The 57,671-nt window shown below is 64.4% G+C and carries 47 protein-coding genes and 5 pseudogenes (2 of these 52 cut by a window edge); 34 read left to right on the top strand and 18 right to left on the bottom strand.

Annotated features, from left to right (window positions below; translation table 11 throughout):
* The 10 genes from ACCQ00_RS19710 to ACCQ00_RS19665 all read left to right on the top strand — a co-directional run.
* Positions 1–2,305, top strand: the 3' portion of a protein-coding gene (locus tag ACCQ00_RS19710; RefSeq protein WP_039575228.1) for a bifunctional acetate--CoA ligase family protein/GNAT family N-acetyltransferase. It extends 404 nt beyond the left edge of the window; 2,305 of the gene's 2,709 nt are visible here — the last part of the coding sequence; its start codon lies beyond the left edge, outside the window; it ends in the stop codon at positions 2,303–2,305.
* 105 nt (positions 2,306–2,410) lie between these two features.
* Positions 2,411–3,454: a DUF475 domain-containing protein gene (locus ACCQ00_RS19705; protein ID WP_017156295.1), complete on the top strand. Its 1,044-nt coding sequence runs from the start codon at positions 2,411–2,413 to the stop codon at positions 3,452–3,454.
* 602 nt (positions 3,455–4,056) lie between these two features.
* The gene (locus ACCQ00_RS19700) at positions 4,057–6,555 is read left to right on the top strand and encodes a ribonucleoside-diphosphate reductase subunit alpha (protein WP_007965098.1); all 2,499 of its coding nucleotides are present in this window, start codon (positions 4,057–4,059) and stop codon (positions 6,553–6,555) included.
* 177 nt (positions 6,556–6,732) lie between these two features.
* Positions 6,733–7,776: a ribonucleotide-diphosphate reductase subunit beta gene (locus ACCQ00_RS19695; protein WP_005914812.1), complete on the top strand. Its 1,044-nt coding sequence runs from the start codon at positions 6,733–6,735 to the stop codon at positions 7,774–7,776.
* Positions 7,777–7,818: 42 nt separating this feature from the next.
* Positions 7,819–8,517: a DUF3800 domain-containing protein gene (locus ACCQ00_RS19690; protein WP_039575234.1), complete on the top strand. Its 699-nt coding sequence runs from the start codon at positions 7,819–7,821 to the stop codon at positions 8,515–8,517.
* On the top strand, positions 8,517–8,987 hold the full coding sequence (locus tag ACCQ00_RS19685; protein ID WP_039575237.1) for a hypothetical protein: 471 nt from the start codon (positions 8,517–8,519) through the stop codon (positions 8,985–8,987). Before ACCQ00_RS19690 ends, ACCQ00_RS19685 begins: the two co-directional genes overlap by 1 nt.
* A 225-nt stretch (positions 8,988–9,212) precedes the next feature.
* The gene (locus tag ACCQ00_RS19680) at positions 9,213–9,707 is read left to right on the top strand and encodes a flavodoxin (RefSeq protein ID WP_039575239.1); all 495 of its coding nucleotides are present in this window, start codon (positions 9,213–9,215) and stop codon (positions 9,705–9,707) included.
* Positions 9,679–10,005, top strand: coding sequence for a thioredoxin family protein (locus ACCQ00_RS19675; RefSeq protein WP_039575241.1), 327 nt, complete (start codon positions 9,679–9,681; stop codon positions 10,003–10,005). Before ACCQ00_RS19680 ends, ACCQ00_RS19675 begins: the two co-directional genes overlap by 29 nt.
* Before the next feature lie 37 nt (positions 10,006–10,042).
* A complete protein-coding gene (locus ACCQ00_RS19670; RefSeq protein ID WP_039575242.1) occupies positions 10,043–10,495 on the top strand; it encodes a hypothetical protein in 453 nt (150 codons plus the stop codon).
* A 36-nt stretch (positions 10,496–10,531) separates the two neighbouring features.
* Positions 10,532–10,936, top strand: a complete 405-nt coding sequence (locus ACCQ00_RS19665) for an acyl-CoA thioesterase (RefSeq protein ID WP_017156289.1) — start codon at positions 10,532–10,534, stop codon at positions 10,934–10,936.
* A 290-nt stretch (positions 10,937–11,226) separates the two neighbouring features.
* Here the strand turns inward: ACCQ00_RS19665 and ACCQ00_RS19660 are convergent.
* The 5 genes and pseudogenes from ACCQ00_RS19660 to ACCQ00_RS19640 form a co-directional block, all read right to left on the bottom strand.
* Positions 11,227–12,314 (bottom strand): IS3 family transposase gene (locus ACCQ00_RS19660; protein WP_099770621.1). Its coding sequence is split into 2 segments (ribosomal slippage): positions 11,227–12,062 and positions 12,062–12,314, totalling 1,089 coding nucleotides; the frame shifts between segments, so codons are not numbered across the junction.
* A gap of 69 nt (positions 12,315–12,383) precedes the next feature.
* A pseudogene (locus ACCQ00_RS19655) lies at positions 12,384–12,809 on the bottom strand (hypothetical protein); the annotation flags it as partial.
* A 284-nt stretch (positions 12,810–13,093) separates the two neighbouring features.
* Complete coding sequence (gene panE, locus ACCQ00_RS19650; protein ID WP_180301629.1) at positions 13,094–14,038, bottom strand: 2-dehydropantoate 2-reductase; 945 nt, start codon at positions 14,036–14,038, stop codon at positions 13,094–13,096.
* A complete protein-coding gene (locus tag ACCQ00_RS19645; protein WP_180301630.1) occupies positions 14,038–14,850 on the bottom strand; it encodes an ABC transporter permease in 813 nt (270 codons plus the stop codon). The genes panE and ACCQ00_RS19645 overlap by 1 nt, the downstream gene beginning before the upstream one ends.
* Positions 14,847–15,842: an ABC transporter ATP-binding protein gene (locus ACCQ00_RS19640; protein WP_017156286.1), complete on the bottom strand. Its 996-nt coding sequence runs from the start codon at positions 15,840–15,842 to the stop codon at positions 14,847–14,849. Before ACCQ00_RS19640 ends, ACCQ00_RS19645 begins: the two co-directional genes overlap by 4 nt.
* 36 nt (positions 15,843–15,878) lie before the next feature.
* On the opposite strand from ACCQ00_RS19640, the gene ACCQ00_RS19635 reads away from it, so the two are divergent.
* Positions 15,879–16,706, top strand: coding sequence for a ferredoxin--NADP reductase (locus tag ACCQ00_RS19635; protein WP_162292273.1), 828 nt, complete (start codon positions 15,879–15,881; stop codon positions 16,704–16,706).
* A gap of 91 nt (positions 16,707–16,797) precedes the next feature.
* On the opposite strand, the gene ACCQ00_RS19630 is transcribed toward ACCQ00_RS19635, so the two are convergent.
* On the bottom strand, positions 16,798–17,871 hold the full coding sequence (locus ACCQ00_RS19630; protein ID WP_372354010.1) for a cation diffusion facilitator family transporter: 1,074 nt from the start codon (positions 17,869–17,871) through the stop codon (positions 16,798–16,800).
* 64 nt (positions 17,872–17,935) lie between these two features.
* On the opposite strand from ACCQ00_RS19630, the gene ACCQ00_RS19625 reads away from it, so the two are divergent.
* On the top strand, positions 17,936–18,208 hold the full coding sequence (locus tag ACCQ00_RS19625; RefSeq protein WP_017156283.1) for a metal/formaldehyde-sensitive transcriptional repressor: 273 nt from the start codon (positions 17,936–17,938) through the stop codon (positions 18,206–18,208).
* A gap of 89 nt (positions 18,209–18,297) precedes the next feature.
* Here ACCQ00_RS19625 and ACCQ00_RS19620 read toward each other — a convergent pair whose 3' ends face one another.
* Complete coding sequence (locus ACCQ00_RS19620) at positions 18,298–19,860, bottom strand: GH39 family glycosyl hydrolase (protein ID WP_039574362.1); 1,563 nt, start codon at positions 19,858–19,860, stop codon at positions 18,298–18,300.
* 440 nt (positions 19,861–20,300) lie between these two features.
* Here ACCQ00_RS19620 and ACCQ00_RS19615 point away from each other — a divergent pair, with 440 nt between their 5' ends.
* The 5 genes from ACCQ00_RS19615 to ACCQ00_RS19595 are packed head-to-tail and all read left to right on the top strand — an operon-like array spanning position 20,301 to position 24,715.
* Positions 20,301–20,888, top strand: coding sequence for a hypothetical protein (locus ACCQ00_RS19615; protein WP_039574364.1), 588 nt, complete (start codon positions 20,301–20,303; stop codon positions 20,886–20,888).
* On the top strand, positions 20,885–21,085 hold the full coding sequence (locus tag ACCQ00_RS19610) for a helix-turn-helix transcriptional regulator (protein WP_039574366.1): 201 nt from the start codon (positions 20,885–20,887) through the stop codon (positions 21,083–21,085). The genes ACCQ00_RS19615 and ACCQ00_RS19610 overlap by 4 nt, the downstream gene beginning before the upstream one ends.
* Before the next feature lie 60 nt (positions 21,086–21,145).
* Positions 21,146–22,747, top strand: coding sequence for an alpha/beta hydrolase (locus ACCQ00_RS19605; RefSeq protein WP_039574368.1), 1,602 nt, complete (start codon positions 21,146–21,148; stop codon positions 22,745–22,747).
* 31 nt (positions 22,748–22,778) lie between these two features.
* The gene (locus tag ACCQ00_RS19600) at positions 22,779–23,525 is read left to right on the top strand and encodes an ABC transporter ATP-binding protein (RefSeq protein WP_039574370.1); all 747 of its coding nucleotides are present in this window, start codon (positions 22,779–22,781) and stop codon (positions 23,523–23,525) included.
* Positions 23,522–24,715, top strand: coding sequence for an ABC transporter permease (locus tag ACCQ00_RS19595; protein WP_017156277.1), 1,194 nt, complete (start codon positions 23,522–23,524; stop codon positions 24,713–24,715). Before ACCQ00_RS19600 ends, ACCQ00_RS19595 begins: the two co-directional genes overlap by 4 nt.
* 214 nt (positions 24,716–24,929) lie before the next feature.
* On the opposite strand, the gene ACCQ00_RS19590 is transcribed toward ACCQ00_RS19595, so the two are convergent.
* The 6 genes from ACCQ00_RS19590 to ACCQ00_RS19565 all read right to left on the bottom strand — a co-directional run bounded on the left by ACCQ00_RS19590 (position 24,930) and on the right by ACCQ00_RS19565 (position 32,919).
* Positions 24,930–25,940: an energy transducer TonB gene (locus ACCQ00_RS19590; RefSeq protein ID WP_039574372.1), complete on the bottom strand. Its 1,011-nt coding sequence runs from the start codon at positions 25,938–25,940 to the stop codon at positions 24,930–24,932.
* A 139-nt stretch (positions 25,941–26,079) separates the two neighbouring features.
* The gene (locus tag ACCQ00_RS19585) at positions 26,080–27,645 is read right to left on the bottom strand and encodes a tryptophan halogenase family protein (RefSeq protein ID WP_039574374.1); all 1,566 of its coding nucleotides are present in this window, start codon (positions 27,643–27,645) and stop codon (positions 26,080–26,082) included.
* A gap of 10 nt (positions 27,646–27,655) precedes the next feature.
* Positions 27,656–28,669 carry a cupin-like domain-containing protein gene (locus ACCQ00_RS19580; protein ID WP_039574376.1) on the bottom strand — a complete coding sequence of 338 codons (1,014 nt, stop codon included), beginning with the start codon at positions 28,667–28,669 and terminating at the stop codon, positions 27,656–27,658.
* Positions 28,659–29,360 carry a SapC family protein gene (locus tag ACCQ00_RS19575; protein ID WP_039574379.1) on the bottom strand — a complete coding sequence of 234 codons (702 nt, stop codon included), beginning with the start codon at positions 29,358–29,360 and terminating at the stop codon, positions 28,659–28,661. Before ACCQ00_RS19575 ends, ACCQ00_RS19580 begins: the two co-directional genes overlap by 11 nt.
* A gap of 186 nt (positions 29,361–29,546) precedes the next feature.
* The gene (locus tag ACCQ00_RS19570; RefSeq protein WP_039574380.1) at positions 29,547–32,561 is read right to left on the bottom strand and encodes a TonB-dependent receptor; all 3,015 of its coding nucleotides are present in this window, start codon (positions 32,559–32,561) and stop codon (positions 29,547–29,549) included.
* Between the two features lie 166 nt (positions 32,562–32,727).
* Positions 32,728–32,919, bottom strand: coding sequence for a hypothetical protein (locus tag ACCQ00_RS19565; protein ID WP_017156271.1), 192 nt, complete (start codon positions 32,917–32,919; stop codon positions 32,728–32,730).
* Between the two features lie 27 nt (positions 32,920–32,946).
* On the opposite strand from ACCQ00_RS19565, the pseudogene ACCQ00_RS19560 reads away from it, so the two are divergent.
* Positions 32,947–33,635: pseudogene (locus ACCQ00_RS19560) on the top strand (glutathione binding-like protein).
* Between the two features lie 511 nt (positions 33,636–34,146).
* Positions 34,147–36,396, top strand: a complete 2,250-nt coding sequence (locus ACCQ00_RS19555) for a S9 family peptidase (protein ID WP_039574382.1) — start codon at positions 34,147–34,149, stop codon at positions 36,394–36,396.
* Positions 36,397–36,627: 231 nt separating this feature from the next.
* On the opposite strand, the gene ACCQ00_RS19550 is transcribed toward ACCQ00_RS19555, so the two are convergent.
* On the bottom strand, positions 36,628–36,999 hold the full coding sequence (locus ACCQ00_RS19550; protein ID WP_011052694.1) for a hypothetical protein: 372 nt from the start codon (positions 36,997–36,999) through the stop codon (positions 36,628–36,630).
* Positions 37,000–37,298: 299 nt separating this feature from the next.
* Here ACCQ00_RS19550 and ACCQ00_RS19545 point away from each other — a divergent pair, with 299 nt between their 5' ends.
* Positions 37,299–39,089 (top strand): DUF885 domain-containing protein, encoded by a 1,791-nt coding sequence (locus tag ACCQ00_RS19545; protein WP_039574385.1) that lies wholly within the window; start codon positions 37,299–37,301, stop codon positions 39,087–39,089.
* Between the two features lie 98 nt (positions 39,090–39,187).
* On the opposite strand, the gene ACCQ00_RS19540 is transcribed toward ACCQ00_RS19545, so the two are convergent.
* Positions 39,188–39,658, bottom strand: a complete 471-nt coding sequence (locus ACCQ00_RS19540) for a hypothetical protein (RefSeq protein ID WP_017159294.1) — start codon at positions 39,656–39,658, stop codon at positions 39,188–39,190.
* A 222-nt stretch (positions 39,659–39,880) separates the two neighbouring features.
* Here ACCQ00_RS19540 and ACCQ00_RS19535 point away from each other — a divergent pair, with 222 nt between their 5' ends.
* Positions 39,881–40,123 (top strand): hypothetical protein, encoded by a 243-nt coding sequence (locus ACCQ00_RS19535; protein WP_017156266.1) that lies wholly within the window; start codon positions 39,881–39,883, stop codon positions 40,121–40,123.
* Between the two features lie 209 nt (positions 40,124–40,332).
* A complete protein-coding gene (hemB, locus tag ACCQ00_RS19530; RefSeq protein ID WP_017156264.1) occupies positions 40,333–41,325 on the top strand; it encodes a porphobilinogen synthase in 993 nt (330 codons plus the stop codon).
* Between the two features lie 371 nt (positions 41,326–41,696).
* Here hemB and ACCQ00_RS19525 read toward each other — a convergent pair whose 3' ends face one another.
* Complete coding sequence (locus ACCQ00_RS19525) at positions 41,697–42,449, bottom strand: DNA/RNA non-specific endonuclease (RefSeq protein WP_039574389.1); 753 nt, start codon at positions 42,447–42,449, stop codon at positions 41,697–41,699.
* Between the two features lie 230 nt (positions 42,450–42,679).
* Here ACCQ00_RS19525 and ACCQ00_RS19520 point away from each other — a divergent pair, with 230 nt between their 5' ends.
* A complete protein-coding gene (locus ACCQ00_RS19520) occupies positions 42,680–45,214 on the top strand; it encodes a PepSY domain-containing protein (RefSeq protein WP_039574390.1) in 2,535 nt (844 codons plus the stop codon).
* Positions 45,215–45,862: 648 nt separating this feature from the next.
* On the opposite strand, the gene ACCQ00_RS19515 is transcribed toward ACCQ00_RS19520, so the two are convergent.
* Positions 45,863–46,744 (bottom strand): TolB family protein, encoded by an 882-nt coding sequence (locus tag ACCQ00_RS19515; RefSeq protein ID WP_039574393.1) that lies wholly within the window; start codon positions 46,742–46,744, stop codon positions 45,863–45,865.
* A 64-nt stretch (positions 46,745–46,808) separates the two neighbouring features.
* Here ACCQ00_RS19515 and aroE point away from each other — a divergent pair, with 64 nt between their 5' ends.
* The 11 genes and pseudogenes from aroE to ACCQ00_RS19460 form a co-directional block, all read left to right on the top strand.
* A complete protein-coding gene (gene aroE, locus ACCQ00_RS19510; protein ID WP_017156260.1) occupies positions 46,809–47,660 on the top strand; it encodes a shikimate dehydrogenase in 852 nt (283 codons plus the stop codon).
* On the top strand, positions 47,650–48,024 hold the full coding sequence (locus ACCQ00_RS19505; RefSeq protein ID WP_039574396.1) for a hypothetical protein: 375 nt from the start codon (positions 47,650–47,652) through the stop codon (positions 48,022–48,024). The genes aroE and ACCQ00_RS19505 overlap by 11 nt, the downstream gene beginning before the upstream one ends.
* Positions 48,021–48,257 (top strand): hypothetical protein, encoded by a 237-nt coding sequence (locus ACCQ00_RS19500; RefSeq protein ID WP_017156258.1) that lies wholly within the window; start codon positions 48,021–48,023, stop codon positions 48,255–48,257. Before ACCQ00_RS19505 ends, ACCQ00_RS19500 begins: the two co-directional genes overlap by 4 nt.
* A 296-nt stretch (positions 48,258–48,553) precedes the next feature.
* The gene (gene dinG, locus ACCQ00_RS19495; protein WP_039574398.1) at positions 48,554–50,686 is read left to right on the top strand and encodes an ATP-dependent DNA helicase DinG; all 2,133 of its coding nucleotides are present in this window, start codon (positions 48,554–48,556) and stop codon (positions 50,684–50,686) included.
* Between the two features lie 146 nt (positions 50,687–50,832).
* The gene (locus ACCQ00_RS19490; protein ID WP_268662247.1) at positions 50,833–52,113 is read left to right on the top strand and encodes a beta-barrel domain-containing protein; all 1,281 of its coding nucleotides are present in this window, start codon (positions 50,833–50,835) and stop codon (positions 52,111–52,113) included.
* Positions 52,110–52,631: pseudogene (locus ACCQ00_RS19485) on the top strand (cysteine peptidase family C39 domain-containing protein); the annotation flags it as partial. The gene ACCQ00_RS19490 and the pseudogene ACCQ00_RS19485, both read left to right, overlap by 4 nt.
* 64 nt (positions 52,632–52,695) lie before the next feature.
* The gene (locus tag ACCQ00_RS19480; RefSeq protein ID WP_011345585.1) at positions 52,696–53,922 is read left to right on the top strand and encodes an IS256-like element ISXax1 family transposase; all 1,227 of its coding nucleotides are present in this window, start codon (positions 52,696–52,698) and stop codon (positions 53,920–53,922) included.
* Between the two features lie 31 nt (positions 53,923–53,953).
* Positions 53,954–55,633, top strand: a pseudogene (locus ACCQ00_RS19475) (peptidase domain-containing ABC transporter); the annotation flags it as partial.
* Between the two features lie 19 nt (positions 55,634–55,652).
* The gene (locus tag ACCQ00_RS19470; protein WP_017156254.1) at positions 55,653–55,820 is read left to right on the top strand and encodes a hypothetical protein; all 168 of its coding nucleotides are present in this window, start codon (positions 55,653–55,655) and stop codon (positions 55,818–55,820) included.
* Between the two features lie 20 nt (positions 55,821–55,840).
* Complete coding sequence (locus ACCQ00_RS19465; RefSeq protein ID WP_039568420.1) at positions 55,841–56,974, top strand: ATP-grasp domain-containing protein; 1,134 nt, start codon at positions 55,841–55,843, stop codon at positions 56,972–56,974.
* Positions 56,971–57,321 (top strand): annotated as a pseudogene (locus tag ACCQ00_RS19460) (DUF6624 domain-containing protein); the annotation flags it as partial. The gene ACCQ00_RS19465 and the pseudogene ACCQ00_RS19460, both read left to right, overlap by 4 nt.
* A gap of 13 nt (positions 57,322–57,334) precedes the next feature.
* Here the strand turns inward: ACCQ00_RS19460 and ACCQ00_RS19455 are convergent.
* Positions 57,335–57,671, bottom strand: partial view of an IS256-like element ISXax1 family transposase gene (locus tag ACCQ00_RS19455; protein ID WP_011345585.1) — the 3' end only. 890 nt of this gene lie beyond the right edge of the window; 337 of the gene's 1,227 nt are visible here — the last part of the coding sequence; the start codon falls outside the window, past its right edge — the gene reads right to left on this strand; its stop codon occupies positions 57,335–57,337.

The following is a 57,671-nucleotide window of genomic DNA, read 5'->3' as shown; positions in this document are numbered from 1 at the left end:
CGCTCCGCATGCACGGCTCAATGCCAGCATCGCCGCGCACTGCCCACAGGCCGGCGATCTGGCGCTGATCTCCGAGTCCAGCGCCATTGCCGCGGCGCTGGTGGAGTGGGGCGTGGCGCGCTCGGTGGGGTTTTCGGCGGTGGTGTCGCTGGGCGATACGCTGGACGTGGACTTCGGCGACCTGCTGGATTACTTCGCCACCGACTACCGCACCCGCGCGATCCTGCTGTATGTCGAACGCATCGGCGACGCGCGCAAGTTCATGTCGGCGGCGCGCGCGGCCGCACGTGCCAAGCCGGTGGTGGTGGTCAAATCCGGCCGCCAGTACCGCATCAATCCCAATGCCGACACCCATGCGCAGGCGCTGGCCGGTTCGGATGCGGTGTACGGCGCCGCGTTTGCACGCGCCGGGCTGTTGCGGGTGGGCGCGCTGGACGAGCTGTTCGCCGCCGCCGAAACCCTGGGTCGGCTCGGCAGCTTCCCCGGCCGGCGCCTGGCCATCCTGAGCAACGGCGGCGGGGTGGGGCAGCTGGCGGTGGACCAGCTGGTGCTGCGTGGCGGCACCCTGGCCGATTTATCGCCCAAGACGCTGGAAAAACTCGATCAATCGCTGCCGGAAGGCTGGTCGCGCAGCAACCCGGTGGACATCATTGTCGACGCCGACGGCGCGCGCTATGCCGCCGCGATCGAAGCGCTGCTGGACGATCCGGAAAACGACGCGCTGCTGGTGGTCAACGTGCCCACCGCGTTCACCTCCTCGGCCGATGCGGCCAAGGCGCTGACCCGCGCGCTGGACCAGCGCAACCGCTATCAGCGCGACAAACCGGTATTTGCGGTGTGGCTGGGCCAGGACGATGCGGCGATTGCCGCGCTCAATGCCGCGCGCGTGCCCACCTATGCCACCGAATCGGATGCGGTGCGCGGCTTTACCCACCTGGTGCGTTACCGCGAGGCGCAGGCGGCGCTGATGGAGACCCCGCCCAGCCTGCCGGAAGACTTCGTGGTGGATGCCGGCATCGCGCGCACGCTGGTGGAAGAGGCCCTGGCGGCCGGCCGGCGCTGGCTGGATCCGGTCGCCACCAATCGCCTGCTGGCGGCCTACGGCATCCCGATCGTGCCGCTGCAGGTGGCTGCCACCGCCAACGACGCCGCGTTGCTGGCAGACCCGTTACTGGCGGTCGGCCGCACGGTGACATTAAAAGTGTTGTCCAGCGAGATCGCGCACAAGTCCGACGTGGACGGTGTGCGCCTGAACCTGTCCAGCGTGGCGGCGGTGCGCGAAGCGGCCACCGGCATCCTGGCGCGCGCGCGCGCTGCGCATCCCAGTGCAGTGATCGAAGGGGTGATCGTGCAGCCCACCGTGCTGCGGCCCAAGGCGCGCGAACTGATCGCCGGCATCGCCGACGACCCGGTGTTCGGCCCGGCGATCGTGTTCGGGCGCGGCGGCACCGCGGTGGAGGTCATCAACGACCGCGAGCTGGCCCTGCCGCCGCTGGACCTGCGCCTGGCCCACGAACTGATCGGCCGCACCCGCGTCTCGCGCATCCTCAAGGCCTACCGCGACGTGCCGGCCGCCGACGAGCGCGCGGTGGCGCTGGTGCTGGTCAAGTTGGCGCAGCTGGCTGCCGACATCCCCGAAATCACCGAGCTGGACATCAATCCGCTGCTGGCCGACCGCGATGGCGTGATTGCGCTGGACGCGCGCGTGGCGGTGGCGCCGGCGCGCAAGCTGCACAAGGGCCGCGGCCATCCGCGCTTTGCGATTTTCCCGTACCCCAAGGAATGGGAACGCCAGATCGGCCTGGGCGATGGCACCCATGCGCTGGTGCGCCCGGTGCGCCCGGAAGACGGCGCGCTGTTCCGCGCGTTCTTCGCCCGCGTCACCGACGAGGACCTGCGCCTGCGCTTCTTCCAGTCGGTGAAGCATTTCAGCCATGAATTCATTGCCCGGCTGACCCAGCTCGATTACGCCCGCTCCATTGCGCTGGTGGCCATCGACCCCAAGACCGGCGACATGCTCGGCGCGGTGCGCCTGCACGCCGATGCCGATTACCAGCGCGGCGAGTACGGCATCCTGATCCGCTCGGACCTCAAGGGCCACGGCATCGGCTGGCAGCTGATGCGCATCATGATCGAGTACGCGCGCTGGCTGGGCCTCAAACAGATCGAAGGCCAGGTGCTGCGCGAGAACCGCACCATGTTGGCGATGTGCCAGAGCCTGGGCTTTGGCGTGCGCCCGGATCCGGACGATGCGACCCTGATGGCGGTGACACTCCCTATAATGGGCGAGCCGCGCCCGGCCTGACCCTGCGTCACGCCGCGGTCCCCCATCCTCCACCGCACGCCGGACTGCCAGGCCTCGATCTGGCCTATTGCTCCGGCTGTCGTCTCGGCCCGCCTGGGAGTGTCAATGTTTCGCGATTTCAGAATGTCGTTCGTGGTCACCGCCATCTGCCTGGGCCTGGCTGCGTGGTGGGGCCATACCTCATCGATGGGGATCTGGCAGGCGCTGTGGCTATGCCTGGTGCTGAGCGTGCTGGAAGTGTCGTTGTCGTTCGACAACGCGGTGGTCAACGCCGGCGTGCTCAAGCACATGAACGCGTTCTGGCAAAAACTGTTCCTCACCGTGGGCATCCTGATCGCCGTGTTCGGCATGCGCCTGGTGTTCCCGATCGTGATCGTGTCGGTGGCCACCGGCATGGGCCTGGTGCCGGTGATGCAGATGGCGCTGAAGGAGCCGGACCGTTACAGCCAGGTGCTGACCGACAACTACCCGTCCATTGCCGCCTTCGGTGGCATGTTCCTGCTGCTGGTGTTCCTGAATTTCCTGTTCGACCAGGAGCGCAAGCTGCACTGGCTGGGCCCGGTGGAGCGGCTGGTCGGCAAGCTGGGCAAGGCCGATGCGATGTCGGTGATCGTGGCGGTGTCGGTGCTGCTGGGCACCAAGTTGTTCCTGCCGGCCGGCATCTTCCAGAGTGTGCTGTTCGCAGGCCTGGGCGGCATCCTGCTGTATCTGCTGGTCGGCAGCGTGGATGCGCTGTTCGAAGCCGAAGAGAGCGAAGACGGCAGCATGGGCCCGGCCAAGCGTTCGGGCATCGCCGCCTTCCTGTATCTGGAAGTGCTGGACGCCTCGTTCTCGTTCGATGGCGTGATCGGCGCCTTCGCCATCACCCGCGACGTGGTGATCATCATGCTGGGTCTGGCGATCGGCGCGATGTTCGTGCGCTCGATGACGGTCTACCTGGTGCACAAGGGGACCCTGGACGAGTTCGTGTTCCTGGAGCACGGCGCGCACTACGCTATCGGCGTGCTGGCGATCATCATGCTGGTGGGCACGGTCTACCACGTGCCGGAGGTGCTGACCGGCCTGATCGGCGTGGCCTTCATCGCCGCCTCGGTGTGGTCCTCGATCCGCTACCGCAAGCGCCACCATCTTGGGCCGACCGAGATTTGAGCGAGCACCGGCGAGCTTGCGCATCCGCTGAATGGCTGGCGGCCATGGTCGCCGAGCGAGTAAAAAAACGCGACCGATAGCAGGCTCGGTGTTGACGGCGGGTGAGTGCGGCGAGCGAGAATCAGGACCCTCCCGACTTGACCTGCGCAGTCGGATTCGTCCTCCCGCCGCGCGAGACGACCGCTCGTCAGCGCAGCCCGTTGTGGCGCAAGGCTCGCCGCAGTCTGAGCACATTTGGTGTTGACCCCCTGGGGGGACCCCACTATCTTGGGGTTCGGTGGTGACCGCCCCCAAGTGGCACCAATGAGACGAAGGCGATGCGCAAGCGCGACATTGCCTGCGGCTCCCATCTCAGCGACCTGTACGCGCCCCGGCATTGCCGCGGTCGCTTCCGGCCCGATGACGGCAGCGCGTTGCCACCGAACACCATCATGCGACAGCACACCGCGTGATGGCGGCCGTGGGAGTTCAGGGAAATTGGTGGGTGATGCCGCCGCAGGCCATGGCCTGCGCGCTGTGCGTCCTGTGTCGCCAATGCACCCTGGACGCCGCTCGGTCGTTGCCTGCTCCGGCAGGTTCGTGTGCCTACGCATGGAGGACGCATGACCACCAACGACACCCTTTCCGCGATCGCCGCCGGTACCGCAATACCCACCAGCGTTCCCGCCAGCGTTGCCGCGCCCGCCTGCGGCGCGCCGGAATTGACCGACCCGTCGGACATCGTGCCGCCTCCCCGCCAAGCCATTGCAATGCACGCACAGACCATCGAAGAACAAAACGTCTCCACCTGGATCACGAAAGAAGCGGGCAATCGCAAGATTCCGTTCGAGCCGGAGCGCCTGGAGCGCGCCATCGACCAGATCCATGCCGAGTTCCCGCAGCTGGACGTGGCCGACTACAAGCGCTCGGTGTTCGGGTTCGTCGAGCGCAAGGACAGCGTCAACGCCGACGACCTGGTCGACCACCTGATCCGCGAGGCCGAAGCCCGCGTCGATCTGACCACCCCGGAGTGGGAGCACTTCGCTGCGCGTCTGTACCTGCGCCGCCTCTACAAGCGCGCCAGCCGCAACCGTTTCTACGACGCCAGCCAGAAGTACGGCTCGTTCGTCGGCCTGCAGGAGAGCCTGGCCGACCGCAATGTCTATTCCAACGACATCCTGCGCCGCTATTCCAAGGACGAGCTGATCGAAGCCGGCAAGATGATCGAGCCCGAGCGCGACAAGCTGTTCGCCTACAACGGCCTGTACCTGCTGGCCACGCGTTACCTGGCTACCGATAGCTCGCGCGGCGTGTTCGAACTGCCGCAGGAGCGCTGGCTGACCATCGCGCTGTACCTGATGCAGGACGAGATCGGCACCGGCAAGGGCAGCCGCGAGCGCCGCATGCAGCTGGTCGGCGAGGCCTACTGGGCGCTGTCCAACCTGTACATGACGGTGGCCACCCCGACGCTGGCCAATGCCGGCAAGGTCGGCGGCCAGCTCTCGAGCTGCTTCATCGACACCGTCGACGACAGCCTGCAGGGCATCTACGACTCCAATACCGACGTGGCGCGCGTGTCCAAGCACGGCGGCGGCGTCGGCGCGTACCTGGGCTATGTGCGTTCGTCGGGTTCGGCGATCCGTGGCGTGTCCAATTCGTCCGGCGGCGTGGTGCCGTGGATCAAGCAGCTCAACAACACCGCCGTGTCGGTGGACCAGCTGGGCCAGCGCAAGGGCGCCATCGCGGTCTACCTGGACATCTTCCATCGCGACATCGAAGCGTTCCTGGACCTGCGCCTGAACAACGGCGACCAGCGCCTGCGCGCGCACGACGTGTTCACCTCGGTGTGCATCCCCGACCTGTTCATGGAAGCGGTCGAGCGCCGCGGCGACTGGTACCTGTTCGACCCGCACGAAGTGAAGCGGATCAAGGGTTGGTACCTGCAGGATTTCTTCGATGAGAAGAAGGGCGACGCCAACGGCAGCTTCCGTCGCAAGTACGAAGAAGTCGTCGCCGACGAGCGCATCACGCGCAAGACCGTCAAGGCGATCGAGATCTTCAAGCGCATCATGGTCAGCCAGCTGGAAACCGGTAACCCGTTCATGTTCTATCGCGATGAAGTCAATCGCAAGAACCCGAACAAGCACGAGGGCATGGTCTATTCGTCCAACCTGTGCACCGAGATCCTGCAGAACATGAGCCCGACGCGGATGATGCAGGAGATCATCAGCGGCAATCAGATCGTCACCACCAAGAAGGCGGGCGATTTCGTCGTGTGCAACCTGTCCTCGATCAACCTGGGTCGCGCGATCACCGTGCAGGCCGACCAGGCCGATCTGCTGGGTGCCGACGTGCTGGAGCGCTTGATCCCGATCCAGGTGCGCATGCTCGACAACGTGATCGATCTGAACCAGTTGCCGGTGCCGCAGGCCACCATCACCAACCAGAAGTACCGCGCGATCGGTCTTGGCACCTTCGGTTGGCATCATCTGCTGGCGCAGAAGTCCATCCACTGGAATGCCAAGGAAGCCGAGGACTACAGCGACGAGCTGTACGAGCGCATCAACTACCTGACCATCCAGGCGAGCATGGAGCTGGCCAAGGAAAAGGGCACCTACAGCGTGTTCCGCGGCAGCGACTGGCACAACGGCGAGTACTTCCGTGCGCGCGACTACAACAGCCCGCAATGGCTGGAGCTGTCGGCGCAGGTGGCGGTCAATGGCGTGCGCAATGCCTGGATGCTGGCGGTTGCACCGAACATGAGCACCGCGCAGATCGCCGGTTCCACCGCCTCCATCGACCCGATCTACAGCGCGTTCTACTACGAAGAAAAGAAGGACTTCCGCCGTCCGGTTGCCGCTCCTGGCCTGTCGCTGGAGACCTGGCCGTACTACGAAAAGGGCGCCTACAAGGTCGACCAGTTCGCCAGCGTGCGCCAGAACGCGCGCCGCCAGCGGCACGTGGACCAGTCGATCAGCTTCAACTTCTATGTGCCCAGCACCATCCGTGCGAGCACGCTGCTGGACCTGCACATGACCGCCTGGCGCGAGGGTTTGAAGACCACGTACTACGTGCGCTCCAACGATATCGACATCAGTGAATGCGAGTGGTGTTCGAGCTAAAGCGCGTTCGCGCTTTAGCTCCCCACGGTTCGCGTTGCGAATCGTGGGCCCCGGCTCATTAGCCTCCACACCCCGCGCCTTTGGCGCGCCCCCTCACTCAGGGGGCTTTCCCCCAGAACGATTGCCGCCGTCGCCCCTGCTGTACGCGCGCGACGCCTGAAATACGAGTAGAAACCCATGTCCGCAACACCGCTCGACCGCATCAAGATTCTTGAGCCGCGCAACCCCAACCGTTCGACCGGCATCATCAACGGTCAGACCTCCGGCATCCTCAACTGGAACGACATCCCGTACCCGTCCTTCTATCGGGCGTACAAGGAACTGTCGACCAACTTCTGGATCCCCGACGAGGTGGACATGAAGGGCGACGCGCGCCAGTACAACGAGCTGTCGGCGCGCGAAAAGAATGCCTACGATTCGATCATCGGCTTGCTGGCCACGCTGGATTCGCCGCAGACGCGTTTCATCTACAACGTGGCCGAATACATCACCGACCCGGCCGCGCATGCCAATGCCGCGATCATCGGCCAGCAGGAAGTGATCCATAACGAGAGCTACAGCTACGTGCTGGCCTCGATCACCGGCCTGGCCGACCAGAATCGCGTGTTCGAAATCGCGCGCACGCACCCGACCATCATCAAGCGCAATGCGCCGATCATGGGCGCCTACGAAGACTTCATGCGCGAGAAGACGGCCGAAACGCTGATCCGTTCGCTGATCCAGTCCTCGATCCTGGAAGGCATCAACTTCTATTCCGGCTTTGCGTATTTCTACAATCTGGTCCGCCAGAACCGCATGACCGGTACCGGCAAGATCATCAGCTTCATCAACCGCGACGAGCTGGCGCATTCGAAGTTCATCAGCGAGCTGATTCGCGCCATCATCGGCGAGAACCAGGCGCTGCAGGGCGATGAGCTCACCGACTACGTGCACAAGGCCTTCGAGCACGCGATCGACCTGGAAACCCAGTGGACCGCCGAAGTGCTGGACGGCATCGACGGCATCGACGTGGACGAGATGATCCGCTACGTGAAGTACCGCGCCAACAAGATGGCCGGCATGCTCGGCATCGAGAAGCTGTACGAGGGCGCCAACGACAACGTGATGCCGTGGATCAAGGCCTACGCCGACAACTTCACCGAGACCAAGACCGACTTCTTCGAGATGCGCAATGCGTCGTACAAGAAGACGAATTCAGATAACGGTTTCGACGATCTGTAAGAATTCCTGCTGCTCATATCTCCCAACTATCTGCGAACTCATATGAGATTTGAGGTGTACTGCGATGAGGCGAATCCGGACGTCCTGACGTCTGCTAATCCGCGCGCGCGTTACCTCATGATCGGAAGCCTTTGGCTGCCACAGGAAGTTCGCAATGAGTTTAAGTCGCGCATTGGCGACCTTCGAGAAAGACATAGGGCTTGGGGCGAGATCAAGTGGAGCAAGGTTGCGCCTAATCGCCGTGACTTCTACGTAGAACTGGTCGACCTTTTCTTCGCATACGGCGAGAACCTTCGTTTTCGATGTATTGCGGTTGATCGGACCCAAATTGATCTTTCGCTGCATGACGATGATGCGGAGTTGGGATTCTACAAGTTCTACTACCAGCTCCTTCATCACTGGATTCTCGATTTTAATGAATATCGAATCTTCTGTGACGCGAAAAGCAATCGTGATTCCAAGCGCTTGCCTGTCCTTGCCCAGTGTCTGTCGCGAGCAAATTTGAGCTCGAAAATTGAAAGTGTTCAGTCCTTACCGTCTGACGAAGTAGTACTGATTCAGATGTGTGATTTGTTGCTGGGAGCGGCTAGCAGCAAGATCAATTCTACCTTGATGCCTAACACTGCGAAGTTCACCGTTGTTAGCCGCATTGAAAGCGCACTAGGTCGCGAGCTTGGTCCAACGAGCAAGGGCGAGGAGAAATTCAACCTGTTCAAAATTCGACTCAACGGAGGCTGGTGATGCCATTGCCTCCGTTGGTCAAATACGAAACTTCTGCCCAGTACCGACAGCACTACGAACGTGTCTATTGTCGTGGCAAGATCCAGACACCAGACGAGATCCGGGTCTACTTCGATGCAAAAAAGTTTGACCACGCGTTCTACGAGAGCGCAGGGTGGGATGGGCGGAAGGACACCTTTTCAGAAGTAAGAGCGCAGCGAATCGACTGGATTCAGGCGACCCTTACGCATCCGGATGCCACTCTATTTCAAGGCTGGAATAAAACTGCCGGACAGGTTGACGCCACCCGCCGGGTGGCGGTGGTCTATGAAGATTTTGTGGTCGTGATTGCACTATCGCTCAAACAAGATTTGGCACTGAAGGCTAACTTCATCACTTGCTACCAAGCAGATAGCAGCATAGGAAAGATTCAAAGTTCGCCGACGTGGTCTCGCGAAGAGTGCATCCGCTCGCTGACCAAAGCCAAATAGCAGACAAAAAAGGCCGCTGATTCGCTACGCGGGTTCAGCGGCCGAGACCTCGATAGGTTCAAAGCCGATAGGCAGTGAACTCGAGGCGGAGCTTAGCTCAGCCACCGTTAGAGTCAAGTGCGCCTGGCACAGTGCCGCGATATCAAGAAGCTCCAGACGTCGAAGAAAACTGCAACCCATTGTTTTTGTTGTTGAATTTTACTGAATCTGTTAATCATTGAGCAAATGCACATCCTCCTCGCCCACACATCGCTCAGCGGCAACACGCGCGATGTCGCGCGCGCGATCTGCGCGCGCTGCGAGGAACTGGGGCACGCGGTAACCTGGATCGATGCCGACATCCAGACGCTGGCGCAGGCATGTCCGGATGGTGCCGAGCACGATCTCTACATCCTCGGCAGCTGGAGCATCAACGCCGGGCGTACGCCGCTGGAAATGAAGCGCTTCATCGAACAGCTCGTTGCCGCGGTCGGCAAGCCGGAGCGCCTGGCAGTATTCGGCACTGGCGAGACGCAGTGGGGCGAGGAGAACTATTGCGGTGCAGCCCGGCGCATCGCTGCGTTCTTCGGTACGCGCTACCCGCGGCTGGAGATCGAACAAATGCCACACGGCGAACGCGACGCCACCAAGATCCAAAGCTGGACCGACCACATTCTTGCCCTCACCGATACACCGTTCGAGAACACCCCCCATGCAGACGCTCCACGCCACCACCCCTGACGACTACGCCGCTGCCCTGGCCGCGCATCCGCGCTTACTTGTCGACTATTACAAGGACAATTGCCCTGGTTGCAAGATGCTCGACATGTCGCTGACCAAGTTCGCCGCGAGCGAGGACGCAGCAGGCGTCGCACTGCTCAAGGTGAAGCTGGAAGTGGTGGGCGAGGAGTTTTTCCGTGGCCTGGGCCTGCGGCAGACGCCGACTCTTGCCTTGTTCAAGGACGGTGCCGAAGTGGCGCGCTTGCCGGGCTTCCAGTCGCCGGCGCAGGTGGAAGCGGCGGTCCGCAGCGGCCTGTGAGAGTGGCCGGCGCTTGGTCGATGCAAGGCGCCCGGCGATGAACGCCACCGTCACCATCGTCGCCTGGAGCTTCCTGCTGGCGGGGCTGGGCCTGTTGACCGGTGCGGCGCTGCTGCCGGATCAGGCCCGCTGGATCTTGTTGCTGCTGGGCGTGGTATTCGGCGGCGTGGGTGGCGGCATCCTGGGCTATCGTGTCTGGCATGCGCGCCGTGCGGCGTGGTTGCGCCAGCATGGCATGGTGGTGGAAGCGCGCTTCGTCTGCGTTGAACGCAATGCGTCTTTGCAGGTCAACGGCGTGCACCCGTTCCGTATCCTGGCCCATCGCCATGACCGCGCACACAACACCCTGACCGAGTACCGCAGCGACAACCTGTGGACCGATCCGCAGCCGTTCCTGCGCGATGGACAATCGCTGCGCATCTTCGTCGATCCGCAACGGCCGTCGCGGTACCACATCGACCTGAGTTTCCTGCCGACGCTGCGCAGTTGATCGGGCCGGCCTTTCTTCCTCATACGGCACTTCTTCATGACCAGTTCCACGCCCGTTGCACCGACCGAAGCCCGCATGGCCGAGATCGTGTTTCCCAATCACACCAATCATCTGGGCACGCTGTTCGGTGGGCAGGCGCTGGCGTGGATGGACAAGGCCGCGTTTCTCGCCGCCTCGCGCTACGCGCGCCGCACCGTGGTGACGGCGCGTTCGGATCAGGTGGATTTCAAGCTGCCGATCCGCCAGGGCCAGATGGTGGAAACCATCGCGCGCGTGGTATCGGTGGGGCGTAGCTCGATCACGGTGGAAGTGGAATTGATCGCCGAAGACCTGCTTAGCGGCGCGCGCGAGCTGTGCACACGCGGGCAGTTCGTGATGATTGCGCTCGATGCCGATGGCAAGCCGACGGCGGTGCCGCCGCTGCCAACGGCTGCTGGCTGACACTGACCAGGTGGAGAGCGGCTGACAAGCAAACGACTGCGCCGCTGCGAAAAAGCGCGGCTAGCCGTCGAAAATGGACAAGTGCCGCGTATCCACTGCGTTGCTCCGCAACGCGCGCGCTTATCTGACAACCGCCAGCGACCTTCTGTCTGCCGCGCTTATTCCTGCACTTCGCGGTCTTCGCGCTTGGTTTCTTCCATCGCCTCCGGTTCCAGCTCCTCGGCGCTGCGATTGAGTTTGACGAACACACCCGGTAATCCCCCCACTTTTAGCGGTCGCCAGAAGTGGAGCTAAGCGGCCATCGCCAACTTCATGGCAGGCGTGATGCCGCCGAGCGCCATATTCGGACGCTCGTGGTTGTACGTCCATAGCCAGCGGGTGGCTTTGTCCTGCACCTGGTCGATGGTGTCGAACAGGGTTTGGGCGAGCCAAGCGTAGCGGATGGTGCGGTTGTAGCGTTCAACGTAGGCGTTCTGCTGTGGCTTGCCCGGCTGGATGTGCTCGACCCGGATGCCATGCCGCTGCGCCCAGGACAGCAACGCGCCACTGATGTATTCAGGGCCGTTGTCGCAGCGGATCACGGCGGGCTTGCCGCGCCACTCGATGATCTGCTCCAGCGATCGGATCACCCGGGCTGACGGCAGCGACAGGTCGACCTCGATCCCCAGTCCCTCGCGATTGAAGTCGTCGAGCACATTGAACAGCCGGAAGCTGCGGCCGTCGGCCAGCTGGTCGTGCATGAAGTCCATCGACCAGACTTGGTTGATCGTCTCCGGCACCGCCAGTGGCTGTGGCCGCTCACGCACCAGCCGCTTCTTCGGCTTGATCCGCAGGTTCAACTCCAACTCGCGGTAGATCCGGTAGATCCGCTTGTGGTTCCAACCAAAGCCCTTCACGTTGCGCAGGTACAGGTAGCACAGGCCAAAGCCCCAGTCGCGATGGGCGGTCGTCAACCGGATCAGCCAGTCGGCGATCCGGGCGTTCTGCTCGCTGGCCTTGGCCTGGTAGCGGAAGCAGGTCTGGCTCACCGCGAAGGTCTGGCAGGCGTGGCGGATGTTCGTGCGCCCGCTCGTGACCGCCGATTGGGCCATCTCGCGTCGCTGAGATGGCCTCACCATTTTTTTGCGAGCGCTTCCTTCAGCAGGTCGGTACTGAGCTGCGCCTCGGCGTACATCTTCTTGAGCCGGCGGTTCTCCTCCTCCAGCTCCTTCATGCGCGCGACCATGGACACGTCCATGCCGCCGAACTTGCTGCGCCACTTGTAGAACGTGGCCGAGCTGATGCCGTGCTCGCGGCACAGCTCCGGCACGGGCGCACCGGCCTGGGCCTGCTTGAGCACGGCGATGATCTGGCTGTCGGTAAAGCGGGACTTCTTCATGGAACCTCCTCGGGAAAGGGGACGAGAAAATTCCACTTCTGGCGTCTGCTAATGGGCGGGGGGATTACCACCCCAGGCGATCAGCAGCAGTGCCGCGCATGAGCCAACGGCAGCAGCGTAGGGCAGCTTGGCCGGGTCGGCATGCATCAGCTCGAAGATCGACACCAGCGTCTCGATCGCCAGCGCGATCACGATCACCACGAAAAAGCGCGACAAATACCGCCGTACGCGCGTGGGGCCACTGACCTTGACGTCGCGCAGGATCTCTTCTTCGAAGATGGTCTGGCCCAGTTCGAGCGTGACCAGCGCCACTGTCAGCAGGCCGACTGCTTCGAGCACGACGTTGAAGCGGTCGCGCACCACCATGTCGCCGCCGGGTGTGAAGCCGTGCCACAGCTCCAGCCCGGCCATCGTCACCAGGCCCGCCGCACACAGCACGAAGAACGCCAGGATCACGAAATGACCGGCACGAAACAGGTGGCTGAGCGCTTTCATCAGGGGCAAAGTAGGCGATGGGAAGCAGAGCATCGTGTTCACTGCGTCGTTGCAGCGCGAAGGCTGCGCCAACCCGGTGCGCCCTCATCCGGTGCGTTGCGCCACCTTCTCCCGCAAGCGGGAGAAGGGATCTGTTGGAAGTGGTGCTGAGGGTCGTCGCGCATTGATGCAACGGTAGCCACTGTTCCCCAAGCCGCTTCCTCCTCCCGCCTGCGGGGGAAGGTGCCCGAAGGGCGGATGGGGGCGATGCATGCGTCGCACGCGCACAGCCGCCTGCATTCCCATCAGCTATGCCGCAACACCTGATACGCCTGCAGATGCACATTGGCGGCCATCAGCAGTGGGGCGTTGCGCCCGGTCTCGCGCACGCGCGCCAGCATGTCGCCGACGATCTGTGCTGCCTCCACGTCCTGGCCGGCTTCCAGGTCGCGCAGCATCGAGGCCTTGAGCGGCGAATCCACCTGTAGCAGCGTTTGCAACGCGTTGGCGCGTGCTGGCTCGGGAATCGATTGCCAGGCTGCATCGGCGGCCCACAGGCACTCGTTGTACAGGCCGTTGATCAACGCGCGGCCGTCGTCGGTGGCCACGATCGCGCCTACCGGCGCACGCATCAGGCAGGTGGCCGCGGCCAGTGCGGTGAGAAAGCTGTATTTGATCCACTGTTCCTGCGCGATCTGCTCGCTGGCCACATGGGTGATGTCGGCCTGCGCGCAAGCGGCGGCAAATGCCTGCACCCGCGCCGATTGCGCGTCACCGCTACGCTCGCCGAAGGTGATCGCTGCCGGCTTGCCCAGGTGCAGAATCTCGCCGTGCTCGCCCTTGGTGGCGCTGATGAAGCACAGCCCGCCCAGCACCCGCGCTGAGCCGAAGCGCTCGTCCAATGCCGCGTAATGGCGCAGCCCGTTGAGGATGGGCAACACCGTGGTGTGCTCGCCCACCGCTGGCGCAATCGCCTCGATCGCGCTGTCCAGGTCGTAGGCCTTGCAGCTGAGGATCACCAGGTCGAACGGCCGCTGCGCCACCCGCGCCGGCAAGTCCTGCGCGGTGACATGCGCCACCTGCAGATCGGCATCGCCCAGCGGGCTGCGGATGCGCAAGCCGTCGGCCTGCAACTGCGCCGCACGCGCCTCGCGGACCAGGAAGGTGACGTCCACGCCGGCCTGCGCCAGCCGGCCGCCGAAATAACCGCCGGTGCCGCCGGCGCCGAGGATCAGGATGCGCATGGCCATCAGCTCCGCAACCCCACGCCCCGCCGCAGCAGCCACAACGCCAGGGCGCTGAGCACGGCGACAAAGCCCAGCATCAGCGCGTAGGCCACCCAGATCGGCACGTCGGAGCTGCCGAGCAGGCCGTAGCGGAACGCGTTGACCATGTAGAAGATCGGGTTGGCATGGGTGGCCGCCTCGGCCCAGCCGGGCAGCAGCTTCACCGAATAGAACACGCCGCCCAGGTAGGTCAGCGGGGTCAGGATGAAGGTGGGCACGATCGCCACGTCGTCGAACTTCTTGGCATAGACCGCGTTGACGAAGCCGGCCAGCGAGAAGATAGTCGCGCCCAGCAACAGCGTGGTCAGCGTGACCAATGGATGCGGGATCCGCACCGGGGTGAAGAACATCGCGATGATCAGCACGATCGCCCCGACCATCACCCCGCGCAGCACCGCGCCGGACACATAGCCCCACAGGATCACCCAGTTGGGCATCGGGCTGACCAGCAGCTCTTCCACATGGCGGCCGAACTTGGCGCCGAAGAAGCTCGAAGAGATGTTGCCGTAGCTGTTCTGGATCACGCTCATCATCACCAGGCCGGGCACGATGAACTGCATGTAGCTGTAGCCGCCCATTTCGCCCACGCGCGAGCCGATCAGCCCGCCGAAGATCAAAAAGTACAGCGTCATGGTGATGGCCGGCGGCACCAGGGTCTGGCCCCAGATGCGCAGGATGCGCTGCACTTCGCGGCGCACGATGGTGCCCAGCGCAATCCAGTTGCGTTGGCGGGGTGTGGCTGGCGTTGCGGACATCGACGGCTCCGAGGGACTCATGGGTGGCCTGCCGGGCGCACGGGCGCCGCTGCGGCAGGAGCCGGGGCGGCGACGGTCTCGCCGGGCCCGGTCAGGCGAACGAACAATTCTTCCAGCCGGTTGCTCTTGGTGCGCATCGAGCGCACCCGGATGCCGGCATCGCCCAGGGTGGCGAACACGCGGTTGAGGTCCATCGCACGCGGCATGTCCAGATCCAGCGTGTGGCCGTCGATGGCGGTGAGCGTGGTGCCTTCGATCACCGGCAGCTGCGCGGGCAGCTCACCGTCGATATCGAACAGGAAGCCTTCCACGTCGAGCTTGGCCAGCAGTTCGCGCATCGGCCCCTGGGTGACGATCTGGCCGTGGTTGATGATGGCCAGGTTGCGGCACAGATGCTCGGCTTCTTCCAGGTAATGCGTGGTCAGGATGATCGTGGTGCCGGCGGCGTTGATGTCCTTGAGCACGCGCCACATGTCGCGGCGGATTTCGATATCCACACCGGCGGTCGGTTCGTCCAGGATCAGCAGGCGCGGCTGGGTCATCATGGCGCGGGCGATCATCAGCCGGCGCTTCATGCCGCCGGAGAGCGTGCGGCTCATCACCTGGGCCTTCTCCCACAGGTGGGCGCGGCGTAGTTCCACTTCGGCCAGCGCCTGCGCCTGGCTGCGCGGCATGCCGTAGAAGCCGGCGTAGTTGACCAGGATGTCGAACGGCTTTTCGAACAGGTTGAAATTGATTTCCTGCGGCACCAGGCCGATCAGGCGCATCGCATCGCTGCGGTGGGCGACCAGGTCGGTGCCGAACACTTCCACCTGGCCGCCGGACAGGTTCACCAGCGAGCTGATGATGCCGATCAGGGTGGACTTGCCCGCTCCGTTGGGGCCGAGCAGGGCGAAGAAATCGCCTGGCGCCACGTCCAGCGAGACGCCCTTGAGCGCCTGGGTGCCGTTGTCGTAGGTCTTGCGCAGATCGCACACGCGCAGGGCGGGCGCACGGGGAGATGGGGAATTCAAGCCGGGTCCTTCGCGCCAGGGTGACGGCGCAGCGAGTTGCAGCCCGTTATTATAGAAGCCCGTTGGGGTTTGCCCCGATCACAGACTGTCCCAAATACGTTCGTGCCCGTTCAATTCCCCCTCAAGCTTGTCGACCGGCGCATGATTGCGCCCACCGTGGCCCACTGCCAGTTCGTCCGTGACGACGGCCAGCCGCTGGATTTCCAGCCCGGGCAGTTCATCCAGATCCATTTCGACTACGCCGATGGCACGCCGACCAAGCGCAGCTATTCGCTGGCGACCATCCACGATCATGCGCTGGGGCCGGGCGAGGCAGTGGAGATCGCGGTGAGCTTCGTGCCCGGCGGCTCGGCCACGGCCTTGTTCGAAGGCCTGGAGATTGGCGACCAGTTGCAGGCAAGCGGCCCCTACGGGCGCTTCTGCCTGCAGCCGGGCGACCACAACCGGCGTTACGTGCTGATCGCCACCGGCACCGGCGTCACCCCGTACCGCTCGATGCTGCCGCTGCTGGCCGAAGCGATCGCCACCCGCGGTGTGCAGGTGGTGTTGCTGCAAGGTGCACGCACCCCGACCGAGCTGCTGTACGGCGAGGACTTCCGCGCGTTTGCAGAGGCGCATCCGCAGTTCCGCTACGTGCCGTGCTTCTCGCGCGAATTGCCCGCCCAGCCGCACGCCGATGTGCGGCACGGCTACGTGCAGCAGCACCTGGCCGAGTTCGCGCCCGATGCCGCGCACGACATCGCCTACCTGTGCGGAAACCCGGACATGGTGGACACCTGCCTGGACGCGCTCAAAGCCGCCGGCCTGCCGAGTGCGCAGATTCGCCGCGAGAAGTACGTCAGCTCCACGCCGCCCAAGGCCTGAGATTGCATGTAGGCGGCGCGAACATGCCGCCTGCGCCGGCAGCGTACTGTGGCCTGCGGCGCGTGGCTTGTGGCGCCGAGCTGCTGCGGTTCTACGCCGTAGCGTTCAGTAGCGCCGGGCGCCGCAGCTCCACCGTGACATGCACCAGTTCTTCATGGATCTGCAGCGCGCGCCGCACCCGCTCCGCATCGATGTCGGCCGTGGTGACCAGGCTGATGACGCAGGCATACCGCTCGCTGCCGACCCGCCACACATGCAGGTCGGCGATGTCGATCGCATGCCCAAGCTCGGCGATCACCTGCTTCACTTCGGCCACCACCGGCGCGTCCATCTCCGCATCCAGCAACACGCTGCCGGTGCTGCGCAGCAACCCCCAGGCCCAGACGGTGACCAGCACCGCGCCGACGAGACCCATGAGCGGGTCCAGCCAGGTCACGCCCCAGTGCATGCCGGCGACCAGCGCGACGATGGCGAGCACCGAGGTCGCGGCATCGGCCACCACGTGCAGATACGCCGCGCGCAGATTGAGATCGCTGTGCGCATCCTGGTGATGACCATGACCATGACCATGACCATGACCATGACCATGACCATGACCATGACCATGACCATGACCATGACCATGACCATGACCATGACCATGACCATGACCCTCGTGCGTGTGCGCATGGCCGTGGCTGCGATGCCCGTGGGAGTGAGCATGCCCATGCGAATCGCGCAGCCACCACGCGCAAATCAAATTCACCAGCAGGCCGATCACCGCAATCACGGTTGCTTCCTGATACTGGATGGGCTTGGGCGTGAACAACCGTTTCACCGACTGGAACGCCATCAGCGCGGCAACGCCCAGCAACAGGATCGCGCTGGTGTAACCGCCCAGCACCTCGACCTTCCACGTGCCGAAGGTGAAGCGCACGTCCCCGGCATGCTGCCGCGCGAAGCGATAGGCGAACAACGCCAGTCCCAGCGCCAACGCGTGCGAGCTCATATGCCAGCCGTCGGCGAGCAGGGCCATGGAATTGAGCATCCAACCGCCCACGATCTCCACCACCATCATGAGCACGGTCAGCATCACCGCCTTGCCGGTGCTGCGCTCGGCGAGCGGGTTGGTGCTGGCAAAGGTGTGCGACTGCGCGCAATGCGGCGCGGCGTGCGTGGTCGACATCGGCGATGGCCCTGGCTAAGGTACCCCCACAGGGTATCCTAAATACCCCTGGGGGGTATATGGCATGGCGCATCTAAATCAGGACAAAACGAAACTGCTCGCGCGCGTGCGCAGGATCCGCGGGCAGGTGGAAGGGCTGGAAAAAGCCCTGACGCAGGACGTGGAATGCACTGCGCTATTGACCCAGGTCGCCGCATTTCGCGGCGCGGCGCAAGGTTTGATGGTCGAGCTGCTCAGCGAGCACCTCAAGCATCATGTCGCCGCACCCCACGCCCTGGACGAGCGCGAGCTGGCAGTGGATGACATCACGGCGATCCTCAAGACCTATTTGAAGTAAGCGCCGCCGACAGATAATTGCGCGCGACGGTCTGCCTGGGCGTGCTGCGCCCCAGCGTTCCAACGCGCAGCCATCCTGAACGTCTGCCGTCAGCGCGCGGCCGGCTCCAGCGTCAGCAGCACCACATCGTTGCTGCGCATCGGTACCGCGATGTCAAGCACGCCATCGGTGCCCACACGGATACGCCGGTCCTGTTCGGGCACATCGCGCGTTGCCTGTTGCAACTGCGTCAACTGACGCGGCGCAAGTGCCTTGGGCATGCCCATGTCGATATACAGCGACAAGGGGTCGTTGCGCCGGTAGCCGGTCCTGCGCACCTGCAATTGGTATGTGCCGGCAGGAACGTGGGTCATGCGCATCTGCAACGGTGCGCTATCGGTGGCGGGCACCTGTCTGGTGTAGAACGGCGTATTGCTCACCGCCTGCACAGGCTGCTGCCAATCCCACACCAGCGCGGCGACACGCGTGCCGTCCACTGCGGCCAGGGAATGTGTGTCGCTCAGCGGCACATCGCGACCCTTGAGCGCATGCAAGTATTTGTAAGCGAACCAGGCCGGCTTGCGAATGCCCTCGCGATTCATCAGCCCAAACCCGCCGTGGAACGGCGTTGGCGGTGGGCCGGGTTCTTCGAACAGATCGGTATAGGTCCAGTAACTCATGCCCTGCACTACGCCGCGCACCTGTTTGAGCTTGGTCAGCAGATAGGGTGCGCTGATGTAACTGTCGTGCACGAAATCGCGCGGTGTATAGCTGCTGCTCCACTCGGTGAAGTACAGCGGCAGGTTGGGAAATGGCGAGGCCTGGATCTGTGCGCGCACGCGTCGCACATCGCCGACGATGGCATCCGGCGATGCGGACAGCTTGGTGTCCTGCTTGCCGTTTTCATCGAGAAACCCGCCATCCACGCCATAGGTATGCGTCGTGACGAAATCGATCGGCAGCGTGTTGTTGGCGACGAAGGCCAGTAACTCGGGTACCCAGGCGGCGCCTGCCGTCGATGGACCGCCGACGCGCAGTTGCGGGTCGATCGCCTTGATGGTGCGCGCCGTGTTCGCATACAGATCGAAGTAGGCCTGCTGGTCGGCGTTCTCCCAGAAATCCTTCAGATTGGGCTCGTTCCAGACTTCGAAATACCACTGGCGCACTTCCTCGGCACCGTAACGCGCGCGGATGTGGCGCACATACGCATCGATCAACTGCGTCCACTTGGCAGGATCCGGATGCGAGGTGTTACCCTTCCAGTAGAACAACGTCTGTTCCGAGGTTTTCATTGCGCTTGGGGTAAAGCCCAATTCGACGAACGGGCGAATCCGCTTGGCCAGCAGCGCGTCGTACAACTGATCCAGCTTGGTCCAGTCGTATACCAGGTTGCCGTCGACCTGTTTGACGGTACCGAGCACGTCATGAAACACATCGTGGAAACGGATGTAGCGAAACCCCAACTCCTGCACTGCAGGCAGCAGATGCGCCTGCGTGTCGCTGCGAATCAAGGTGCCGGGGAAATCCGAGCCGACCGACAGGTCGTAAAAACGATCGACCGGCGCGCCAGCGGTGGACAGATCCAGCTGGATCGTGCGCGGCGCCGCGTGCTGCGCCGGTGCACAGGGCGTCATGCAGCACAGCGCCGCTGCCAACAAGACAGGTGAACGCATCGTCGCTCCTGCTGAAGTTCCAGCCGGCAGCCTACCGCATGCGCGGCACACCACTGCCGACATGCAGGGTGATGCAGCGAGGCCAACCACATCGCTGGGCAGCCGCCATGCGAACGCGGCCGCGGCATCGGCATGTGCGCGCGTACGCTGCGGCGGCTGTGTGTCGTCTGTCTTGCCTGCCGACGTCTCGCCACGGGCGTTCGCCGCTGGGGCCCAGCAATGAAGGCCGATCCAGAAAGCCGCGTTCGAGTGTGTAAAGGGTGCTTGACAGCAACGTCCAGTGGGCGCATCTTGCCTGTCAAGCATACTTGACAGGCGACTGGGATGCGGCGGCAGCACAGGCAAATGGAATGCAGGCATCACCGTGCAACGCGATGCGCTGCGGGCACGGTTGCCGGACGTGCCCACAGCGCGCGTCATGGCGTCGCCGAGGCCGTGCGATGACTCCCTGCAAGCGCAAGGCGCTGCTGGTGTTCTGCGTGGGGCTGGTCTTCCTCGGCATTGGGCTGCTCGGCCTGTGGCACGTGCTGCCGTTAAGCAGCTACCTTGCCGGGGTCAGTGCCGGCATTGGTGGCTCATGCATGCTGCTGTCGGTGCCGCTCTGGCTGGCGCGCGGCGATCTGCGCGATAGCACCCGCCCGGCGTTGGCGCGACGGTACTACCGCGAATTCGGCATCCCGATGCTGTTGTACGTGTTGGTGATGCTGTTCTGGCGCTATCTGCTCGGGCATGTCGGGCCGCACTGGGCGCGGGTGTTGATCGCCCTGCTGCCGGCGGTGCTGGTGGTACTGGTCATTCGTGCGGTGGCGCGCTACGTGCGCGATTCGGACGAGATGCAACGGCGGATCGAGCTGGAAGCGATCGCCATTGCCGCCGGGCTGATCAGCGGTGCGTACATGACGGCCGGATTTCTGCAGGCTGCCGAGCTGATCGATGTTCCGGCGAGCGCGGCGATGCTGTGGGTGTTTCCCTTGCTGTGCGTCATCTACGGCATCACCAAAAGCATCCACGCGCGTCGTTTTGAATGAATAGCCGCGTGCGCGAATTGCGCAAGGCCAACGGGTGGTCGCAAGGGGAACTCGGCGAACGGCTGGGTGTGTCGCGGCAGACGATCAATGCGCTGGAAACCGGCAAATACGATCCCAGCCTGCCGTTGGCGTTCCGGATCGCACGCTTGTTTGGCGAAGCGATCGAGCAGGTGTTTCTTTTCGAAGACGGGCAGTAGTTGCCGCGGTCACGTGTGGCCGCAGGCAACGTCAGGGGACAGGCACTACCAGGAGATAGGATGACGATGGTCAAGCAATCCACAATGGCGGCGGCAATGCTGATCGCGATGCTGGCGGCCGGATGCCAGCGCGCTGCAGCGCCGGCCGCAGCAACGGACGTTGCGGCAAGACCCACCGCGACAGCGCCGGGTACGGCTGCGCGGCAGCCCGTTGCACACACCCCACCCGGCAATGCCGCAGGCAATCGTTACGGCACGTTGCTGTTCACCCCATGCACGCTGAGCGCCGGCGGTGCTGCCGGCAATATCGAAGCGCAGTGCGCAAGCCTGCGCGTGCCGGAAAATCCGGCCGCACCGAGCGGGCGCAGCATCGCGTTGAAGATCGCCTGGCTGGAAAGCGACGCCGGCGGCGGCAGCACGCCGGACCCGGTGTTCTTCATTGCCGGTGGGCCGGGGCAATCGGCCACCGAAGTCGCGGCGATCGTGGACATGGGCCTGCACGAAGTGCGCAAGCAGCGCGACATCTTTCTGGTCGATCAGCGCGGCACCGGTGGCTCGCATCCGCTGGCGTGTCGCGACGCGGCCGGCAAGCCGCTGGCGCTGGAGAACAGCAGCCAGGCCACCGCCGAGCAATTGACTGCGTATGCGGCCCGATGTGCCGATGGTCTGCGCAACGACGCCGACCCGCGCTACTACACCACCAGCGAAGCCATCGGCGACCTGGATGCGGTACGCGCAGCACTGGGCGTGCAGACACTGAATTTGATCGGTGCCTCGTACGGCACGCGTGTGGCGCAGCACTATGCCGCACGTTATCCGCAGCACACGCGCACCGTGGTGATCGATGGCGTGGCGCCGAACGATCTGGTGATCGGCGGCGAGTTCGCGCGCACCTTCGAAGATGCGATTGCGCTGCAGTCTGCGCAATGCCGCCAGCAGCCTGCATGCGCCAAGCGCTTTCCTGTCGATACCGCCACGCAGTTGCGCCAGGTGGTGGAGCGGTTGCGGCAGGCACCGGTGGCAGTGGACTACCGCGACCCGCGCACCGGTGGCTTACGCCACGAACAGGTCACTGCCGACACCGTGGCCGGCCTGGCGTTCGGTTTCTCGTATGCGCCGGAAACCGCATCGTTGTTGCCGTTGGTGCTGGACGAAGCTGCCGCAGGGCGTTACGCCTCGTTGATGGCCTTGGCGCAGATGAGCGCATCGGGCATGTCCGATCAGATGAATCGCCTGATGCAATGGTCGGTGTTGTGCAGCGAAGATGCCGGGCGCTATCGCCCACCCGCACACCAGGCCACCACCTTGCTGGGCAACGAGGTCGCCGAGATGTTCTTCGCACCGTGCAAGGTGTGGCCGTCCAAGCCGGCGCCGGCCGCTGCGAGCGCGCCGTTCCGCTCCATGTTGCCGGTGTTGCTGCTCTCCGGTCAGCTCGACCCGGTCACACCGCCACGCTATGCCGAGCGCGTGCTGCAGGGGCTGCCCAACGGCCGGCATGTGATCGCGCCCGGGCAGGGGCATGGCGTGTTCCGGCTGGGCTGCATGCCCAAGGTGCTGAGCCAGTTCATGCAGACCGCCGATGCCAAGGCGCTGGATACCAGCTGCGTTGCCAGCCTCAACACCGTGCCCGCCTTCACCTCGTTCAACGGATGGGAACCATGAGCCACATCGACCACGCCACGGAGGCGCTTGCATGATCGTCGTCGATACCCTGCACAAGTCGTTCAAGACCAAGACCGGGCTGGTGAAAGCCGTCGACGGGGTCAGCTTCAGCGCCGCCGATGGCCAGATCACCGGGCTGCTCGGCCCCAATGGCGCCGGCAAGACCACCACCTTGCGCATGCTCTACACGTTGATGGCGCCCGACCAGGGCAGCGTGGCCGTGGATGGCGTGGATGCCGCCCGCGACCCGGTAACGGTGCGCCGTGCACTCGGGGTGTTGCCGGACGCACGCGGCGTCTACAAGCGCCTGACCGCACGCGAGAACATTGCCTACTTCGGCCAGTTGCATGGCCTCTCGCGCGCGCAGATCGCCCAGCGCACGCAGCTGCTGGCCAGCGCATTGGACATGGACGACATTCTCGACCGCCAGACCGAAGGCTTCAGCCAGGGCCAGCGCACCAAGACCGCGATTGCGCGCGCCTTGGTGCACGATCCGCGCAACGTGATCCTGGACGAGCCCACCAACGGCCTGGACGTGATGACCACGCGCGCCATGCGTGGCTTCCTGCAGCAGCTGCGTGCGGAGGGACGTTGCGTGATCTTTTCCAGCCACATCATGCAGGAGGTGGCTGCGCTGTGCGATCGCATCGTCATCATCGCCAAGGGCAAGGTGGTGGCATCCGGCAGCGCCGACGAACTGCGCGCTGCCACCGGTGAACACAATCTGGAAGACGCCTTCGTCAAGGCGATCGGCTCGGACGAGGGACTGCACGCATGAGCACCACAGCATTGTTGTCCACGCTATGGACGGTGCTGCGCAAGGAATTGCGCGACATCTCGCGCGACCGCCGCACCCTGGCATTGGCGTTGCTGTTATCGCCGTTGCTGTACCCGATCCTGATCCTGGGCATGGGCGCGCTGAGCGAAAGCCGCGTGCGTACGCAGATCGACAAGCCGCTGGAGATCCCCACGCTCGGCCGCAGCAACGCGCCGAATCTGGTGCGATTTCTGGCCGCCCAAGGGCTCAATGCCGTGGATGCGCCAGCCGACCTGACCGCAGCGATTCGCAACCAGGACGTGGATGTGGCGCTGCGCATCAGCGACAGCTACGCCGAGGATTGGCGCGAAGGTCGGCCGGCGCTGGTGGAGATCATCAAGGACAGCACCCGCCGCGAGGCCGATGTGCCGAGCATGCGCCTGCAGGCCGCGCTCACCGGCTACAGCCAGCAGGTCGGCGCACTGCGGCTGCTGGCGCGCGGTATCGACGCGCAGGTTTCCAGGCCCCTGGAAGTGGCCGCGCAAGACCTGGCCACGGCCGAAGCCAAGCGCGGCCAGATGATGGCGATGCTGCTGCCGGTGTTGCTGGTGATCACCTCGTTTCTGGGCGGCGCCTCGTTGATTCTGGACGCCACCGCCGGCGAGCGTGAACGCCAGTCGCTGGAGCCGTTGCTGGCCACGCCTGCGCCGCGCAGCGCCATCGTCAGCGGCAAGATCGCTGCGGCCTGCGTGATCGGCATGGTGTCGCTGTTGCTCACCTTGCTGGCATTCAAGCTGAGCGCGCAGCTCTCCACATCCAACCTGGGCCGCCAGCTCAATGTCGGTTTCGTGCCGATGCTGCAAATGCTCTTCATCCTGGTGCCGATGCTGTTTGTCGGCACCTCGCTGCTGACCTATCTGGCCGCCGCGGCCAAGAGCATGAAGGAAGCGCAGGCGCACATGACCTGGTTGCTGCTGCTGCCGATGCTGCCGGGCTACGCGTTGATGGCCTATCCGCTGAAGACGCAGCTGTGGCATTTCGCGGTGCCGTTTCTGGCGCAGAACCAGATGCTGTTGAAGGTGATCCGTCACGAGACCATCAACCTGCAGACCTGGGCGGTGTATCTGCTGGCCGGTTTCGGGGTGGCGGCATTGCTGTGGTATGCCGCGGTGCGCCGCTATCACCAGGAGCGTCTGGCGATTTCGGGCTGAGGGTGTTGCGGTGGGTGTTTGCGGCAAGTCCCGGCGGCACCCTGCAACACGCGGCACCGACGTTGCATTGCCGCGGCAACACACCACCGCCACTACGCACCGCCACAACGCACCACTGCCACAACGCACCACTGCCACAACGCACCACTGCCACAACGCAAAAGCCCGCATCGCTGCGGGCTTTTGCGTTTCCATGTCATCAACGACCCGGCGATCAATCGCCCGGATTGAACGACAGCGTGCGCCGCGTGGTCACCGGTGCGGCCACCGGTTCGAAGCGCCAACGCTTGACCGCGTTGAGGGCTTCGCGGTCGAACACGCGCGGCGGGTTGGCGCGCAGCACGCGCGAGGCGGTGATCGAGCCGTCGGTGCCGACCGTCAGTTCCACCAGCACCTCGCCCGAGGTGCCCGAGCGCAGTGCTTCGGCGGGGTAGCGCGGGGCCGGGGTGCTGATCGGACGCAGCGACTGCGCGGCCGGCGCGGCTGCAGCAGCGGCGGCTGGCGCCGGACGCGGTGCCGCCGGAGTGGGTGCCGGCGCCTCGGCCTGACGCCGTGCAGCGGCCTGGCGCTCGGCCTCGGCCGTCTGCTGGCGCGCCGCTTCCTGCTGGGCGGCAATCTGCTGGGCAGCGGCGGCCTCACGGCTCTGCTGCTCGGCCAGACGCTTCTGCTCGGCCGCCTGCTTGGCCTTGTCCTCGACCTGCTTCTTGGCCTGCTCGGCATCCTGCTCGGAGCGGTTGGCAGCGGTCTTCATTCCCGTTTCCAGGCCGCTCTTCAGGCGCGGCAATGCCGGTGCCTGCGGGTCGACCTTCTCGATCAACGCGATCAAGCGCTGCGCTTCGGGAAATTCTTCGCGGCTGATGCCTTGTTCGGCGGCGATCAGGGTATAGGGAAGCAGATCGGTCAGCGCGCTGTTGACGGTGGCGTCCTGCGGCTGCTTCTCGCGCAAGGCCAGGTAGTACTCCACCGCGTTGTCGCCGGCCGGGGCGTACATGCGGTTGTCCTGCAGCGCCTTGGTGGCCGATTCGCGCAATTGTTCGGCAGCCATCGACTGCACCTGCGGCGAGACCGCCGTGGCCGGCGTGGGTGCCGTTGCCGCCGGTGTGGCGCCGGTCGCCGGCGTGGTGGTGGCGGCCTTGTCTTCCTGCTTGGAGCAGGCGGCCAGGCCCACCAGCAAAATGACCGGCGCGATCCGGCGTGCCATACGGCCCTGTGTCAGATCCAACATGCGTCCCCCTTACCCCGAGTGCGAAAGATAACGTTGCTGCGGCGAGCGCCGGCCATTGTTCCCGCAATGGACGGCAATGCCGCAATCTAGCATTGCTGGGGCGGTCTAAGCCAAGGGTTGCGCTGCAGATCGCCGAAATTTATCCGGCCGGGGTCGCCATGACCTGCGGGGCCGGTACGCGCGCGGCCGGTTCGGGCAGCGGCGGGGCAGGGCAGTAGCGCTGCAGGAAGTCCGCGTGCGCGGGCAACCGCACCAGCGCCGCCTCCACCCGGGTGCGGATGGTCTCCAGAAAGCGGCCCAGCTCCACATCGCCCATCAGGTCGGCCACCGGGTGGTGCTGTTGCGGCACGATGCCCTGGCCCAGCATCACCTGCACCCAGGAGTTCTCCGCGAACAGCTCGTTGGCCTGATGGAAGACCCGCCCGCTCTGGCGGAACAACTCCACCCGGTGGCGCAGCGAATCGGGGATGTCCATGGCCGCGCAGTCGCGCCAGAACGGCGTGTCGCGGCGATCGGTGGCGTGGTAGTGCAGGATCACGAAATCCCGGATGTGGGTGATCTCCTGGGCCGCCTGACGGTTGTACTCGGCGATGTCGACCGCGTTGATCACCTGCGGAAAGGTCTGCAGCAGGCGGATGATGCCGCGCTGGATCAGATGGATGTTGGTCGATTCCAGCGGCTCCAGGAACCCGCTTGCCAGGCCCAGCGCCACGCAGTTCTTCTCCCACACGCGGTGGCGCTGGTTGGGCGTGAAGCGCAGCGGCCGCGGTTCGGTGAGCGCGCGCCCGGTGAGGTTGCGTTCCAGCACCGCACGGGCGCCATCCTGGTCCATGTAGCGGCTGGAATACACGATGCCGTTCCCCACCCGGTGCTGCAGCGGAATGCGCCACATCCAGCCGGCCTGATCGGCGCGCGAACGGGTATAGGTCACCGGCGGACCCATCGATTCGGTCTGCACCGCCAGCGCGCTGTCGGCGAACAACCAGCGCGACCAATCGTCGCTGCCCACGCCCAGCGTCTTGCCGATCAGCAGGCCGGCAAAGCCGGTGCAGTCGATGAACAGATCGCCTTCGACGCGGGCGCCGTTGTGCAGGGTCAGCGCGGTGAGGAAGCCGCTCTCCGGGTCGGTCTCGACCTGGCCGATACGCCCCTCGATGCGCTGCACCCCGAAGCCTTCGCTGAAGCGGCGCAGGAAGCGCGCGTACAGCCCGGCGTCCAGGTGATAGGCGTAATTCATCCCGCCATTGGGCAGGTGCGCAAAACGGCCTTCCTGCGCCGCACGCAGTTCCAGGCAGTAGTCGCCGAAGTCGCGCGCCACCCCGCGCTGGCGCCCCTTCAACCAGAAATGCTGGAACCCGGCGCTCCAGTGGTCGGTCCCGGCATGCCCGAAGGAATGGATGTAGTGCTGGTCCACATCGCGCCAGTGTTCGAAGGCGATGCCGAGCTTGATGGTGGCCTGGGTGGCGGCCATGAACATGGCTTCGTCGATTTCCAGCAAGCGGTGGAAGGTGACCAGGCTGGGGATGGTGGCTTCGCCTACCCCCACCGTGCCGATCTCGTCGGACTCCACCAGGGTGATCTGCAGGTGCCGGCCCAGCAATTTCGACAGCGCTGCCGCCGCCATCCAGCCGGCCGTGCCGCCACCGGCGATGACGACGCGGCGTACCGGGCGCTGTTGCGGGTCCGAAGGCGTGGTGTCGGGCATGGTCAAATCCTCAGCGATTCAAGCGTTGCAACAGCCGCGCACGCAGGCTGCGCGCGCTGGCGTCGTCCATCGGGGCCAGCACACCGCGCGCGGCATCGGGCAGATGCGCGGCGGTGCTGTCGTCGGACTCGAAGACATAGTGACGAAACACTTCCTGCCAGGTGGCGCGTTGTTCGGCCGGCAGGTCGCGGATGGTCAGCAGTGCCAGCATCAGCGCGTTCATCGGCGAATCCATGTAGGCCGGGCTCTGCCGCCACCAGAAGTTCACCAATACGTTGAAGCTCTCCAGCGCCTCGACGTGATGCCACCACATGCTGGGAATGAACAGCGCATCGCCCGGCGCCAGCTCGGCGACCAGGGCGTGGTCCAGCGCCTGCGCATAGTGCGGAAAACGCTGCAGGTCCGGTGCGGCGATATCCACCAGGCTGACCGGCTGCCCGGCCGGGGTGAGATCCAGCGGGCCGATGTAGAGATTGGCCAGCTGATCGGGCGGGAACAGTGTAAACCGGCGTCGCCCGGCGACCACGCAGGCCAGGTTGTCGGGCAGGTCCTGATGGGCGGCGATCCGGGTGCGGTTGCCGATCCAGATGCTGGCCAGCGGCTCGCCGTGCGGCAGCGCGATCGGGTTGGCTGCACGCAGGCCGGGCAGGTAGGTGTCCAGCGTGGTGGAGCCGACGTAGATGGCCGGTGGCTGCGCGTTGTCCAGGTCGCGCAGCAAGGTGTCCAGCACCACGCCCAGCGGCACGCGTTCGGGGCGGAAATTGAAGCCGCTCATGTCCGCGTTGTAGAAAAAGCGCCCGCCGATCTCCGGTGGCCCAACTTGCGCCACCACTGCCTCGCCGCGGTCGAAATCACGCAGGTAAGCGGCAGCGGCCTGCGCAGAACTGGCGCCGGCGCGGGCCAGCGGCCAGTCGCGTACCAGCCCGCGCAGCACCAGCGGCGTGGTGGAGCGAAGGATGGCCGGGTCCAGCTGTTGCGGGTCCAGGCCGTGGCGTTCCTCGATGGCGCGTGGCTCAGCCGGCATGACGGCGGTTCATGCGTTCGAGCAGATGGCGCAATTGCGCAATCGAGGCCACCGCCATGTACAGCGGTTCCAGATCGCCGTGCCGGTGCAGTTCGAGCAGCGCCGCATCATTGAGTGCGCGCAGGCGTTCTTCGTGCACGACATACAGCCCGGCCAGGCGGCATTCCAGGCCGTTGTTCAAGGTGGCTTGGAACACGAAGGGTTCGAGCAGGTCGTAACGCAGCGCACGTTCGACGAAGCCCGTGCTGGCCACCAGGCCATCGTGCAGCGTGCGCAGCACCTGGCTGATGCGGTCGAGAAATTCGGTGGTGCCGCCGTGTTCGCGAAACAGCGGTTCGCCCTCGGTGCGGCTGATGCGTGGGCTGTCCAGGTCCACATGCACCATCGGCCCATCGGGCTGCTCGCCGATCAGGAACGGCTGGCGCTCAATCGCCAGCGGGATGTAGGGCGCATCCCAGTGCGCGCCATCCAGGAACAGGTTTTCGCCCAGGCGTAATCCCAGCAATGCCAGCGGCTGGAAACTGCGCTCGCCGCTGCGATGGAACACGATGGGGTATTGCGCCTGCACCTGGCGAAATTCCTGCGGAAAGGTCGCCGCCGACATCACGTCATCGCCGTAGGCGGCGCCGTGCGCGGAGATCACACGCAGATCGCGGTGATCGAGATTGTTCAACAACACAGCATTGGTCATGGGGATTGGCACAGCACGCGGGGCGCGTGGCCCATGCTTCAACGAATCGCCATTGCACGGCAAGCCCCGGATGCCTTCACGTCCTCGGGCGGTGCAACGGCCGTGTACGTTCCCCGGCGGTCATGCTGCCGGGGAACGTGCGGCTTGCTGGGGCGATGCAGTTAATCCTGCATCGCCACAGCGGCATCACCAGAACTTGTAGCGCAGCCCCAGCATGTAGCGCGGGCCGGTCTGGGTGGCATAGATGATCTCGTTCTTCTGCCGGCCGTGCTGGCGCTGTATTTCGTTGGTGAGGTTGATCGCTTCCAGGCTCAGCGACAGGTTATCGGTCCACTGGTAGCCGATGCTCAGATCCAGCTGACCATAGGCTTCGGTGTAGACCGGGTTGGGCAGGCCACTGCCGTCAAAACGCGCGGCCAGGAACTCGTCGCGCCAGTTGTAGGCCGCACGCACCTGCCATTGCCCCTTGTCGTAGAAACCGACCAGGTTGGCCGAATCGCTCAACCCTTCCAGCGCGAACTGCTCGCCGATCACGTAGTTGTTGTAGGTCAGCCCGGAATCGACCTTGGTGTAGTTGGCCGACACGCCGAAACCGCTCTGGCCGAACATGTGCTGCACGTTGAATTCCCAACCATCCAGCGAGGCCGAACGCTGGTTGGCCGGCGCGGTGATGGAGAAGTTGGCGACCGGGTCGCCCGGCTGACCGCTGATCGTACCGGTGGCATTGCCATTGGTGTCGTCGGTTCCGCGGACCACGCCCGGCTGACCGGCGAAGTTGCGGAAGATGTAGTTGCGGATGCAGGTCAGGTCGGCAGTGGCACAGCCATTGGCCAGCGCCTGGTTCCAGTAGGCGCCGCCCACCGGCGTGTGCAGGCCGAGCGAGGTGTCGTTGCGGGTGGTGACGCCGACGTAGTTGTCGATGTTCTTGCGGAAGAAGCCCACCGAGGCGTAGCTCGCGTCGCCGTAGTACCACTCCAGCGACAGGTCGATGTTGTGCGACAGCAATGGCTTGAGGCCGGGATTGCCTTCCTGGCCGGAGCCGCCTTCGATGCGGCCGATCTGGTTGAGCGTCTGCCCGCCCTGGATGTCGCCCCAGCCGGGTCGGCCGATGGTTTCGCCATAGCTGCCGCGCAGTACCAGGTCTTCGCGCAGCCTGAAGCTCAGGTCCAGGCTGGGCAGCCAGTATTCGTACTTGCCGCTGCCACCGGAGAACGCCGAGTCGGCCAGCCGGATCGGCAGCTCGTTGTTGGCGACCCAGTCGATGCCCACGGCCACCGGTACCAGCGCCCGCGCTTCCACCTTGGTTTCCTCGTAACGCACGCCGGCGGCCAGGCTGATCGGCACGCGCAGATCGTCCCAGCTATTGCCCCACTGCAGGTAGGCGTTCTTGGATTTTTCGGTGACGCGGCGGTCGGTGGTGAACACCGGCGAGATACGGTACAGCGACTCATCCCCAGCGGCTTGCGCAGCGGCCTGGCGCGCGCGCTCGAAGTCGAACAGGAACAGCTGGTTGAACTGTGCCGGATTGCCGCTGCCGTCGATCGCATCGAAGTACTGCGCGAACGAGCTGGGAATCCACAGGTCGTCCGGATAGTCGGCTGCCGTGCCGTTGCCGCCCCAGGTGTCGCGCTGCACATTGGAAAACGCCGAGCGGTTCTTGACCTCGGTGCTGCCGATGCCGAACTTCAACTGCGAATAGTTTTCGAAGGTGAAATCGCCGTTGACCTGCGCCTGATCGATTTCCGACTTCATGTAGCTATTGCGGAACGCCGAGCCGGTGACCAGCGTGCGCGACGGATCCAGGCCATTGAGCCCGAAGCCCAGCTGCTGCTGCAGCACCGGGAAATCCTTGCTGAAATCCACCACCGAGGTGCCGCGGTAGAAACCGGACACGCCCAGCGAGTTGCTCGACCCGTACGGGCTGTCCGCGCCGGCTTCGGCAGTGGAGCGGTGGATGTCGAAGTTGAGCTTGAACTGGTCGTTCACCGCCCAATCCACGTTGAAACCCAGCGACTTGTTCTGGTTACGCGTGGCCGCATTGGAGCCGGCGGTGGCCAGATCGCTGGTGGGCGGATTGACGATTTCCGAATAGGTAATCGGGCCTGCGACCGGTCCCTTGGTCCAGGAGCTGGCGGACGGTCCGTAGTTGAACCACACCGACATCTCGTTGCGCTGCTGCTGGATCTTGTTTTCCGAATAGGTGTAATCCAGCGTGGTGGTGATGTTGTCCAGCGGCTTGTACTGCAGCACCAGCTGGCCGTTGGTGCGCTGGCGTTCGACGCCGACCACGCGGTAGTTGAGGTTCTGCGGCACCGAATAGATATCGTTCGGCCCGGGGCGGTTGACGATGTTTTCCGAACCCGGTGCACCGGGCTGCGGAATGGTGCCGTAGGCGGTGGAATCGCCACGGAATGCGCGCCAGCCATTGGGCACGCCGACCTGGCTGTAGCCGAAGTCGCGTTCCTGGTAGCTGCCGCTCAGCGACACGCCAAAGCGCCCGTCGGCCGAGGTGTTGCTGAAAATGCCGGAAATTTCCGGCGTCAGCGAATCGCCCTGCAAGCGGCCGGGCAGATTCTCGTTGGAAGCATCATGCACACCCTTGAGGCCCACATTGGCATGCATGCCGGGGTTATCCAGCGGCCGGGCGGTCTTGATGTTGATGGTCGCGCCGATACCGCCGGTGGGCGTGCTGGCACGGCTGGTCTTGAACACCTCGATGCCGGAGATCGACTCGGACGCCAGGTTGGCGAAGTCGAACGCACGCGAGTTGGAGGCGTTGGATTCTTCGATGCTGGCGCCCGGCATCTGGCGGCCGTTCAACAGCACCAGGTTGAAGTCCGGGCCGACGCCACGCACGGTGACGCGCGAGCCTTCGCCCAGCGAGCGGTCGATCGACACACCGCTGATGCGCTGCAACGATTCGGCCAGGTTGGTATCAGGGAATTTGCCGATGTCTTCGGCCACGATGCCGTCGACGATGCCTTGCGCATCGCGTTTGACGTTCATCGACGAGGTAAGGCTGCCGCGAATACCGCTGACCTGGACGGTATCGAGGGTGGCGGGATCGGCCTGGCTGGAACCCGGGACAGTGGATGCCGCCTGCGGCGCCGGCGCGGTCTGCGCGGCCAGCGGAGTCGACAAGGCGAACAGCAGGGCAGACGTCAAGCGCCGCGTGCGCGGCAGGGTGCGAGTCTCTCTCACGGTAGTTGCTTCCCCAAACAGAAGATAAGGCCGGCCCCAGGCGGGACAGGCAAAGGTCAATGGAACAATCGAGCATTTGTTATTGCGGCCTTAACAAAGTCAATTTGCACTGCAGCATCGGCCGCGACCCTGTTGCGTCACACATCGTTCCACCGAGCGAGGCGTGTCATGCAGCCGGATGCAAACGCTTGGCCTTACCATCGCGCTTGGATGGCAACGTATCTCGACAGGCGATGGCACCGACATCGCGGGCGCACGCCTCGGATGCGCGCCTGGCAAGCGGGTTGGTCAGCGGCGAGTGCGTTGCCGGCCCGATGCCTGCATGCCAGGCAGCCGCCTTGAATTCGGTCTGCCGCAACGACCCCACCTTCGACTGGAGCGCACGATGATCGATCTGTATTACTGGCCTACGCCCAACGGGCACAAAGTCACGCTGTTTCTGGAAGAGGCCGGGCTGCAGTACGCCCTCAAGCCGGTGGACATCGGCAAGGGCGAGCAATTCGAACCTGCATTTCTCCAGATTTCGCCCAACAACAAGATGCCGGCCATCGTCGACCATGCACCGGCCGATGGCGGCGGTGCGCAGAGCGTGTTCGAGTCCGGGGCGATCCTGCTGTATCTGGCCGAGAAGACCGGCCGCTTCCTGCCGCGCGATGCCCGCGGCCGGATCGCTGCACTGGAATGGCTGTTCTGGCAGATGGGCGGGCTGGGCCCGATGAGCGGCCAGATGGGTCACTTCAACGTCTACGCACCGGAAAAGATTGCTTACGCGATCGAGCGCTACAGGCCGAGGTGCGTCGCCTGCATGGCGTGCTCGACAAGCGCCTGGCCGACCACGCCTTCCTGGCGGGAGATGACTACGGCATCGCCGACATGGCCAGCTATCCGTGGATCGAAGTGTATGGCGACCTCAAGCCGGACTACGCCGCCTTTCCGCATCTCAAGCGCTGGCACGACGCCATCGCCGCCCGCCCGGCCACCCAGCGCGCCTATGCGCTCAAGGAACAGGTCAATCCCAATGCCGGCAAGCCGCTCAGCGATGAAGAGCGCAAGCACCTGTTCGGCAAGCGCTGAGGCGTAGGGCTTGGGCAGGGGGCGGAGCCTGCGTGCGAAAGCGGAGTGCTGAAGCGCGGTGCTGTCGGGGCTGCGCCAGGGTCTGCTGCGCAGGTGGGCGCACTGCATTGCATCGCTTCATGCAGTCACGCAGTCAGACACCGCACTACGCAGCGGTTCAATCGCACTACACAGGCGGCGCCCGCCCGCATCCGGCGCAACGCGCCACTGTCTCCCGGCAGAAAAAGCCAGCGAGAGCCCCTCTCCCCTCGGGAGAGGGGTTGGGGTGAGGGTACGGATCTCGCATCAAATCCGCACTCACCCATCACCGAAGCCACCTCAAACCCGCGATGGTCCATCCGCAGCGCGCGTCAACATCTATCGGCACCCAGGCTGGCCCGTGCACGACAACATCCGCGATACAACGCAGCATCGTGCGCACCGTCTTTCAATTGCCACACACAAGACCGCTGCACTTCTCAAATACCGCACGCCCCCGCATCCTGTGCGCAATCGTCAGACAGGATCATCGATGCGCGCCCTGTTGGTCACCCTTGCCCTCATGCTCAGCACCATTCCCATGGCCCACGCCGAAAAACTCACCCTGGAGGCCATCACCGGCCCGTTGCCGCTTTCCGGTCCCACGTTGATGAAGCCCAGGGTGGCGCCGGATGGCTCGCGCGTGACCTTCCTGCGCGGCAAGGACAGCGATCGCAATCAGCTGGATCTGTGGGAATACGACATTGCCAGCGGCCAGACGCGCCTGTTGGTCGATTCAAAAATCGTGTTGCCCGGCACCGAGGTCTTGAGCGATGTCGAAAAAGCACGTCGTGAACGTCAGCGCATCGCCGCATTCACCGGCATCGTCGATTACCAATGGGCACCGGATGCGCAAGCGCTGCTGTTCCCGCTAGGTGGCGAGTTGTACCTGTACGACCTGCGCAAGACCGGCGCGGCCGCGGTACGCAAGCTCACCCACGGGGAAGGCTTTGCCACCGACGCCAAGCTCTCGCCCAAGGGCGGTTTCGTCAGCTTCGTGCGCGAACGCAACGTGTGGGTCATCGAGTTGGCCAACGGCAACGCGCTGCAGCTGACCCACGATGGGAGCGAGACCATCGGCAATGGCGTGGCCGAATTCGTTGCCGATGAAGAAATGGACCGTCACACCGGCTATTGGTGGGCGCCGGACGACTCGGCGATCGCCTTTGCGCGCATCGACGAATCACAGGTGCCCGTGCAAAAGCGCCCGGAAGTGTATGCCGACCATACCGAGGTGATCAGCCAGCGCTATCCGCAGGCCGGTCAGCCGAATGTCGCGGTGCAATTGGGCGTGATCGCACCGCGCGCCAAGGCGACCCCGCGCTGGATCGACCTGGGCAAGAACCCGGACATCTATCTGGCGCGCGTGGACTGGCGCGATGCACAGCGCCTGACCTTCCAGCGGCAATCGCGCGACCAGAAAACCCTTGAGTTGATCGAAACCACGCTGGCCAGTGGCACGCAGCGCACGCTCATCACCGAAACCTCGCCCACCTGGGTGCCGCTCAGCAACGACCTGCGGTTCCTCAAGGATGGCCGCTTTCTCTGGAACTCCGAGCGCAGCGGCTACGAGCATCTGTATCTCGCATCCGAAGACGGCCGCACGTTGACGCCCTTGACCTCCGGCAACTGGGTGGTCGATGCCTTGCTTGCCGTCGACGAGCAGGCCGGCACGGTGTATTTCGCCGCGAGCAAGGACGGGCCTACCCAAACCCATATTTACGCCGTCCCCCTGGCCGGTGGCGCGATCGAAAAGCGCTCCAACACCAACGGCACGCACGCGGCCAGTTTCGCAAGCAACGCCAGCGTGTACGTCGATACCTGGTCCAACACCACCACGCCGCCGCAGATCGAGTTGTTCCGCGCCAGTGGCGAAAAGATCGCCACGCTGCTGAAGAACGACCTGAGCGATCCGCAGCATCCTTACGCCACCTACCGCGATGCGCAGCGCCCGATCGCATTCGGCACGCTCACCGCCGCCGATGGCAGGACACCGCTGCATTACCGGCTGACCACGCCGGACAAGTTCGATCCGGCCAAGCGTTACCCGGTCATCGTTTACGTGTACGGTGGCCCGGCGGCGCAGACCGTGCTCGATGCCTGGCCCAGCCGCGGCGATGCCTTGTTCGACCAGTACCTGGCCCAGCGCGGGTACGTGGTGTTTTCGCTGGACAACCGCGGCACGCCGCGGCGCGGACGTGCGTTCGGTGGCGCGCTGTACGGCAGGCAGGGCACGGTGGAGGTCGACGACCAGTTGCAAGGCGTGGCCTGGCTCAAGCAACAGCCTTGGGTGGATGCCAAGCGCATCGGCGTGCAGGGCTGGTCCAACGGCGGTTACATGACCCTGATGCTGCTGGCCAAGCACAGCGACGCCTATGCCTGTGGCGTGGCCGGCGCACCGGTCACCGATTGGGGCCTGTACGACACGCATTACACCGAGCGCTACATGGACCTGCCGGCGCGCAACGCCGCAGGCTACCGCGACGCACGCATCGCCACGCATCTGGATGGCCTGCGCGCCAAGCTGCTGCTGATCCACGGCATGGCCGACGACAACGTGCTGTTCACCAATTCCACCGCGCTGATGAGCGCGCTGCAGCAGCGCGGCACCGCATTCGAGTTGATGACGTATCCCGGTGCGAAGCATGGGTTGTCGGGTGCAACGGCGCTGCATCGTTACAAGACCGCCGAAGCGTTTCTCAAACGCTGCTTGGCGCCATCTGCGACCCCGACGTCTGATTGAATACGTCTGTTCGAGATGGGTGAACGCCACTGAAAACAGGGAGTAGCGACTACTCCTTGGTCAGAGATTCAAGCTTTCTATCCAGTAAGGAGCAGACGGCTCAATGCATAGTGTCGAAGCCGGGCAACTCTCATGTGTCTCGATGCAGACTTAAGCGTGGTGAGGGTGCTGCGCTCGCAACACACCCGCGCTTGCTGCACTTCAAACGAGACGGTATCTGGAAGGCGCCGTTTAATGGTCAAACGGAACTTTTTCAGGCCGTTGCTTTCCTTTCCACTGGCCCTGCTTCTTCGCTTGGGGACAAATACTCATGTACTGGCCTACTGCGGTGACGGCAGTCTGTGTCCAGACGTTGAAGCAGACATTGCCGACGCAACATGGTCCGGTACTCGTTGGCCACGGGCAATAGCCTGGAACAGCGACCCAGGTCCCGGAGATTGGATCAATCGGAGTCCAGTTTTTGTCCTCGTCTTTGCACCCCTGGGTACAAAAAACAAAGGGGTCATTGCTGCGGCATGCCAGCTCTTGATAAACACTTTGTCCCGCTGCGCTAGCCGCCTGAGTGAACAGAAGAACTGCAAACATCCCTATCCAGCGTTTCATGACAATTCCTTGAGTGCTGATTCTTGAAGTGTACGTTCTATCTATGGTAAGTCAAAGTCGGTAAGGGTGCAGCTGGCCTCTGTAGTAAGCGTGTGAAAGCAGGTGCGCAGCGCCACATTGTATGAGGCCAGTCTTCTGTTTCCGGCTTGATCTATGAATCCCTTCGCCTGTCTGCTTGTATCGATTCTTTGTGTGCGGCGCGGAGATGGATTGTGGCGGCAGGCACGATGACCTTCGGCAGGTTGTCGGCGCCGCGCGCTCCGCGTACGGTCGCGCATCGCCCCGTTGGAATCTTCTCGATGAAGCCTCTTGTGATTGCCGTCGCTCTGGCGCTCGGCACCTGTTTGCCGCTCCAGGCGCAGACCATTCAAAGCACCGCCAAGGTACCCGCCAGCCCGGCCTGGGTACAGACCAGCAACGGCTATGCGCAGATCCTGCTCAATGCGCAGGCGCCGTTCCAGCCCGAATACGCCAGCTTCTTCGGCGTGCCCGGCTACGACGATCAGGTCGTCGACCTCGGCCCGGACAACGCCGCGCGTTATCGCGATGCCATGCGCAAGGCGCGCGCCACGCTGCAAGCCAAGCTGGCCACCGAACGCGATGCCAACGTGCGCCAGGATCTGCAGATCATGATCCGCGCCGCCGAGCAGAACATCGAAGGCAGCGAGCTCAACGAGCGCTATCTGTTGCCCTGGAGCGACGCTCCCGAGGCGGTCTTCAGTGGCCTCAACGGGCTGCTCTCCGACCAGACCGTGCCCGAGCGCCGCGCCAAGGCGCTGGATCGCCTCAAGCGCTACGTCGGCCTGGTGCCGGGAAGCACGCCGACCACCACGCTGGCGCGCCAGCGCTACGAGGAAAAGCTGGGCAACACCGCGTTGCTGCAGCCCACCCAGCGCGAAGTGGAGCAGGCGCTGGCCAATGTGGACACCTACGTTGCTGGGATCGGCGAGCTGTTCGCCAAGTACAAGATCGCCGGCGCCGACGAGGCGCTCAAGGCCATGTCCACGCAACTGAAGGACTACGCCGCCTGGACGCGCAGCAACGTGCTGCCCAAGGCGCGCAAGGACACCCGTCTGCCCGAGCCGCTCTACGCGTTTCAGCTCAAGCAGGTCGGCATCGACATCGCCCCGCAGCAGCTGATCCAGCGCGCGCAACTGGAGTTCATGGAGACCCGCTCGGCCATGCGCCAGCTGGCGCCGCTGGTGGCCAAGGCCAAGGGCGTGCAGGGCGGCGATTATGTGCAGGTGATCCGCGCGCTCAAGGGCAACAAGATCGCCGACGACCAGTTGGAAACCCGCTACCGCGGTGTGATCGATCAGATCGACCCGATCATCCGCCAGCAGCGCATCGTCGATGTGCCCAACCGCCCGATGCAGATGCGCCTGGGCAGCGCCGCCGAAAGCGCGGCGCAACCGGCCCCGCATTTCCTGCCGGCCCCGCTGATCGGCAATACCGGCCAGCAGGGCCAGTTCGTGTTGCCGCTGGGCAATCCGACCGCCGATGGCGCCAAGAAAGAGCAGTACGACGACTTCAACTTCGGCTCGGCCGCCTGGACGCTCAGCGCCCACGAAGGCCGCCCCGGCCACGAACTGCAGTTCACCGCCATGGTCGAACGCGGCGTGTCGCTGGCGCGCAGCATGTTTGCCTTCAACTCGGTCAACGTCGAAGGCTGGGCGCTGTATGCCGAAGCGGAAATGGTGCCGTACGAACCGCTCGACGGCCAGCTCATCGCCCTGCAGTTCCGCCTGCTGCGCGCCGCCCGCGCCATGCTCGACCCGATGCTCAACCTGGGCCTGATCGACCGCGAACGCGCGCGCCAGGTACTGGAAGACGACGTCGGCCTGTCGCCGGCCATGACCCGCCAGGAACTGGACCGCTACACCGTCCGCGCCCCCGGCCAGGCCGGCAGCTATTTCTACGGCTACACCCGCATCCTCGAACTGCGCATGCGCACCGAACTGGCCCTGGGCAAGAAGTTCGACCGCCTGGCCTTCAACAACTTCCTGCTGGACCAGGGCCTGCTGCCACCGGACCAGCTGGCCAAGGCGGTGGAGACGCAGTTCATTCCTGCGCAACAAGGCAAGCGCTAACCAGCCTTGTCGGATGCAAAGCGCCAGGGCGCGACGGGCGGCTGAAAACAGCCGTCCGTCGCGCCCTGGCGTCTTGATGCGAGTGAATCTTGCGGGCTTTACCGTGTCGCTGGCGGAGCATCCGGTGCCGGGCGCTGCTGTGCCCCCGCCGGCACCCAGATCGCCACACCTGCTGCGCGCTTCTGGGTGGTGGGGATGCCGATCCCTACGCCGCCGCCGACGCGGCCGCCGTAGCTGCCACCGCCGACCGACAGGCCGCCGCCGGAGCGTTCGGAGCCCACGCCGACGATGACCACGCCGTTGGCGCCGAGCTTGGCGGCTTCGCGCTTGAGGCGTTGCACGGCGGCGTCGGTCTGGCCCTGGGTGCCGAAGCCGGCGGCGCTGGTCGATTCGAGCTGGGCGATTTCCACCGAGCCGACCGGTGCGTTGGAATACACCTGCACCTGCGCCGGGTCGATCGGCGCGCGCGCCTGGCCCAGCATCACCTTGGAGCTGCTGGCGCAGCCGGCCAGCAAGGCGGCGGTAGCCGCTGCGATGGCAACGTTCCTGATCAGCGACTGCTTGCGCATGGTGGGACCCCTTGGGTAATGAAAGCTGGGTAATGACAGCCGGGTAGTGACAGCGATGATCCGGCGCCTGGACTGAATCGCGCCGGACTTTGGCGCACCCTAGCCATGCCGGTGTGAGGCTGCCGCCAAACCGCCATTGGTCATGATGACCACCCGCCCACGGCGCGAGGACGGCCGCGCCGGTAAGCTCGTGCTTTCTTCAAGACGAGGTGGCACGTGGGATTGATCAGCCTGTTGTGGGGCATCGTGGCGTTGCTCTGGATGGTGTTGGCCTTCATCCCGCTGCTGGGGTGGGGCAACTGGTTCCTGATTCCGTTCGCGGCCGTGGGCGCGCTGATCGCCGCCATCGCGCTGTTGTTCACCTCGGCAGGCAACCGCGGCCGTGCCAAGACCGGCCTGGTGCTCAACGGCTTGGTGATCGTGGTCGGGGTGATGCGCCTGACCCTGGGCGGCGGGATTATCTAACAAGCTTTTCGATAGGCGGCGATGTGGATGCGTGCCTGCGCGTGTCGCGTGCGCGAGTCGAGCAGCGCCTGTGTCGGCAGCGTTCGGTGCGCTGCGTGCGGCGCACGCACGCAGAATCCGCGCCGTTGCAGCGCTGCGACACTGCGTCGCAGCGCGTCCTGCGCGTGACGGCGGGCGTAAACTGATGCGCTGTCTCTAGGAGCCTTGCCATGGCCCACCCGCACTATCGCCCCCGCCGCATGCGCCACGATGCGTTTTCGCGTCGGTTGATGCGCGAAAACACGCTGACCACCGACGACCTGATCTGGCCGGTGTTCGTGCACGAATTGCCTGGCCGCGCGCCGATTGCCTCGATGCCGGGCGTGGAACGCCTGTCGCTGGACGAGTTGCTGCGCGAGGCGGAAAACGCGTTGGAACTGGGCATTCCGGTGATCGACCTGTTCCCGGTGATCGACCCGGCCGGCAAAAGCCTGGACGCGGCCGAGGCCTGGAACCCGGACGGCCTGGCGCAGCGCGCGGTGCGGGCGTTGAAGTCGCGCTTTCCGGAGCTGGGCGTCATGACCGACGTGGCGCTGGACCCGTACACCACCCACGGCCAGGACGGCATCATCGACGCCAAGGGTTATGTGCTCAACGAGATTACGGTCCAGGCCCTGGTCAAGCAATCGTTGTCGCATGCGCAGGCCGGCGTGGACATCATTTCGCCTTCGGACATGATGGATGGCCGCATCGGTGCGATCCGCCGCGCGCTCGATGCCGACGATCATCTCAACGTGCGGATCATGGCGTACTCGGCCAAGTATGCTTCGGCGTTCTACGGCCCGTTCCGCGATGCGGTGGGCAGCGCCGGCAATCTGGGCAAGGCCGACAAGACCACCTACCAGATGGACCCGGCCAACGGCGATGAAGCCTTGCGCGAGATCGCGCTGGATCTGGAAGAAGGCGCGGACATGGTGATGGTCAAGCCGGGCATGCCGTATCTGGATGTGGTGCGCCGGGTGAAGGACCAATTCCGCGTGCCGACCTTTGCGTATCAGGTCAGCGGCGAGTACGCGATGCTCAAGGCGGCCGCGGCCAATGGCTGGCTGGATGAGCGCAAGTGCGTGCTCGAGGCGTTGATGGCCTTCAAGCGTGCCGGTGCCGATGGCGTGTTGACGTATTTCGCCCCGCAAGTGGCACGCTGGTTGCGCGAAACGCGCTGAGCGCGAGCACGGTGGGACGGCGCGCATTTCAGTTGTGCATGGATAGGAGCGCTCGCTTCTGCCAAGCAGTCGCCTGCGCGCAGCAGGATCCGGAGCGGGCGGTTCGGTTCCATGGCCGGTCGTTAGCCTGAGAGAGGCACCAGCGCCCGCTGGATCGGGGATGTCGACGTGCCGCCTGCATCGGATGCAATACGGCACGTCGCTCCCATGCAAGAGCGTTCAAACCTTCTGATGCTATGGCTTGCGTACGCCGCAACAGGCCGGCGCGCGACGCTTGAAATTTCCGGGTCAGCCGCGGAACGCGCCTGGCGACGGCGCAGCGCCGAGCTAGCAACTGATAGTGGTGCAAACCCCGAATCCCGTCTCTCGTCTCAGGGCAGCACCAACGCGATCGCCTGCGACTTCACGCTGGCGCTGAGCGAGGGGAACGGGTCGACGTTGGTCATCATGACCAGGTCGTCGATCGACACCACATCGCAGTTGATGCTGCTGTCGTTGACGCACAGATACGCCCCCGCGCCCACGCCCGGTTCGTAGATGGCCTTCCACACATACGCCGGGACGGCGACCTTGTCGGTGCCGATCGTCGCTGCAGTGCCGCTGTCGAACGCAGGGCCGGTCACCACGTACAACTCGCCGTGTTGCTTGGCCAACTGACGCACCTGTTCTTCGATGTGCGCCCACTCGCCGGTGTTGAGCTTGTGGTCCTGCGGGACGACGTTGGCCATGGAAAAGGTTTCTTTTTCCGAACTTTCGGTCGATGCATCGCCGGCCGGCGTCATGTGCCCGCGGTCGTAGCCGGTATTGGTGTAGTCGGAACTCTTCAAGCGATCGGCGGCCGGAATACCGGTTTCGTCGTGGAAGGAGCCGACCCGGCCGATCGCCTCGGCGCCGGCAACCTGTTGGTCGGTGAGGTGCTCGGCCGAATACACCGGGTCCTTGGTCACGCCCGAGGCCAGCAGCACGTATTCGGTGTGGCACACCTCGGTGGTGCGGGTCGTGCTGCTGCCCACGCTGGGCGGGGTGCCGTTCGCGTACAGGCTGGGACAACTGGTGGCGGCCACCGCCACGGAGGTCGTGCACAACAGGGCCAGGGCCACGCAACCACGCAGGAGGAAGGACATTGCAGAGCTCGCTTGCCAAGGGGGAGTGGGGAAGGTGGCAACAGGCGATGTCCAAACGATGACCGCCTCATGTGCGGCAGATGACGGCGCGGCAGGACGCCGCAGGCAAGACAAGGCGCTTGCGGGCGCGCGGCGGGCAAGACGCCGCAACGCCATGAGCATCGATGCAGATCGGATGCGAGACTCATTCTCATCTACAATGGCCGGCCGTCCTGTTTCGTGTCCAGGTCTTGATCAAGACGCTCCTGTTCCAGCTGCATTGGCTGCTCGGCATCACTGCCGGGCTGGTGCTGTCGGTGATGGGGTTGACCGGCGCGGCGATGTCGTTCGAAAACGAGATCGTGCGTCTGGCCAACCCGGCCATTGCGCAGCTGGCGCAGCGGCATGCGGCGGGCGAGCGGCCCTTGCCGGTGGATGTGCTGTTGCAACGGCTCGATCTGGCGCCAGCCGGTGCAGGTCACAAACAGACGGTGACGCGCCTGTTGATCGATCCTACGGGTGCGCGCCCGTCTGCCGCGCGCCTCGCCGGCAAGGGCGCGGGCCGGGTGTACTTCGATCCCTATACGGGTGAGCGAGTCGCGCCGCCGCGGCTGAGCGCTGCGTTTGCCTTCATCGAAGACCTGCACCGCAACCTGACGGCCGGCAAGCGCGGGCAGGCGGTCACCGGTGCGAGCGCCTTCGTCTTGCTGTTCTTCTGCGCATCGGGGCTGTATCTGCGCTGGCCGCGACGGTGGTGGAGCCCGCGCACCTGGTGGGTGGTGGAATGGCGACGGCAGGGGCGCAGTTTTTTGTGGAGCCTGCACGCGGTGTTCGGCACCTGGTGCTTGCTGGTGTATTTGCTGGTCGCGCTGACCGGGCTGACCTGGTCCTACCCCTGGTATCGCGATGGCATGATGGCCTTGCTCGGCGCTGCGCCCGCGATACGTGGCGACAACGGCGCTAGCCGCCCGGCCACCGTCGATCTTGCGCGCGTGCAGCGCACGCTCGATGGCATTCCCGCCACGCGCAGCGCCGCCCTGGATCTGCGCATTCCCACGCGCGCCGGGCAGCCGTTGAATGTGCGGTTCTTGCCCGACCATCCCGCTCACGACCGCGCCTACAACAGCCTGGATATCGCGCCGGACAGCGGAGCACTGCTGCAGCGTCAGGACTACGCGCTGCTGCCGCGCGGGCAGCAATTGGCGGTGAGCATGTTCCCGCTGCATTCGGGCAGTTTCTTCGGGTTGCCCGGGCGCATCGTGGTGATGCTGGCCAGCCTGGCCATGTCGGTCTTCTTCGTCACCGGCTGGATGCTGTATCTGGATCGGCGCCGCAAAAAACGCGAACTGCGCGCTGCGCGCAAGGTGTTGCAAGGCGCAGCACAGGCCTCGCAAGCGGCACCGTGGTTGATTGCGTTTGCCAGCCAGAGCGGTTTTGCCGAGCGCCTGGCGTGGCAGGCCGCCGGGCATCTGCAAGCTGCCGGTTTGCCGGTGCAGGTGCGCTCGCTGGCGCAGCTGGAGGCGCAGGCGCTACAACGCACCGGGCATGCGTTGTTTGTGATCAGCACGTTTGGCGATGGCGAGCCACCGGATGCGGCACGCGGTTTCGAGCGCGGACTGCTGCGGCAACGCCTGGCATTGCCGCAGCTGACCTACGCGGTGCTGGCGCTGGGAGACCGCCAATACGCGCAGTTCTGCGGATTCTCGCGGCGCGTCGAACAGTGGCTGGATGCGCAGGGTGCACGCGCGCTGTTTCCTGCAGTGGAACTGGACAAGGCCGATCCGCAGGCACTGGCGCAATGGCATGCGCAGCTGGGCCAGATCGCCGGTGCACCCATGCGCGTGGCGCCGCTGGCACGTCCCAAACTGACCGAATGGACCCTGTCCTCGCGCATGCATCTGAATCCGGGCAGCGAGGGGGCGCCGATCTGGCGCGTCGATCTGCAGCCGCCTGCCGATGCGCAATGGCAGGCCGGCGACATCCTCGAAGTGCAGCCCGCGCATGCCCACGCACAGGTGCACGCCTGTCTGGCGGCATGGGGCCTGGCGCCGGACGCGCTGGTGCACGTGGATGCGCAGCTGCTGCCATTGCATCAGGCTGCTGCCGAGCGCGTACTGCCCGAGCCGCCCGCAACGCCACTTGCCCATCGCCCTGATCCGCAGACCTGGCTGGACGCATGCGCCTGGCTGCCCACACGCGATTATTCGCTCGCCAGCGTCCCGGCCGACGGCACTGCGATGGTGGTGGTGCGGCTGACGGCACGTGCCGATGGTCGTCCCGGTCTGGGTTCGGGTTGGTTGATCTGCCATGCGGCGATCGGCACGCCGGTGCGCGCACGGTTGCGCACCAATCCCGGGTTCCATCGGCTCGAAACGATGCCGATGGTCTTGATCGGCAACGGCACCGGCATTGCGGGCCTGCGCGCGCTGCTACGCGAGGCCGAGTTGGCCGGCGTGCATGGGCACTGGTTGTTGTTCGGCGAACGGCATGCGGCGCACGACCGCCTGTTCGCCGACGAGCTGCAGGCCTGGCAGGCCAGTGGGCATCTACAGCAGCTGGAGTGGGTGTTCTCGCGCGATCAACCGCAAAAACGCTATGTGCAACATCACGTGCGCGACGCCGGCGACACGCTGCGGCACTGGATCGACCGCGGTGCGGTGATTTACGTCTGCGGCAGTCTGGACAGCATGGCGCGCGAAGTCGATGCCACGTTGCGAGACCTGCTCGGCGACTCGCGACTGGAATCGCTGACCGCGGCGGGCCGCTATCGGCGCGATGTGTACTGAGTGCGGTCATGACCGCTGCAGTCCGGCCTTACATCGGCTGGCAACGCAGTGAATGCGCGCTAGGCGGTTGCAGAGAGCACAGAACCCCAGGGCACGGCTGACTCCTTTCGAGTCCCAGTGCGTGCCACGTCCGCATGGTGGCGACACAGCGCTCGGTTATCGGCATCCGATTCGATGCAATCAAACGCCTGGTCGGTCGAGCGCGCGGTGTCCTCACCGCTCGCGCGACACGCCGTGAACCCGTCCGCGGGGCTCGATGGCGGCGTCCATGCCGCCACCGGTCCCGCAAGCGGCGAGGGCACCGCGCTGGAGAGTTGGCTGGCGTCTTACTCAAGCAGCTCACTCCACGAACAGATCGCTGCACGTTTCGATTGGGTTGTCGCCGTGAGTGGCGTGGTCATGAGGGCGGCTAGTCGCTGCGGCAAGGGATCGACCGAGCCGCAGCTTGATTCGTCTAATGCATTGCGCAATGCACACCGACCAGCGCGCTTGTTGCTTGCCCACCCAGCCCGGTTGCAGATCAAGTGCACTGCATCCAGACCTCGGATAAGCGGCGTTGCAACAAAGCCCAGATATCCACCCTGCAATACACCGGCGTGCCATACGTGCGTCCAGCCGCTCTGGGTCGACGCGGTCGCTCCACCTACTTCAACGGCAACGCGCATCGCCATCGGCTGCCGGTGCCTTCATCCGGTAGATGTCCAACTGCCCTGCACGCGGTGCGCGCGCACTGCCGGTCACCAGCAGTTCGCCCGGCTTGGCCGTGTCCACGACCGCGCCGAAGGTGCGCTCCTGCGGCCCGTTGAACGACAGCGGCAGCGGCGAGCCCTGGGCAAAATGGCCGTCCTTGCAGATGGCCAGCAGCAACTGGCTGGGGCCATCGATCTTTCCGCGGGCCCATACCAGCGCGCGTCCGTCGCCGAGCCAGGCGGCGTCCAGCTCGTCGGCGGCGCTATTGATGTCGACCAGGGCCACCGGCGCGGTGAACGCCTGCCCGTCCCAGTGCGCGACGAATAGATCCACGCCGCCTGCACCGCCATGACCGTCGCTGGCGAACAGCAGGCGTGTGCCGTCCAGCGACAGCGTCGGTGCGCGCTCGTTGCCGGCGCTGTTGATCGCCGCGCCCAGCGATTGCACGCGGCCCACGACGCCTTGCGCATCCACCGGGGCACGGTACAGGTCGCTGCCGCCCGCGCCGCCGGGCCGGGTGGAGGCGAACAGCAGCCAGCGGCCGTCGGCACTGAACAATGGGGTGGTCTCGTCCTGCGCGGTATTGATCGGAAGCGGCTGCGCGTCCTGCCAACGCCCGCCGCGCAACTGCGCCTGCCACAGATCCCAGCCGCCGGCACCACCGGCCCGGTCGCTGGCCCAGACGATGCGTTGCCCGTCCGGGCTGAGCGTGGCGCGCGCCTCGTTGGCCGGCGTGGAGACCACGCCCATGCCCTCGATGCCGAATTCGGCGAGCCCCGAAGCAGACGGGACGCAGAGTAAACTTGCCGCCAGCGTGAGCAGCGTCCATCGATAGTACATGCGGTGTTCCTGCCTCAAGAGCGGCTCCAAGTCGCGCACAGTCTAGTCAACCAGAGAGCGTTTCATGCCCGTATCCCGTTATGCCGTGTTCGGTCACCCCGTCGCCCATTCGCTGTCGCCGGCCATCCACGCCGAGTTCGGGAAGCAGACCGGCATTGCGCTGGACTACACCGCCATCGACGCGCCGTTGGAAGACTTCAGCGCCGCGCTGCAACGCTTCGCCGATGAAGGCGGCAAAGGTGCGAACGTCACCCTGCCGTTGAAGGAAGCCGCCTATGCGCTGGCCAGCAGCCTGAGCGATCGCGCGCGGTTGGCCGGGGCGGTGAACACGTTGGTGCGCAACGACGGCCAGTGGCAGGGCGACAACACCGACGGCGCCGGCCTGGTGCGCGATCTCACCGAACGCCAGGGCCTGGATCTGCGTGGCCGCCGCGTGCTGCTGCTGGGCGCCGGTGGTGCTGCACGCGGTGTGGCGCCGGCGCTGCTGGAGGCGGGCATCACCGCAATGGTGGTGGTGAACCGCTCGCCCGAGCGCGCCGATGCCTTGTGCGATGCGCTGGGCGAACCGGCGCGGGTGACGTCGCGTTACATCGAAGACCTGCGTGAGCTGGGCGACTTCGAACTGATCGTCAATGCCACGGCCGCCGGTCGCGACCGCGATGCCGGCGCGTTCGCATTGCCACTGGGCCTGGTCAACAGCCTGACTGCTGCGGTCGATCTGAATTACGGCGACACCGCCATTGCATTTCTGGCCTGGGCGCGCGCGGCGCACTGCCGGTACGCCATCGACGGGCTGGGCATGCTGGTGGAACAGGCCGCCGAGAGCTTCGCGCTGTGGCACGGCGTACGCCCGGACACCGACCCGGTCTACGCCGCGCTGCGCGCGCGCGAGGCCGTGCTGGTCAGTGCCGACTGAGGTGGGCAGCGCCGATGCCACCGCGATCCTGCTGACCCTGGTCACCAGCCTGCTGTCGCGCGTGCCGATGCTAATTGCGCTGCTGCTCGGGCTGGTCCTGGTGTGGCGCGCACCGCATGGCCCGCTGCGGCGCGCCGGGTTGGCCGCGCTCTGGCTGCTGCTGGGCTGCCTGTTCGCCGAGGTCGCCGTCCAGGCGATTCCGATGCTGTTGCTGCAGCAAGGCAACGTGCGTCAGATCAGCAGGGTGGTCGGCATCGCTCACTTCGTGCTGATGGCCGTGCAGGCCGTGGGCATCGGCGTGCTGGTGTGGACGCTGGCGGCCAGCCTGCAGCGTTCGCCCGCTGGCACGGGTCCGCGCCCATGATCCCGATCAAAGCCATCTTGCTGGTGATCGTTGGACTGGTCTGCGCCGGGCAGGGCGTGTGGACGCTGCTGCATCCGCAGGCGCTGGCCGCGGTCAATCGTGGTGGCCTGTTGTACGAACGCTTCGGGCCGAATGGCGTGGGTGCCGGCATGCTGTTGATGGGCATCGCAATGACGGCCATCGGCCTGGTATGGGCGCGCTATGCGTGGCCGGCGCGCCGGCAGCGTAACTGAGCGCATTGATCGTGCCGACGCTTTACAGACAGCGGCGGGTCTAGCATCGGCATTCACTGCGCCGCCTTTCGGGTGACGCAGGCGGCGAGTGCCTGCAGGCGGCCGGTGCTGGCAGGCCACGATCGGACAATCGTGCCATGCCCTTGGCCGCGCAGCAGGTCGCACCGGCGTGGGACTGCCGCCCGGTGCCGGCTTGCCGACGAGGATGGGCCGGTCGCCGCTGCAAGCAGGCAACCCGTTCAGCCGTGCGGCGCGCCGGTCGCAGTCACTGCGCCGGTCCATGCGAAAATAGCGCGATGAGTGAAGTTGCCCCACCGGCCGCGCCGTCGGCGCCCGTTCCCACCCAGCGCAGCCTGACCGACCCGATCAAGGCCAGCATCCGCGACGCCTACGCCAAGCTGCAGGCCAATACGCCGGGCTTTGCCACGCGACGCGCGCAGAGCCAGATGATCGGCCTGGTCTCGCGTGCCCTGGCCACCTCCGGCGGCATCGGCATCGCCGAGGCGCCCACCGGCGTGGGCAAGAGCCTGGGCTATCTCACCGCCGGCGTGCCGATCGCGCTGGCCACCAAGAAAAAATTGGTCATCAGCACCGGCACCGTTGCGCTGCAATCGCAGCTGGTGGAACGCGACATCCCGGCCTTCCTCAAGGCCACCGGGCTGGACGCCACCGTGGCCCTGGCCAAGGGCCGCACCCGCTACCTGTGCACCCGCAATGCCGCCGAGCTGGAAGGCGATACCAGCCAGAACGCCATGTTCGAAGACGAGCAGGCGTTGTACGACCGCCCGCTCAGCCCGGTCGATGCGGATCTGGCCAAGCGCCTCGCCAAGGCCTACGCCGCCCGCACGTGGAATGGCGATCTGGACGATGCGCCAGAACAGATCTCCGTGCCGCTGCGCATGCGCATCACCACCCCTGCCTCCGGCTGTGCGGGGCGCCGCTGCAGCTACGCGGCGCAATGTCCGGTACTCAAGGCGCGCACCGATGTACGCGAGGCGCAGATCGTGGTCACCAACCACGCCTTGTTGCTGTCGTCGCTGTCGCTGGGCGATGCCGAGAATGGCCAGCCGCTGATCGCCCCGCCAGCGGACATGCTGCTGGTGCTCGACGAAGGCCACCACATCGCCGGCGTGGCGATCGACCAGGGCGCCGCCAATCTGCCGCTGGACGACATGGCCCGGCGTACCGGGCGCATGCAGATCCTCATCGCGGCCGCTTATCGCGCGGTGGACAAGGACAAGCTGGGCAATTTGCTGCCCACCGAAGCCATCGAGGTGGCGGCGCGCGTGTCCAAACTGCTCAAGGCCTTCCACGCCGAGGTCGAACGCGTGTGGAAGCCCGAGCCCGGCGAGCGCGATCCGCTGTGGCGCGCGGCCAACGGCAAGCTGCCGCCGCAATGGGGCCCGGCCATCGAAGAACTCGGCGAAGAAACCCGCGCGCTCTTCAATTGGGTGCATGCCGCACACAGCGCCATTGCCAAGGGAAAACAGGACGATTCCGCGCGCGAACGTCTGCAGCGCAGCCTCGGCCTGGCGCTGGAAATGGCCGAGCAGCAGCACAATCTGTGGAGCGGCTGGCGCCGCGAAGACAAGGAAGGTCAGCCGCCGATGGCGCGCTGGATCACCCTCTCGCGCGACGGTGATCTGGTCTGCCATTGCTCGCCGGTGTCGGCCGCGCAGGTGCTGCGCACGATGATCTGGAACGAGGTGGACTCGGTCGTGATGACCTCGGCCACGCTCACCGGTGGCGGCGATTTCCAATCCTTCGCCATCGACAACGGCTTGCCCGATCACGCCGAAATGGCCTCGCTGGCCTCGCCGTTCGACCTGCCCAACCAGGCTGAATTGATCGTGCCCAATTTCCCGGTCACGCCCGACGACCGCGAAGGTCATCCCAAGGAAGTGGCCAAGTATCTGGTGCGCGAACTGGACTGGAACGCCAAGGGCAGCATCGTGTTGTTCACTTCGCGCTGGAAGATGGAAAATGTGGCCGACCTGATGCCGCTGGCGCAGCGCAACCGCGTGCTGGTGCAAGGTGAGGGCAACAAGTCGCAACTGATCACCGAACATTTGCGCCGCATCGCCGCCGGCGAGGGCTCGGTGCTGTTCGGTTTGAATTCTTTCGGCGAAGGATTGGATCTGCCGGGCGAAGCCTGCACCACCGTGGTCATCACCCAGGTGCCGTTCGCCGTGCCCACCGATCCGCAAACCTCCACCTTGAGCGAATGGCTGGAAAGCCGCGGCCACAACGCCTTCAACCTGATCGCCATCCCGCACGCGCTACGCACGCTCACCCAATTCGCCGGCCGCCTGATCCGCAGCTCCAGCGACCACGGCCGCGTGATCATCCTCGACTCGCGCTTGCTCACCCGTCGCTACGGCAAACGCATCATCGACGCGTTGCCGCCGTTCAAGCGGGTGATCGGCTAGTTCGCACTCGCCACGGACCTGTGCCACATCTCGGTCGTCATAACGGCATAGCGTTATGCGACGCAGTGCGCTTTACCGCGTCTGTTTTGCTGATTAACTGAGCCTGAAGGAAGTGGGCGCAGGTCTCAACGAAGCAGGGAGTGCACATGCCAGGCGGGTTCTTCAGGGAAGAAGTGTTACGTGCTCGCCGCGATGCGTGGCTTGTGCCGGTACGTCTTCAGGCGCCCACCTTCGGTTGGCCGTTGTTCGCCATTGCGCTCGCTCTTATTGCCGCGGTAGTCGGGCTGTTGTGCCTTGGAAGTTTCACGCGGCACGAAGCAGTCAACGGCGCACTCGTCCCGGACCGTGGCCTGCTGACCCTGACACCGCTCAGTGCTGGCATCGTCTCCAACGCATTCGTCGCAGAGGGGGCGAGCGTGCGGGCAGGCGAGCCGATCGTGGAAATTTCCGGAGAGCAGGACAGCACATCCCTGGGTGACACCCAGGCATCGGTGATTTCGCAACTGGAGATCAAACGCGGGCGCCTGAATGCGGATCTGCAAGCCCAGAATCAGCTCTACGCTGCCCAACAGCGCGACCTGGGTCGCCGTGTCGCACTGCTCCAAGCGCAGATGGATAACACTGCCGAGCAGATTCGCTTGCAACGCCAGCGCGCAGACAGTGCGCTGGGACTCTACGAACAGTGGGTGAGCGCTGCAGAAAAGGGGATATTGACCAAGGTCCAGTTGCTGCAACAGCAAGACATCGCCATCCAGAACCAGGCGCAACTCAAGGAGTTGCAGAAACATGCGCTGGACCTGCGTGTGGAGCACTCTCAACTCCAGTCGCAGCTTGAACAAACCCCTGCGACGTTGGAAGCAAAGCGTAACGAGATCGCCAGGCAAATAGCAGATGTCGCGCAATCGCTCTCGGAAACCGAGGCGCGCCGTTCGGTGGTGTTGCGTGCGCCAACCGATGGAATCGTCACCAACCTGCTCGTGCACGCAGGGCAACCGGTGGGTGCGCAACAGCCCCTGATCACCTTGTTGCCCAAGGACATCAAGTTGCGGGCCGAGCTGTGGGTGCCCTCCAAGGCAGTTGGATTCGTCACACGCGGCGATAACGTGCTGCTGCGCTACCAGGCCTTTCCGTATCAGAAGTTCGGCCGCCATGCAGGGCGTGTGGTCGACGTCTCGCGCAGCGCGATCAGCTCCAAAGAAGTGTCATCGCTGCTGGGACAGCAGATTGACGACGCTCGTTATCGCGTAGTGGTCGAGCTGGAAAGTCAGCACATCCTGGCCAATGGAAGACAGGAGTCACTTCGTCCAGGCATGGCGCTGGATGCAGATATCCTGCTCGAGAAGCGTCGGTTGATCGAATGGATGTTTGAGCCGGTCTACGACATGACGTCGCGCCTTTCCGATGATTCGGCTGGGCAGCGCGGATGATCGACACCACCTCCGTTCACCAGTTGCTGTCGAACCGCGCGCACATCGTTCCGATCATGCAGACCGAGGCGGCAGAGTGCGGTCTTGCCTGCCTGGTCATGATTGCCCGCTATCACGGCGACAAAATCGACCTTGCACAGGTCAGGCGGCGCTTCAACATCTCCCTCAGGGGCGTGCGCCTTGAGCGATTGGTCCAGATCGGGCGCGCCATGGGGCTGGATGTCCGTGCGATGCGTGCGGAACCTGAGTATCTGAAGGAACTCGGGCAACCCTGCATCCTGCATTGGGATATGTCGCATTTCGTGGTGCTGGAGCGAGTGGTACGTGGCGTGGCACTGCTTCACGATCCTGCGCGAGGGACGCTCCGATTGCCGATGTCCGAGCTCGGCAAGCATTTCACCGGCGTGTTGCTGGAGCTGCAGCCAGGCACGCGCTTCGAGCCTTCGGTTGAAACGCCAGCGTTGTCCTTGCGCTCGCTCACCGGACGCATTTTCGGACTCAAGCGTGGGTTGGTGCGGGCGTGTCCTAGATTTTGTGTAACCGGGCCACAGGCAGGAGACTGCCACCTAACCCGGAGACACCATGAGCCCACGCACACATGAGGTACCCGACGAGCTGCTTAGCAGCCTGTTGGTCAACTACACCAAACCCGAGGATCTGATCGGCGAGAACGGCCTGCTCAAGCAGCTGACCAAGCGGTTGGTGGAGCGGGCGCTGGACGCGGAGATGACCGAACACCTCGGTCATGACAAGCATGAGCCGGTCGCCAACGCGGCCGGCAACACGCGCAACGGACGCAGCCGCAAGACGCTCAAGGGCGAGTTCGGCGAGCTGCCGATCGAGATTCCGCGTGATCGCCACGGCAGCTTCGCGCCACAGCTGATCCCCAAGCACCAGACCCGCTGGGCCGGCTTCGATGACAAGATCTTGTCGTTGTACGCGCGCGGCATGACCGTGCGCGAGATCCAGTCGCACCTGGAGGAGATGTACGGCACCGAGGTGTCGCCGAGTCTGATTTCCTCAGTCACCGATGCGGTCGTCGAGGAGGTCAAGGCGTGGCAGGCGCGGCCACTGGATCCGGTCTATCCGATCGTCTATCTGGACTGCATCCACGTCAAAGTGCGCGAGGGCGCGGTGCGGGTCAAGGCGGTGTACCTGGCCATCGGCATCACCATGGGCGGCGAGAAGGAAGTGCTGGGCCTATGGCTGGCGCAGGCCGAGGGTGCCAAGTTTTGGCTGCAAGTCGTGACGGAGCTACGCAACCGCGGGGTGCAGGACATCTTCATTGCCTGCGTCGATGGCCTGAAGGGGTTTCCCGAGGCGATCGAGGCGGTGTTCCCGCAGACCACCGTGCAGCTGTGCATCGTGCACATGGTGCGGCACAGCCTGAACTACGTCTCGTGGAAACGCCGCGCCGAGGTTGCCGCCGATCTCAAGCGCATTTACGCCTGCGCCACCGTCGAGGAGGCCGAGCAGGCACTGACCGAGTTCGAGGCCAAGTGGGACGCCCAGTACCCGCCCATCAGCCAGTCATGGCGGCGCAATTGGTCACGACTGATCCCGTTCTTCGACTACCCACCGGAGATCCGCAAGGTGATCTATACGACCAACGCCATCGAGTCGGTCAACATGAGCCTGCGCAAGCTGACCAAGAACCGCGGCGCGTTCCCCAGCGACGAAGCCTTGATGAAACTGTTCTACCTGGCTCTGCGCAACATCACCAAGAAATGGACGCTGCCGATCCGCGACTGGAAGGCTGCGCTGAACCGCTTTACGATCCAGTTCGAGGGGCGACTTCCTCAGCGGTAACCCAAACCACGGTTACACAAAATTCTGCACACGCTCGTTGGTGCAGATCTTCGGGCTAGCCTTGGCAATCGAAGCGCTGGCGCTGCTGTTGCCCTTCCAGATGCAGTGGGTCATCGACCATGTGCTGGTCTCGGCGGATATGCCGCTGCTCAAGATCCTGACCATCGCCTTCCTGTTGACCGTGCTCTTCCAGACGGTTCTGACGCTTGCACGCAGCTGGGTGGTCAGCTGGCTTGGCGCATCGTTGAACACGCAATGGATCACCAACTTGTTCGGTCATTTGCTACGGCTTCCGCTGGAGTATTTCGAAAAGCGGCATATGGGCGATGTGCTGTCGCGCTTTTCCTCGTTGAAGTCCATCCAGACCACGTTGACCGGCAGCTTCGTCGAGGCAATGCTCAACGGCCTGACCGGATGCCTGGCAGTGGCAGTCCTGCTGGCCTACAGCCCCGCACTCACCGGCCTGGTGCTGGCTGCCTTTGCCTTGTATCTGGGTTTGCGCCTGGCGTTCTATCGACTCCAGTTCGTGGTCAGCCGCGATCAGCTGACGTATGCCGCACGTCAGCAAAGCGAGCTGATGGAGTCGGTACGCGGCATTCAAGCGATCAAGCTGGCCAACAAGCAGGGGCTGCGTCAAGGACGATTGTTCAGCGCCACTGCGCAAAGCGTGCGGCTGGAAATGCAGTCGCAACGTTTCGGCTTGGCGTTCAATGCGCTCAATCAGGGCCTGTTTGGAACGCAGAGGGTGTTCCTGATCGCCATCGGTGGCTATCTGGCGCTGAGCGGGACGCTGTCTGCAGGCATGTTGGTCGCCTTCCTGGCGTTTGCGGATTTGTTTACCAGCAGGGCTGCGAGCCTGGTCGACAAATTCATCGAGCTCAAGATGTTGCGCCTGCACGCCGAGCGGATTGCCGATATCGCCACTACGGCGCCCGAGCTCGACGAAATTTCAAGCTATAGCGGTCCGGAGCCGGTTCCGAAAATTCACGTGAAAGGGCTGAGCTTTCGTTACTCGGACGACGACCCCTGGGTCATCCGTAATCTCGACCTGCGCATCGAAGCAGGTGAGTCGGTCGCGATCGTGGGTCCGAGCGGATGCGGTAAATCGACATTCGCCAAATTGCTGCTGGGCCTGATCGAGCCAACGGAGGGCAGCATTGAGGTCGGCGGTGTGGATATCCGCAAATATGGGCTGGAGAATTACCGGGCAATGGTCTCGGCAGTCATGCAGGACGATCAGCTCTTTGCGGGGTCGTTAGCCGACAACATCGCCTTCTTCGATCCTGACTCGAGTATCGAGCGGATCGCCAGCGCTGCGCAGCTGGCCGCGATCCACGACGATATTGCACGGATGCCCATGGGATATGAATCGCTGGTCGGCGACATGGGCTCGATCCTGTCGGGCGGGCAACGTCAGCGCGTCATCCTGGCACGTGCGTTGTATCGCCAACCGAAGATTCTGGTGCTGGACGAAGCAACCAGCCATCTGGATTCCACGAGGGACCAGGTGGTGAACGCCCATATCAAAGCGATGAAAATGACCAGGATCATCATCGCGCATCGCCAGGAAACGATCGCATCTGCCGATCGCAGGATATCGCTTGTTGCCGAGTCGGGCGACAAGCCGGGCAGCCGTCATGCTGCCGAGAGACTTGATGCCCATCACGGCATCGAGAAGCGCGTCGGCAATCTCGCCGGCGAACTACCCTGAAGCAGCCAAGGAGTAAGGAATGGAAAACTTTGAACTCATGGAAAATTCGCGTCCCGTCGCCCAGCGCTTCGCACGTGAAATGACTCAGGAAGAAGTCAGTGCTGTGTCCTGCGGTGGTGCTGGCGATACGTTGATCATCATCATTGTCGAGGCCGTCGACACTGAGACCATCGTGATCGTCGGTTAAGTGTCCCCCGGCATGGCGGCATGAAGATGTCGCCATGCTTCGACTGCGCTACGGAACAGATTGCGCCTATGCAGAAAGATCCTAGGAAGGTGTTGATCGTCGCTCCTCATCGCGACACGCATGCATCTACGATTGCGGCGATGATTGCGGCATCGGGGCATACGGCCAGCCTGTTGGATACGAACCAGTGGCCGTGTGGTCTCGAGGGTTCCCTGCTCTATGGGCAAAGCGGCGCCAGTGTCGTCCGGGAGGGCGCCTCGGTTACTTACGACGCGGCATGGAGCCGCCGTTTGATGTTCAACAAGACCGCGCCTGCACATGTCCATGATCAGGACACCAAGTTCATCAAGACAGAGGGGCTGCTGTTCGATCTGGGAGCTGTCGCACTGCTTGGCGCCGGACATGGCGTGCAGCGCTGGGTCAATGCGCCGCTCGCGGCGCTTGCAGCAGACCAGAAGCCGTTACAGCTCGCTGCGGCCATCGCCAGTGGTCTGGTGGTGCCCGAGACCTTGATCAGCCAGTGCCCTGGCGACATTCAAGCATTTCGTCAGCGTCATGCGAATGGCGTAGTCGTCAAGCCATTCAATGTGGGCGCATGGGCCGACGGCGCCAACTATAGCGTCTCCTATGCGACACGCGTTTCGCAGAACGAACCATTGACGGATGCCGATCTGCGCGCATGTCCCACAACCTACCAGCAAGTCGTCGACCATCAAGCCGATTTGCGAGTTGTCTGCATGGGGGGCGAATACGCCTGTCTGCGGATGCGGCACTCCCTGGAGGGGGAAATCGACTATCGGGCGGTCCGGCACAAGACAACGCTGCGTTACGACTGGGTGCCGCTGTTTCCCGGGCTTCAGGCCAAGCTTGATGCACTGAGATCGGTGCTGGGCGTCGATTTTTTCTGCGCAGATTTCGTCGTGCCTGTCGGCGGCGGCGAGCCGGTGTTTCTTGAGCTCAACCCTGGGGGGCAGTTTCTCTATCTGGACGAAAAGGCACCGGGAATGGATATTGCGAGCAAATTTTGCTCATTCCTGGTTTACGGTCGCGTCGATAGGTCTCTGGAATTTCCACGCCTGCGCAAGGTGCCCGCGGTGAGTGAAGATAGCGCAGGGGGCGGATGTTCCCCAGAATCGGGACTGGCGTACGTATGAAAATGGTGCTGCTTGGGATGCTGTTATGGGGGCAATGGGCGATGCCCGTGCAGGCGTTTGCGGAAGACGCAGAGGAGCAACCGGCGAGGCAACAATCCATGAATGCGTCCTACCGTCAGCAGTTGCTGGCACTGGCCGATGCCGACCAGAAGATCCGTGCAGAAATTCGTGGTGCGGTCACCGCGCAACAGTTGCAGGCCAACCAGGGCGCAGCAAAAGAGATGGCCATGCGCCTGGTTGCCTCGCAACGGGAAAACCAGGCCGCGCTGTCCCGCCTGATCGATCAATTTGGCTTTCCCGACATTCCCTCCGTGGGTGAGGATGGAGCGTGTGCAGAATTTTGTGTAACCGTGGTTTGGGTTACCGCTGAGGAAGTCGCCCCTCGAACTGGATCGTAAAGCGGTTCAGCGCAGCCTTCCAGTCGCGGATCGGCAGCGTCCATTTCTTGGTGATGTTGCGCAGAGCCAGGTAGAACAGTTTCATCAAGGCTTCGTCGCTGGGGAACGCGCCGCGGTTCTTGGTCAGCTTGCGCAGGCTCATGTTGACCGACTCGATGGCGTTGGTCGTATAGATCACCTTGCGGATCTCCGGTGGGTAGTCGAAGAACGGGATCAGTCGTGACCAATTGCGCCGCCATGACTGGCTGATGGGCGGGTACTGGGCGTCCCACTTGGCCTCGAACTCGGTCAGTGCCTGC

Origin of the sequence: Xanthomonas sp. NCPPB 3761 (genome assembly GCF_041475705.2) — a bacterium.
Lineage (GTDB): Bacteria > Pseudomonadota > Gammaproteobacteria > Xanthomonadales > Xanthomonadaceae > Xanthomonas > Xanthomonas phaseoli.
This window is presented reverse-complemented; position numbering and strand designations above follow the sequence as displayed.

Bases quoted from the DNA above. Each gene is read 5' to 3' on its own strand.
- ACCQ00_RS19605 (WP_039574368.1), top strand. From the start codon at position 21,146: ATGACGATGGTCAAGCAATCCACAATGGCGGCGGCAATGCTGATCGCG.
- ACCQ00_RS19690 (WP_039575234.1), top strand. From the start codon at position 7,819: ATGAGATTTGAGGTGTACTGCGATGAGGCGAATCCGGACGTCCTGACG.
- ACCQ00_RS19480 (WP_011345585.1), top strand. From the start codon at position 52,696: ATGAGCCCACGCACACATGAGGTACCCGACGAGCTGCTTAGCAGCCTG.
- ACCQ00_RS19575 (WP_039574379.1), bottom strand. From the start codon at position 29,360: ATGACCAATGCTGTGTTGTTGAACAATCTCGATCACCGCGATCTGCGT.
- ACCQ00_RS19630 (WP_372354010.1), bottom strand. From the start codon at position 17,871: ATGTCGACCACGCACGCCGCGCCGCATTGCGCGCAGTCGCACACCTTT.
- ACCQ00_RS19525 (WP_039574389.1), bottom strand. From the start codon at position 42,449: ATGTCCTTCCTCCTGCGTGGTTGCGTGGCCCTGGCCCTGTTGTGCACG.
- ACCQ00_RS19580 (WP_039574376.1), bottom strand. From the start codon at position 28,669: ATGCCGGCTGAGCCACGCGCCATCGAGGAACGCCACGGCCTGGACCCG.
- aroE (WP_017156260.1), top strand. From the start codon at position 46,809: ATGCCCGTATCCCGTTATGCCGTGTTCGGTCACCCCGTCGCCCATTCG.
- ACCQ00_RS19645 (WP_180301630.1), bottom strand. From the start codon at position 14,850: ATGAGTCCCTCGGAGCCGTCGATGTCCGCAACGCCAGCCACACCCCGC.
- ACCQ00_RS19685 (WP_039575237.1), top strand. From the start codon at position 8,517: ATGCCATTGCCTCCGTTGGTCAAATACGAAACTTCTGCCCAGTACCGA.
- ACCQ00_RS19695 (WP_005914812.1), top strand. From the start codon at position 6,733: ATGTCCGCAACACCGCTCGACCGCATCAAGATTCTTGAGCCGCGCAAC.
- ACCQ00_RS19680 (WP_039575239.1), top strand. From the start codon at position 9,213: ATGCACATCCTCCTCGCCCACACATCGCTCAGCGGCAACACGCGCGAT.
- ACCQ00_RS19620 (WP_039574362.1), bottom strand. From the start codon at position 19,860: ATGCGTTCACCTGTCTTGTTGGCAGCGGCGCTGTGCTGCATGACGCCC.
- ACCQ00_RS19590 (WP_039574372.1), bottom strand. From the start codon at position 25,940: ATGTTGGATCTGACACAGGGCCGTATGGCACGCCGGATCGCGCCGGTC.
- ACCQ00_RS19585 (WP_039574374.1), bottom strand. From the start codon at position 27,645: ATGCCCGACACCACGCCTTCGGACCCGCAACAGCGCCCGGTACGCCGC.
- ACCQ00_RS19610 (WP_039574366.1), top strand. From the start codon at position 20,885: ATGAATAGCCGCGTGCGCGAATTGCGCAAGGCCAACGGGTGGTCGCAA.
- ACCQ00_RS19465 (WP_039568420.1), top strand. From the start codon at position 55,841: ATGAAGATGTCGCCATGCTTCGACTGCGCTACGGAACAGATTGCGCCT.
- ACCQ00_RS19600 (WP_039574370.1), top strand. From the start codon at position 22,779: ATGATCGTCGTCGATACCCTGCACAAGTCGTTCAAGACCAAGACCGGG.
- ACCQ00_RS19675 (WP_039575241.1), top strand. From the start codon at position 9,679: ATGCAGACGCTCCACGCCACCACCCCTGACGACTACGCCGCTGCCCTG.
- ACCQ00_RS19550 (WP_011052694.1), bottom strand. From the start codon at position 36,999: ATGAAACGCTGGATAGGGATGTTTGCAGTTCTTCTGTTCACTCAGGCG.
- ACCQ00_RS19700 (WP_007965098.1), top strand. From the start codon at position 4,057: ATGACCACCAACGACACCCTTTCCGCGATCGCCGCCGGTACCGCAATA.
- panE (WP_180301629.1), bottom strand. From the start codon at position 14,038: ATGGCCATGCGCATCCTGATCCTCGGCGCCGGCGGCACCGGCGGTTAT.
- ACCQ00_RS19555 (WP_039574382.1), top strand. From the start codon at position 34,147: ATGCGCGCCCTGTTGGTCACCCTTGCCCTCATGCTCAGCACCATTCCC.
- ACCQ00_RS19470 (WP_017156254.1), top strand. From the start codon at position 55,653: ATGGAAAACTTTGAACTCATGGAAAATTCGCGTCCCGTCGCCCAGCGC.
- ACCQ00_RS19490 (WP_268662247.1), top strand. From the start codon at position 50,833: ATGCCAGGCGGGTTCTTCAGGGAAGAAGTGTTACGTGCTCGCCGCGAT.
- ACCQ00_RS19540 (WP_017159294.1), bottom strand. From the start codon at position 39,658: ATGCGCAAGCAGTCGCTGATCAGGAACGTTGCCATCGCAGCGGCTACC.
- hemB (WP_017156264.1), top strand. From the start codon at position 40,333: ATGGCCCACCCGCACTATCGCCCCCGCCGCATGCGCCACGATGCGTTT.
- ACCQ00_RS19545 (WP_039574385.1), top strand. From the start codon at position 37,299: ATGAAGCCTCTTGTGATTGCCGTCGCTCTGGCGCTCGGCACCTGTTTG.
- ACCQ00_RS19500 (WP_017156258.1), top strand. From the start codon at position 48,021: ATGATCCCGATCAAAGCCATCTTGCTGGTGATCGTTGGACTGGTCTGC.
- ACCQ00_RS19670 (WP_039575242.1), top strand. From the start codon at position 10,043: ATGAACGCCACCGTCACCATCGTCGCCTGGAGCTTCCTGCTGGCGGGG.
- ACCQ00_RS19595 (WP_017156277.1), top strand. From the start codon at position 23,522: ATGAGCACCACAGCATTGTTGTCCACGCTATGGACGGTGCTGCGCAAG.
- ACCQ00_RS19705 (WP_017156295.1), top strand. From the start codon at position 2,411: ATGTTTCGCGATTTCAGAATGTCGTTCGTGGTCACCGCCATCTGCCTG.
- ACCQ00_RS19625 (WP_017156283.1), top strand. From the start codon at position 17,936: ATGGCGCATCTAAATCAGGACAAAACGAAACTGCTCGCGCGCGTGCGC.
- ACCQ00_RS19665 (WP_017156289.1), top strand. From the start codon at position 10,532: ATGACCAGTTCCACGCCCGTTGCACCGACCGAAGCCCGCATGGCCGAG.
- dinG (WP_039574398.1), top strand. From the start codon at position 48,554: ATGAGTGAAGTTGCCCCACCGGCCGCGCCGTCGGCGCCCGTTCCCACC.
- ACCQ00_RS19615 (WP_039574364.1), top strand. From the start codon at position 20,301: ATGACTCCCTGCAAGCGCAAGGCGCTGCTGGTGTTCTGCGTGGGGCTG.
- ACCQ00_RS19515 (WP_039574393.1), bottom strand. From the start codon at position 46,744: ATGTACTATCGATGGACGCTGCTCACGCTGGCGGCAAGTTTACTCTGC.